General features: G+C 36.8%; 45 protein-coding genes, 1 pseudogene, 1 riboswitch and 1 other annotated feature. Of the genes and pseudogenes, 10 read left to right on the top strand and 36 right to left on the bottom strand.

The window, feature by feature from the left end; all coding sequences use genetic code 11:
* Positions 1–49: 49 nt before the first annotated feature.
* Together C9J37_RS16740 and C9J37_RS16735 are read right to left on the bottom strand one after the other, a co-directional pair.
* Complete coding sequence (locus C9J37_RS16740) at positions 50–208, bottom strand: hypothetical protein (RefSeq protein WP_201262178.1); 159 nt, start codon at positions 206–208, stop codon at positions 50–52.
* Positions 209–333: 125 nt separating this feature from the next.
* On the bottom strand, positions 334–552 hold the full coding sequence (locus C9J37_RS16735) for a helix-turn-helix domain-containing protein (protein ID WP_107896249.1): 219 nt from the start codon (positions 550–552) through the stop codon (positions 334–336).
* A 220-nt stretch (positions 553–772) separates the two neighbouring features.
* On the opposite strand from C9J37_RS16735, the gene C9J37_RS16730 reads away from it, so the two are divergent.
* The 3 genes from C9J37_RS16730 (at position 773) to C9J37_RS16720 (ending at position 3,352) form a co-directional block, all read left to right on the top strand.
* A complete protein-coding gene (locus C9J37_RS16730) occupies positions 773–1,411 on the top strand; it encodes a helix-turn-helix domain-containing protein (protein WP_107896248.1) in 639 nt (212 codons plus the stop codon).
* A 79-nt stretch (positions 1,412–1,490) separates the two neighbouring features.
* Entirely contained in the window at positions 1,491–1,823 is a 333-nt protein-coding gene (locus C9J37_RS16725; protein WP_107896247.1) for a hypothetical protein, read from the top strand.
* Positions 1,824–1,921: 98 nt separating this feature from the next.
* The gene (locus tag C9J37_RS16720) at positions 1,922–3,352 is read left to right on the top strand and encodes a recombinase family protein (protein ID WP_107896246.1); all 1,431 of its coding nucleotides are present in this window, start codon (positions 1,922–1,924) and stop codon (positions 3,350–3,352) included.
* A 40-nt stretch (positions 3,353–3,392) separates the two neighbouring features.
* Here the strand turns inward: C9J37_RS16720 and C9J37_RS16715 are convergent.
* From C9J37_RS16715 to C9J37_RS16595, 24 genes and pseudogenes are all read right to left on the bottom strand, one after another.
* Positions 3,393–3,773, bottom strand: a pseudogene (locus C9J37_RS16715) (UPF0758 domain-containing protein); the annotation flags it as partial.
* A 32-nt stretch (positions 3,774–3,805) separates the two neighbouring features.
* Complete coding sequence (locus C9J37_RS16710; protein ID WP_107896245.1) at positions 3,806–4,399, bottom strand: Maf family protein; 594 nt, start codon at positions 4,397–4,399, stop codon at positions 3,806–3,808.
* Between the two features lie 98 nt (positions 4,400–4,497).
* Positions 4,498–5,142, bottom strand: coding sequence for a hypothetical protein (locus C9J37_RS16705; RefSeq protein ID WP_024363192.1), 645 nt, complete (start codon positions 5,140–5,142; stop codon positions 4,498–4,500).
* Between the two features lie 414 nt (positions 5,143–5,556).
* A complete protein-coding gene (locus C9J37_RS16700; RefSeq protein ID WP_107896244.1) occupies positions 5,557–6,822 on the bottom strand; it encodes a bifunctional folylpolyglutamate synthase/dihydrofolate synthase in 1,266 nt (421 codons plus the stop codon).
* Positions 6,819–8,111 carry a bifunctional folylpolyglutamate synthase/dihydrofolate synthase gene (locus tag C9J37_RS16695; protein WP_107896243.1) on the bottom strand — a complete coding sequence of 431 codons (1,293 nt, stop codon included), beginning with the start codon at positions 8,109–8,111 and terminating at the stop codon, positions 6,819–6,821. Before C9J37_RS16695 ends, C9J37_RS16700 begins: the two co-directional genes overlap by 4 nt.
* A 141-nt stretch (positions 8,112–8,252) precedes the next feature.
* On the bottom strand, positions 8,253–8,654 hold the full coding sequence (locus C9J37_RS16690) for a hypothetical protein (protein WP_069508603.1): 402 nt from the start codon (positions 8,652–8,654) through the stop codon (positions 8,253–8,255).
* Between the two features lie 87 nt (positions 8,655–8,741).
* A riboswitch (cyclic di-GMP riboswitch) is annotated at positions 8,742–8,843 on the bottom strand.
* Positions 8,844–8,967: 124 nt separating this feature from the next.
* On the bottom strand, positions 8,968–11,613 hold the full coding sequence (locus C9J37_RS16685; protein ID WP_107896242.1) for a valine--tRNA ligase: 2,646 nt from the start codon (positions 11,611–11,613) through the stop codon (positions 8,968–8,970).
* Positions 11,614–11,791: 178 nt separating this feature from the next.
* Positions 11,792–12,113, bottom strand: a binding site (T-box leader).
* Between the two features lie 281 nt (positions 12,114–12,394).
* Positions 12,395–13,075 (bottom strand): valyl-tRNA synthetase, encoded by a 681-nt coding sequence (locus C9J37_RS16675; protein WP_201262177.1) that lies wholly within the window; start codon positions 13,073–13,075, stop codon positions 12,395–12,397.
* A gap of 139 nt (positions 13,076–13,214) precedes the next feature.
* Entirely contained in the window at positions 13,215–13,661 is a 447-nt protein-coding gene (locus C9J37_RS16670; protein WP_069508608.1) for an SRPBCC family protein, read from the bottom strand.
* Positions 13,662–13,784: 123 nt separating this feature from the next.
* The gene (gene hemL / locus C9J37_RS16665; protein WP_025220183.1) at positions 13,785–15,077 is read right to left on the bottom strand and encodes a glutamate-1-semialdehyde 2,1-aminomutase; all 1,293 of its coding nucleotides are present in this window, start codon (positions 15,075–15,077) and stop codon (positions 13,785–13,787) included.
* Entirely contained in the window at positions 15,077–16,057 is a 981-nt protein-coding gene (gene hemB, locus C9J37_RS16660) for a porphobilinogen synthase (protein ID WP_024363200.1), read from the bottom strand. The genes hemL and hemB overlap by 1 nt, the downstream gene beginning before the upstream one ends.
* Entirely contained in the window at positions 16,054–16,815 is a 762-nt protein-coding gene (locus C9J37_RS16655) for a uroporphyrinogen-III synthase (protein ID WP_107896240.1), read from the bottom strand. Before C9J37_RS16655 ends, hemB begins: the two co-directional genes overlap by 4 nt.
* The gene (gene hemC / locus C9J37_RS16650; protein ID WP_107896239.1) at positions 16,805–17,737 is read right to left on the bottom strand and encodes a hydroxymethylbilane synthase; all 933 of its coding nucleotides are present in this window, start codon (positions 17,735–17,737) and stop codon (positions 16,805–16,807) included. Before hemC ends, C9J37_RS16655 begins: the two co-directional genes overlap by 11 nt.
* Positions 17,738–17,755: 18 nt before the next feature.
* Entirely contained in the window at positions 17,756–18,583 is an 828-nt protein-coding gene (gene ccsA, locus C9J37_RS16645) for a cytochrome c biogenesis protein CcsA (RefSeq protein ID WP_107896238.1), read from the bottom strand.
* A 222-nt stretch (positions 18,584–18,805) separates the two neighbouring features.
* Positions 18,806–20,170 (bottom strand): glutamyl-tRNA reductase, encoded by a 1,365-nt coding sequence (gene hemA, locus C9J37_RS16640; protein WP_107896237.1) that lies wholly within the window; start codon positions 20,168–20,170, stop codon positions 18,806–18,808.
* A gap of 346 nt (positions 20,171–20,516) precedes the next feature.
* Complete coding sequence (locus C9J37_RS16635; protein WP_107896236.1) at positions 20,517–23,447, bottom strand: VWA domain-containing protein; 2,931 nt, start codon at positions 23,445–23,447, stop codon at positions 20,517–20,519.
* Between the two features lie 17 nt (positions 23,448–23,464).
* A complete protein-coding gene (locus C9J37_RS16630; protein WP_107896235.1) occupies positions 23,465–24,913 on the bottom strand; it encodes an S-layer homology domain-containing protein in 1,449 nt (482 codons plus the stop codon).
* A gap of 77 nt (positions 24,914–24,990) precedes the next feature.
* Positions 24,991–26,646 carry a hypothetical protein gene (locus C9J37_RS16625; RefSeq protein WP_235617147.1) on the bottom strand — a complete coding sequence of 552 codons (1,656 nt, stop codon included), beginning with the start codon at positions 26,644–26,646 and terminating at the stop codon, positions 24,991–24,993.
* Positions 26,647–26,808: 162 nt separating this feature from the next.
* Positions 26,809–26,982, bottom strand: a complete 174-nt coding sequence (locus C9J37_RS16620; RefSeq protein WP_080653334.1) for a YjfB family protein — start codon at positions 26,980–26,982, stop codon at positions 26,809–26,811.
* Between the two features lie 197 nt (positions 26,983–27,179).
* Complete coding sequence (yihA, locus tag C9J37_RS16615) at positions 27,180–27,761, bottom strand: ribosome biogenesis GTP-binding protein YihA/YsxC (protein ID WP_024363208.1); 582 nt, start codon at positions 27,759–27,761, stop codon at positions 27,180–27,182.
* 4 nt (positions 27,762–27,765) lie between these two features.
* Entirely contained in the window at positions 27,766–30,090 is a 2,325-nt protein-coding gene (lon, locus tag C9J37_RS16610; RefSeq protein WP_107896233.1) for an endopeptidase La, read from the bottom strand.
* 238 nt (positions 30,091–30,328) lie between these two features.
* Complete coding sequence (gene clpX, locus C9J37_RS16605) at positions 30,329–31,600, bottom strand: ATP-dependent protease ATP-binding subunit ClpX (protein WP_024363210.1); 1,272 nt, start codon at positions 31,598–31,600, stop codon at positions 30,329–30,331.
* Positions 31,601–32,205: 605 nt separating this feature from the next.
* Positions 32,206–33,495 carry a trigger factor gene (tig, locus tag C9J37_RS16600; protein ID WP_107896232.1) on the bottom strand — a complete coding sequence of 430 codons (1,290 nt, stop codon included), beginning with the start codon at positions 33,493–33,495 and terminating at the stop codon, positions 32,206–32,208.
* A gap of 273 nt (positions 33,496–33,768) precedes the next feature.
* Entirely contained in the window at positions 33,769–34,758 is a 990-nt protein-coding gene (locus C9J37_RS16595) for a DUF3196 family protein (protein ID WP_107896231.1), read from the bottom strand.
* A gap of 180 nt (positions 34,759–34,938) precedes the next feature.
* Here C9J37_RS16595 and C9J37_RS16590 point away from each other — a divergent pair, with 180 nt between their 5' ends.
* From C9J37_RS16590 to qoxD, 6 genes are all read left to right on the top strand, one after another.
* Complete coding sequence (locus tag C9J37_RS16590) at positions 34,939–35,406, top strand: hypothetical protein (RefSeq protein ID WP_107896230.1); 468 nt, start codon at positions 34,939–34,941, stop codon at positions 35,404–35,406.
* A gap of 422 nt (positions 35,407–35,828) precedes the next feature.
* Positions 35,829–36,671: a DUF2785 domain-containing protein gene (locus C9J37_RS16585; RefSeq protein ID WP_024363214.1), complete on the top strand. Its 843-nt coding sequence runs from the start codon at positions 35,829–35,831 to the stop codon at positions 36,669–36,671.
* A gap of 768 nt (positions 36,672–37,439) precedes the next feature.
* Entirely contained in the window at positions 37,440–38,408 is a 969-nt protein-coding gene (gene qoxA / locus C9J37_RS16580; RefSeq protein WP_107896229.1) for a cytochrome aa3 quinol oxidase subunit II, read from the top strand.
* A 27-nt stretch (positions 38,409–38,435) separates the two neighbouring features.
* Positions 38,436–40,379, top strand: coding sequence for a cytochrome aa3 quinol oxidase subunit I (gene qoxB, locus C9J37_RS16575; protein ID WP_024363216.1), 1,944 nt, complete (start codon positions 38,436–38,438; stop codon positions 40,377–40,379).
* Between the two features lies 1 nt (position 40,380).
* On the top strand, positions 40,381–40,980 hold the full coding sequence (gene qoxC, locus C9J37_RS16570; protein ID WP_024363217.1) for a cytochrome aa3 quinol oxidase subunit III: 600 nt from the start codon (positions 40,381–40,383) through the stop codon (positions 40,978–40,980).
* A complete protein-coding gene (gene qoxD / locus C9J37_RS16565; RefSeq protein ID WP_024363218.1) occupies positions 40,980–41,261 on the top strand; it encodes a cytochrome aa3 quinol oxidase subunit IV in 282 nt (93 codons plus the stop codon). The genes qoxC and qoxD overlap by 1 nt, the downstream gene beginning before the upstream one ends.
* Positions 41,262–41,405: 144 nt before the next feature.
* Here qoxD and C9J37_RS16560 read toward each other — a convergent pair whose 3' ends face one another.
* A complete protein-coding gene (locus tag C9J37_RS16560; RefSeq protein WP_107896228.1) occupies positions 41,406–41,828 on the bottom strand; it encodes a universal stress protein in 423 nt (140 codons plus the stop codon).
* 243 nt (positions 41,829–42,071) lie between these two features.
* Between C9J37_RS16560 and C9J37_RS16555 the strand changes: the two genes are divergently transcribed.
* Positions 42,072–42,485, top strand: coding sequence for an NUDIX hydrolase (locus C9J37_RS16555; RefSeq protein ID WP_107896227.1), 414 nt, complete (start codon positions 42,072–42,074; stop codon positions 42,483–42,485).
* A 136-nt stretch (positions 42,486–42,621) separates the two neighbouring features.
* Here C9J37_RS16555 and C9J37_RS16550 read toward each other — a convergent pair whose 3' ends face one another.
* The 9 genes from C9J37_RS16550 to C9J37_RS16510 all read right to left on the bottom strand — a co-directional run bounded on the left by C9J37_RS16550 (position 42,622) and on the right by C9J37_RS16510 (position 49,775).
* Entirely contained in the window at positions 42,622–43,035 is a 414-nt protein-coding gene (locus C9J37_RS16550) for a YugN family protein (RefSeq protein WP_107896226.1), read from the bottom strand.
* Positions 43,036–43,430: 395 nt separating this feature from the next.
* A complete protein-coding gene (locus tag C9J37_RS16545) occupies positions 43,431–43,634 on the bottom strand; it encodes a cold-shock protein (protein WP_053582012.1) in 204 nt (67 codons plus the stop codon).
* A gap of 559 nt (positions 43,635–44,193) precedes the next feature.
* Positions 44,194–44,571, bottom strand: a complete 378-nt coding sequence (locus C9J37_RS16540) for an SET domain-containing protein (RefSeq protein ID WP_069508648.1) — start codon at positions 44,569–44,571, stop codon at positions 44,194–44,196.
* 416 nt (positions 44,572–44,987) lie between these two features.
* Entirely contained in the window at positions 44,988–45,509 is a 522-nt protein-coding gene (locus C9J37_RS16535; RefSeq protein WP_107896225.1) for a hypothetical protein, read from the bottom strand.
* A gap of 168 nt (positions 45,510–45,677) precedes the next feature.
* Positions 45,678–46,886, bottom strand: a complete 1,209-nt coding sequence (locus C9J37_RS16530; protein WP_107896224.1) for an SH3 domain-containing protein — start codon at positions 46,884–46,886, stop codon at positions 45,678–45,680.
* Between the two features lie 153 nt (positions 46,887–47,039).
* Positions 47,040–48,221: a putative bifunctional diguanylate cyclase/phosphodiesterase gene (locus tag C9J37_RS16525; RefSeq protein WP_107896223.1), complete on the bottom strand. Its 1,182-nt coding sequence runs from the start codon at positions 48,219–48,221 to the stop codon at positions 47,040–47,042.
* Positions 48,206–48,481: a PAS domain S-box protein gene (locus C9J37_RS16520; RefSeq protein ID WP_107896222.1), complete on the bottom strand. Its 276-nt coding sequence runs from the start codon at positions 48,479–48,481 to the stop codon at positions 48,206–48,208. The genes C9J37_RS16525 and C9J37_RS16520 overlap by 16 nt, the downstream gene beginning before the upstream one ends.
* Positions 48,482–48,666: 185 nt before the next feature.
* Positions 48,667–49,155: a beta-ketoacyl synthase N-terminal-like domain-containing protein gene (locus C9J37_RS16515; RefSeq protein ID WP_107896221.1), complete on the bottom strand. Its 489-nt coding sequence runs from the start codon at positions 49,153–49,155 to the stop codon at positions 48,667–48,669.
* A gap of 419 nt (positions 49,156–49,574) precedes the next feature.
* A complete protein-coding gene (locus C9J37_RS16510) occupies positions 49,575–49,775 on the bottom strand; it encodes a hypothetical protein (RefSeq protein ID WP_080653336.1) in 201 nt (66 codons plus the stop codon).
* Between the last annotated feature and the right edge of the window lie 136 nt (positions 49,776–49,911).

Genomic DNA, 49,911 nt, shown 5'->3' with positions numbered 1-49,911 from the left:
ATAACAACGGTTGTGGACATGTATAGTTAATTGTTTAAGGCAGGCTATTTTAGTCTGCTTTTTTATTTGATGAGATGTGCCAGCATCTTTCTAAAAAAGTTTGCTTTGCTCTTTCTACTATCTCTAACGCTTCCAAAGCATTTGCTTCACTTTCTACTAAAGCACCAACAATTTTTGATGTAGTAGCTATTTTTTTCTGTTCCTCCACACTTCTCACTCCTTTAATCTCCATTAACGTTGCTACCGTCACATAAGCTATAAGTCCGAATAATTCATACCGTCGTTGGCTCGGTATCACAGCGCTTTAAATTCATTACTGATTGATTTTGAATTTCATGCGACTACTGCTTCTCTGCTGAACAAGTAATCCAACATACAATTTGGGAAAAACGCTTTTTTTATAGCGTAAGCTTCATCAATATCGAATTTTGATTTTCCATTCATCTTTTCTGAAATAGTCGCAGTTCGTTTTTTTAGCAACTCAGCGATATCTTTTTGTTTAATTCCGCATCTTGCCATTTCAGCTTCTAAATTCGGATAAGGCTTGTTCATTCTGTTTCACCTCACTCTTTAGAATATCTATTTAATAGAATTACGATGTGTCGTAACTCTTGAATTAAATATATACGATGTGTCGTAATGCGTCAACGATAAATACAACCAAAACTACGATAAGTCGCATTTTAATGTTTACTTTCAGTATTTTAAATGATACTATTTATACATAAGTTACGATATTCCGTAACACGATATTAGAAAGGTGGTGAGATAATTGCAAAGAGGTGAGAAATTAACCAATTTTATGAGGGAGAGAGGATTTAATGTTTCCTCTATTTCAAGACAATCTGGAGTGCCGTATACGACAGTACGATCTATGATTGAAAATAATCTAGTAAATTCTTCAATTGATAATGTAATTAAATTATGTCGTACTCTAGGTATTACCGTTGAAAATTTGTTAGAAGAAGATACAACAGAATTAAAAGAGGGTAATGATTATACTTACCGTTTTTTACCTACCGTAAAAATATCTGCCGGATTACCAATAGATGTTGAGTGTGTAGATGAAATCGAGACCATTACGATACCGGATGAACTTCTTGGTAAATACGCTGGTTGTGAAGATATTTTCTTTATGAGAGTAAACGGTGAATCAATGAACAAAACTATCCCACATGATTCATTAATAGCAGTGAAAAGTTGTTCTGTAGGAGATTTAAAAAACGGGGATATTGTTGTTTATAGTAACGGTTATGATTATTCAGTCAAGTTTTTTTATGAATCTGACGATAAATTCATATTTAGACCAAATTCTTCAGACCCAATATTTACAGACCACACTTTAGAAAAAGTTAATGAAGATTTAAGGCTACATGGTAAAGTAGTCACTTATATTGTTAATTTAGATTAATACTTAAACGTTTAAGCATTACAGAAAATAGAGCAGACTCATCCGTCTTGCTCTTTATTTATATTAAGGAGTGATAATAATGAAATTAATAGACATAACATCTGAACAATCGGAAGATACAATAGAACTTATAAAAGCTGGTCGTGATTGTACTTTAAAAATATATCTCCTTAATGATGAATACAAAGTTATACATGTATACTCTTCTCTACAAAATAGAGTAAGTGTATCTCATTTGTTATTAAATGAGGTTCCTCAAGTGATTATTAAATATTTAATTGAGGGTTTTCTTAAAACTTACGTAGAGAATGTCTATTTATTTACTCTTGGTGATAGTCCAATCGTTCATATTCATCAGCAAATACTTGATAATTATTTTTATTCAGAGGAAAACGCACATACTGATAAATAAAGTTTAATGAGAAATTTTATCTACTAAAGCAAAAAAAGTTACTTACTATGAATATTTTTGCACATTTACTACAATCAAAATCATCGGAGGTATTTTACATGACGGTAGGAATTTATATCCGTGTGTCAACTGAAGAACAGGCTAATGAAGGTTATTCTATCTCTGCTCAACGAGAACGTCTAAAAGCATTTTGTATTGCTCAAAACTGGCCAGAGCATAAATTTTATGTAGATGAAGGTATTTCAGGACGTGATACAAATCGTCCTCAATTAAAAAAACTAATGAAAGATATCAAGGATGGGCACATAAAAGTATTGCTAGTGTATCGACTGGATAGATTAACTAGATCAGTGCGTGACTTACACAAAATTCTTGATGAATTAGATAAAGGTAGTTGTATTTTTCGTTCTGCAACTGAAATATATGATACCTCTACAGCGATGGGAAGAATGTTTATTACCATAGTAGCTGCCATAGCTGAATGGGAAAGTGCTAACTTAGGGGAACGTGTAGTAATGGGACAGATAGAAAAAGCCCGTCAAGGTGAATGGGCTGCTCAACCACCTTACGGTTTTTATAAAGATGAGAATCACAAATTACAAATTGATGAAGAAAAAATTAAAGCAGTTAAAATAATGGTTCAGAAAGTCCGTGAAGGGCTTAGTTTTAGACAACTATCACTTTATATGAACTCTACTGAATACAAACCTAAACGGGGCTATAAATGGCATATACGCACATTATTAGACTTGATGCATAACCCTGCACTTTATGGAGCCATGTATTGGAAAGGTGAAATTTACGAAAACACCCATGAAGGCATAATGACCAAAGATGAATTTGATAAACTTCAAAAAATCATTACATCTCGTCAAAATTACAAGAAACGTAATGTTACAAGTCACTTTGTATATCAAACCAAAATAATATGCCCAGACTGTGGCAATCGTTGTACTTCGGAACGATACTCATGGAAACGTAAAACCGATAATGCTACAGAAGTTAGGAACACATATCGCTGCCAAGTATGTGCATTAAATCAGCCTGACAGAACGCCATTTGCAGTACGTGAAGTAAAAATAGATGATGCGCTTATCGAATATATGAACGATTTAATATTGGATCCATCATCTATTAAAGATGAAACAGAACATAGTGATACCACTGAAATCCAAAGAGAGTTGAAACAAATTGAGAACAAGCGCGAAAAATACCAACGTGCATGGGCGTCTGACTTAATTACAGATGACGAATTTAAAAACAGAATGGACGAGTCACGCTTACGCTATGAGGAATTACAAAAAGAACTAGAAGGTTTGAAAGGTACTTTACGAAGTGATGTTAATATTGAATATGTATTTAAAACTGCTGAATCGTTTGTTAAAAATTATCCTGAATTGACACAAGAAGAAAAGCGTACTTTTGTACAATCTTTAATAGAAAGTATTAGTATTGATGTCATTGAACCTACGAAAGCAAAAGGTTACAGGAACCAAGTAATAAAAATAGCAGACATCAACTTTTATTAAGCCACCGTCTGCTTAAATTTATTAGTATTTATGTTACCTTAACTACGACAAAATGTTCTTGAATTAGAGAGGTCATATCCGGCATAAGGTATGCTGCGGCATCTTGCGGAGAACGAACGGTAAACTTGTCATCATTTTGCTTTTGAGACAAGCGCCGGCCAAGCTCTATGGCAGCTAAAATTTGGATTGCCTTTACCTCCCCTATACCTTTAATGGCAATCATTTCTTCAATGGTTGCATGTTTTAAATGGTGTAAACGTTCAAATGTACTTAATACACGATTCGCAAGTGCAAGAACTGATTCTTCCTTTGTACCTGTCCTTAGTAAAATAGCTAATAGCTCCTGATTCGATAAGCTCATTGCACCTTGACGAAGTAGTCTTTCACGTGGTCGATCTGCCCTATTGACGTCACGAATCATCGTTTTTGGTAAAACATCTGTTGGCAATAGCTTCACTCCTTCGCAAATTGAATAATATGCTTCGCTATCAATTGCGCAAACAACGTTGCAAGTGGTAAGCCTACAACATTGTTATAATCTCCTTCAATTCGTTCAACTAAAAGGGTTCCAGCTGTTTGAATACCATAACCGCCCGCCTTATCATAAGGGTCTCCAGATGCTACATAAGCTTCTATAAGCTCCTGTGATAAAGTCTGGAATACAACTGCTGTTTCTTCTACAAATGTTGTTTCTATACCATTTGGTTCAATGATGGCAACTGCTGTCATCACCGCATGACGCTTGCCTGATAAACGAGATAAGTGTGAAATAGCTTCCTCCCGTGTTTTTGGCTTATGCAGTAACTCATTGTTAAAAACGACGATTGTATCTGCGCCAATAATCGTTGCTGCTGGCACTTTCTTAGCTACATCTCGTGTTTTTAGCAGTGCCACACCTGTTACATAATCCTGCATGGTTGTTGCTTTTACACTTGTCTCTTCTACATCACTTGTTACAATTTCAAACGGAAGGTCCAACATAGCAAGCAGTTCCTTTCGTCGTGGTGATGCAGAAGCAAGTACTAATTTATGATTTGTTTCAAACATGATTTCACCATTCCTCCTTCTCTCTATCATAACGGAGAATACGGTTTTTGAAAATTTTCAAAAAATCAAGATAACACTCATTTAGCTAACTATTCGACTTAGAATTTCGTTTGAAGACAAGCATTTTTGGACTTATAATGTGCAAAAATTTGAAGACGCACAATACTTAAATCACTAGAAATAGAGGTTGCTGCCTTGCCAATACTTTGCCAATCAGCAGGAAGAGTGGAATCCTTTGTTGCCTCTTTAAAATTTAATTTTGTCGTATTTTTATCAGCTAATACTTTTATCACTTCAGCAATTGTCGCCTCCTTGCAACTTTCACCACTAACACTAAACACTTTTTTAAATGTTGGTGGGTCCTTTAGAAACACTAACTCACTTTCTTCGTTCACTATACTTGTCCATACATAAAACTTGCCCTCTACTTCTACAATTGCACTTTCTTGCAATGACGGATGTTCAGAGACAAATGCACTTGCACTTGCATAATTAGAAAATACGCCCGCTTGACTTGCAAAAAACATAGTTGAGTTTGCAGTACCGCCTGTTGTCGGAATTGTTGCGGAGTCTGCCTCTGTTTCAGTTTCGTTTTTCGCTACTTCACTTTCCTTTTTTAAAGAAAATTGGGTACTAGCTTGGAGAACACCTAAAAAAACTGCAACACCAAAAAGCCCGACAATACCACCAATTAGCATTGCACGCACTACTTGTTTTCTCACTACATGACTAACTATTTTCATACCTTCATCACCTCTTCCTTCAACTATCAAAACGAACATAAAAAAAGACGACACTGTTATCAGCTGTTATTTCATATAAGTATATGTTAGAGAGTATGCTTAAATGCTAATTTAATGCATTACCATTAATAGAAATTGGTGAGGTTCCACATTATATTTTTTACCTTGTTATATAAAGTGTTTGCCTACGCCTCACTAGAGTGTGATTGTTGGCATGAACTTACATAAGTGATAAAAAAATAAAAAAGTCAACCCATTAATGAGTTGACTTTACCTTTCTAATGAAACCTATAATTTTCATGGCGATTTTGTAACATCCTGAAAGCAATTGACAAGCCGTTGCTCAAGTAACTATCCTTATCCTTCTAGCAATCCCCTATCTAAATCGCACGCAGGAGTGGAAAACAGTTGTCACTACCTATGTCCGCTTCCGTCAAGCAAGCTACCGCGCACTTCTGTTAATAAATATAAAGAGCCGGTTACGATTGTTCTACACTTCTTCTCTGATTGCTGTTGTAAAAATGGAATTGTATTTTGCAAAATTGCTTTTTGCGGGGCATGACATAATGCCAACATATCTTGTGCTGACATCGCACGCGGATTATCAAAATCAACAAAATAAAATGTCTCACTAATTTGCTCTAAGTACTGCAAAACCCCTTTTACATCCTTATCACCTAATATGCCGACAACAAAGGTTATTGACTCATTAGGAAACGCTTGGTGAACCGTTTCTACCAATTTTTCTGCACTAGCTGGATTATGCGCACCATCAAAAATAATATATGGCAACACCTCTTCAAATCGTCCTAAAATGCTTGCCATTTCAATACCATGGCGTATACTTGCCACGTTGATTGCTACATTTAGCGCAGTCGCAACTTCTAAAAATGCAGTAATGGCTAATGCCATATTATTCGCTTGATGAGGTCCTTTCATATGACGTGTAAGATTTGTGATATGTACGTCCAAATTATCATTTTTATAGTTCTCATGGTCATGCCTCCGCACAATATGGAATTGCTTGTTCAGTTCTAGAACAGGTGCTTGCTTTGCATTAGCTTCTCTCTCAATAATGTTCTTTGCTTCACAAGGTAAATCCCCGATTACAACTGGTCGATGCTGTTTAATAATCCCTGCTTTATGCTGTGCAATGCTTTCAATGGTCGGACCTAAAAATTTCGTATGCTCTAGCGCTATACTCGGAATAATCGAGACAATAGGTTGCACTACATTCGTACTATCTAGTAAGCCCCCCATACCCGCTTCGATTAATGCAATATCGACATCACAATGGACAAAATGCAAAAACGCTGCGACAGTTAAAAGTTCGAAATCCGTTAGTTTACCGCTAAGCCCCGCATCCTTCATTTGTTGAAAAACGCGATCCATCTCTAGTGCTGAAATAGGTTGTTGCATTACTTGAATTTGGTCGTGCACATTCAAAATGCATGGAGACATGAACTTGCCTACTTTTAAGCCATGTTCCTGCGCAATTGACTCTAAAAATGTTAGTGTTGAGCCTTTGCCATTCGTGCCTGCAAGGTGCACAATTTGCAATGTTCTTTCTGGATTCCCTACAAGTGCCAATGCTTCTTCAATCGCTGTAAGCCCTGGCTTAATTACATCATCACTCGTTAAAGCCCATTTTTTCTTATAGTCATCGAACTGAGGAATCATTGTGCTCCCTCCTGCATCCATTGGCGAACCTCAGCTATAAAATACAGTGAACCTGTAATAACGACAATATCTTGTTGGTCCTTATGTTGTATGACTTCACTCACTATCACTTGCCAATTTTTGTTATAATGTTTGTCTTGATGCGTTGATAACATCGCTAACTGTTCAGCTGGCATGGCATTGGGCAGTCCAATTTGTGTAAAGGATATAGAAGTTGCGACTGCATCCATTAACGCAATACTATTGGCATGGTCTTTATCAGAAAGAGCTGCATAAATAAATCGATAGCGTTGATTTGGATAGACCTTCTGTATTGTTCGAATCAATGCGGCAGTTCCTTCTGAGTTATGAGCACCATCTAATACAATATTATTAGGGAACTGTTCAAAGCGACCTGCCCACTGTGCATGTTGTAGCGCTTGGCGCATTGACTCTTCGGATAAATGAATAAGCCCTTTTTCACGTAATAAATCCATCGTTGTGATAGCCAGACTCGCATTAGCGATTTGATGCGCTCCTGCCATTTTTAATTGAATGTCTGTGAGGTCAAGATGCGCATTGTGATAATGAAATGATTGCATGCCCATCTCCTGCTCCTGTGCAATCACCTTAAAATCATGCCCTAGAACAAGACACCTAGCATGACGTTCTTGTGCAACCTTTTGAATCGTAGCAAGTGCTTCTTTATTTTTAACACCAACCACTACGGGTACACCTTCTTTAATAATACCTGCCTTCTCAAAAGCAATCTTCGCATATGTATCGCCTAAAAAGGCCGTATGCTCTAAAGAAATCGTTGTAATAATGGATACAAGTGGTGTTATGACATTCGTCGCATCAAGTCTTCCACCGAGCCCAGTTTCAATTAACGCAAAATCCACTTCTTCATGTGCGAAATATTGGAACATAATAAGTGTGACGACCTCAAAAAAACTTGGATAGTCCCCATTATAATTTGCCTCAATGATTGAAGCTAAGTTATTCATATACTGTAAAAATTGCTCGTCCGGAATTTCTTTTCCATTGATGGTCATACGTTCATTGACACGTGTTAAATGTGGTGAAGTAAAAGCACCAATCCGATAGCCTGCATTCTCTAGCATTTCTCTCAGTACATTTACGGTGGACCCCTTGCCATTGGAACCTGCTAAATGGATAGCGCGCAACTTGTTATGCGGGTCCCCTAAACGCGCCAATACTTCACGCATCATGACTAAAGGTTCACGTTTATGATCAACCGCCTTTAATGTAAAAATAAAATCTGTACATGCTTTTATCGTAGTAAACAAAAGAAACACTCCCTTTCATTACAGTATAAAGGGTGTCTGGCACACAAACAATTCTGATACAAATTTAAAAACACACAGAAAACCACTGTAGGAGTGATCATTTGTGTGTTTTCAACTAATTTTTTTCAAATAAACAACAAATTATTGTAATTGATGGATGCCTAATAGCGCTCCCATATCATCTAAAATTATTTTTGCATCATTATTTAAAAGTGGCAAAACATCCGATCTTTGCACTAGTTCTAACGAATTTTTTAATGTTCTTTTCAACATCGAAATATCAAAATTTGAACAATACTCATTAATCTTATTTATCACTAGCAAATCTGTACGTGTTAATGAAATCTTCGTATCTTTTTGCCCCTTATTATCCGCTAGAATATGCTTAATAAGAACCCGTCCACTTGCATTTAATAGTCGATAATATTTTGCCTCCGACAACTTTAAAAGATTTGCTTCTATAATGCCCCTAGCGCTCACAAAATCTAAATCATCACAAGCTTTGTTTACTTTCACTACAATTGTTCCAATATTTCCTGACATAATAAACCTCCGTTATTCTTGCATTCAAAGTAAAAGACCATTCTACTCGACATAGAATGGCCATAAAATTAAATAAAAATTTCATTTAATGGTAACCAGGCGATCATAGTTTGAAAAATACTCATTTCTCTTCACCTTAGACCCTAGGCTTTGCGTCCTACCCTTTCGGATAGTTTGCCTTTATCTATTATACTAACTAAAATAGATGATACTATATATTTTTTCCTAACTCAATACATAACTTTTGATGCATAAAAAGAAAAACAGCAAATGACTATTTCGCCATCTGCTGTTTCTTCAAATCACTATGCTATTACATGTTTTTTAATTCTTCTAAACGTTTTAATACCACTGCATGTTTCTCTTCATAATCCGCTAATTTTTCGCGTTCTGCATTTACTAATGCTTCTGGAGCCTTTGAAACAAATTTTTCATTGGAAAGCTTACCAGTGACAAGCTTCACTTCTTTCGCCCACTTTTCTAGTTCTTTTTCTAGACGAGCGATTTCTTCTTCTAGATTGATAAGACCTACAAGCGGTAAGAATAGCTCTGCTCCCGTTACTACTGCCGTCATTGATTGACTCGGAGCCTCTAAGCCTTCACCAATTGTTAACGGCTCAGGATTACAGAATTTTTCTAAATAGGCTTTATTCGCTTCAAGAGTAGCAACTGTTGCACTATCTTTAGCAGAAATGAACAATGGTACTTTTTTGCTCATAGGTGTGTTAACTTCCGCACGAATATTACGCACCGAACGTATAATATCCATAAGGAGCTTCATATTGTCTGCTTCTTCAGCAAAGTGAAGATCCGTACGCACAGTAGGCCATGCTGCCACTGTAATTGACTCACCTTCATGAGGTAAATGTTGCCAAATTTCTTCTGTGATGAATGGCATAAACGGATGTAATAGACGCATTGTTTGGTCTAATACGTAAGCTAATATAGATCGAGTTGTTTTCTTAGCAGCCTCATCTTCACCATTCAGCGGTAGTTTCGCCATTTCAATATACCAAGAACAGAAATCATCCCAAATGAAATTATATAGTTCACGACCTACTTCACCAAACTCATAACGTTCTGCTAATGAAGTCACACGTTCAATTGTTTCATTCAAGCGCGTTAAAATCCATTTATCGGCTACTGATTTTTCACCAGTTAAGTCGATTTCATCATATGTCATTCCATCCATGTTCATAAGTGCGAAACGGGAAGCATTCCAAATTTTATTAGCAAAGTTCCAAACAGACTCTACTTTTTCCGTTGTATATCGTAAATCTTGACCTGGAGATGAACCTGTTGCTAAGAAATAACGCAGTGAATCCGCTCCGTAATTCTCAATAACATCCATTGGGTCCACACCATTACCAAGTGATTTACTCATCTTGCGTCCTTCGCCATCACGTACCAATCCGTGGATTAATACATCTTTGAATGGGCGTTGTCCAGTAAATTCAATACCTTGGAAAATCATTCGAGATACCCAGAAGAAAATAATATCGTATCCTGTTACAAGCGTACTTGTTGGATAGTAACGTTGATATTCTTCATTTGCCTCATCAGGCCAACCCATTGTAGAAAATGGCCATAGTGCTGATGAGAACCATGTATCTAACACATCTTCATCCTGTGTCCAATTTTCTGCGTCTGCAGGCGCTTCTTTACCTACGTAAATTTCACCTGTTTCATTGTGATACCATGCAGGAATTTGGTGTCCCCACCATAATTGGCGTGAGATACACCAGTCACGGATATTTTCCATCCAACGAGAATATGTGTTTTCAAAACGTGATGGAACGAATTGAACTTTACCTTCCTCGTCTTTTTGCAGTTCTAAAGAGGCATCTGCAAGTGGTTGCATTTTAACGAACCATTGTGCTGAAAGATAAGGTTCTACAACTGCACCAGAACGTTCAGAATGTCCTACAGAGTGCATATGCTCTTCAATGTTGATTAGGACACCTGCTTCTTGTAAATCGGCAACAATTTGCTTACGGCATTCAAAACGATCCATACCATTGTATTTACCCGCAAGTTCATTCATTGTGCCATCTTCGTTCATTACCAAAATACGTTCTAAGTTATGACGGTTACCAACTTCAAAGTCGTTCGGGTCATGAGCTGGTGTCATTTTTACTACACCTGTACCGAATTCCATATCAACGTAATCATCTGCTACGATAGGAATTTCTCGGCCCACGATTGGTAAAATAACCGTTTTACCGATTAAATGTTGGTAACGCTCATCTTTCGGGTGAACTGCTACGCCAGAGTCCCCAAGCATTGTTTCAGGACGTGTCGTTGCAACTTCCACATAGCCAGAACCATCTGCTAATGGGTACTTCATATGGTAGAATGCACCTTGTACATCCTGATAGATAACTTCAATATCCGATAAGGCTGTTTTTGCTGCTGGGTCCCAGTTAATGATACGCTCCCCACGATAAATTAAGCCTTTTTCATATAATTGCACAAAAACCGTTTTAACGGCATCCGATAAACCTTTATCGAGTGTGAAACGTTCACGAGAGTAGTCTAATGCAAGGCCAAGCTTCGCCCATTGCGCGCGAATATGCCCAGCGTACTCCTCTTTCCATTCCCAAGTTTTTTCTAGGAATTTTTCACGTCCCAAATCATAACGTGTAATATTATCTTCACGTAGTTTTGCTTCTACTTTTGCTTGTGTGGCAATACCTGCATGGTCCATTCCTGGTAACCAAAGTGCATCATAACCTTGCATACGCTTCATACGAATTAAAATATCTTGTAAAGTTGTATCCCATGCATGACCAAGATGCAATTTCCCTGTTACGTTCGGTGGTGGAATGACGATTGAATAGGGTTCCTTCCCGCTTTCAGGTTGTGCTTCGAAAAATTTACCTTGTAGCCACCATTCATAGCGACCCGTTTCAATAGACTGCGGATCGTATTTCGTCGGCATTGAAATGTTTTCTGTCATATTGACTCCTCCTGTTGTGAAATAATTTTTGACATTTATGCGCTTAGGCAAGCTTCATAATTACTCGTCTTGATTTACCAGTGTATTCACACCAATACATCAGTGACAAATGCCTTTAGATTATTCGCTAATAAAATGGATACATCTTTTTAGCAAATAAAAAAACTCCTATCGTCAACAAAAGGACGAAGGAGTTTAAGTTCGCGGTACCACCTTTAATTCCAGCAGAGTAAGATAAGCACTCTCGCACATCACTATTTCTCATATTAGTGCACTTTAAATGCCCTTATACATTAGAAGTAAGGATTCATGCTGGATGTCTTAAGCTTATTACAGCTGGCTCTCAATTCGTTAACGGTGTTTAACCGGCTTTAACTACTATTAGTTCACTAAAGCTGCTCGAGGGCTACGTTCGATTACGCACAAATAGAAACTTTTCAGCTACCGTTTCCTCTCTATAAATGCACAAATAATTTACTCTTCCCTGTCATAGCATCCATATTCAGCTTTCCACATTGTACCGCAAATTCATCTATTTTTTCAAGTGATTTAGTTAATTTCAGCTAGTCTTAAAAAGTAAATAGAAAAGGAAGTGACTATTCATATGCGACGACGTAAGTATAACCCTTGGCTTTTACCACCTTGGCTACGACAATTCCGATTTTATTGTAGAACAATTATTGTACCGATTTGTGGTTTTCAGTTTATCCGTGTTATCATCATCCCAACTTCTGGCGATCTTATCATCTTATTACTTTTACTACTTCTATGCTATTTACTTTTAAAAGATATCATTTGATACACGAACTTTGAGCGGAGTATAGTCTTCTGTTAAATCCCAAATCATTGTTTCTACTTCATTCCAGGAACTTGATTCACGCACAGCAGAGTGACTGGAAGATTCTCTAAGCACAATTTTTTGTTCCGCCGGTACCGATTGTTTAGCTTTTGCTGATGCTTCTACAGGTGTCGGTTTCATTACTTGGACAGTTTGCTCAATAAACGTAGACTCCTCTATTGGAAGTTGCGCCTTGGCTACAACAACCTGTTCCTCGACAGCATCAATTTTTTCTGCTTCGGGCATTGGTAATGCTTCACTACGAAATGTACTCGTCACTGTCCATTCAAGTTGACACATTTGATTGGACAGTATTGGTCGAATGTCTTTCACCATTAAGTCCTCAATCGCTGCCTCTTTTGGTAAATCAACATTTAATGGGACTGCATATTCAAAATAGCCAGTATCTCCTTGAATATCGAGTGCATCAATACTGATTAAATCTTCGGCATCCATGAATGTTTGCATGTCTTGAAAATCAAAGCGTACATGCGCTGTGATATGATAAATACCATTTAATCTTAACGAGTCTTCTAATTGCATCGATTGCCATTGTGGCTTTATCTGCACAGCCGCAATTTCTGTTGGGCAACCATATCCCGGAAAACAAAATGTTTCACGCATATTCCAAGTTTTCTGTTCGATAATAATCCCTCCCTTAGCATCATATGAATTGCAATCGAAATGTATGCTAGACAACGATGGTTACAAGATTTTTACCATAAAAAAGCATGCCTGAATAAAATCAGGCATGCTTTTACGCTTATACGTTTACCATTTTAATTTTATTTGCTACGCGATCTGTCAACATTTGTGTAGCTTTTGGAACGATTGGCTTGAAGATTGGATTTAATACAGGACCAGCTAAGCCTCCTGCTGTAACTTCTAAAAAGCCTGTCATTTTTGTATTGTTTGCATCAATGCTTTCAGCTAAGAAATAGCCGTTTCCTGTGAAATTATCTGATAGACCTTTTAATTCAAAAGTTACCTTTGAAGGTGCTGTCCACTCTAAAATTGTAATCTCTACTTCTACCGTTTTTTTCAGTACACCAACATTACCTTTAAATGTCCACGTAGAGTGTTTATCATCTATCATCGTATGTGCATTATAACCTGGGACAAGCTTTGCCCATTTTTCCATGTCACTAACGAATTCCCAAACATGTTCAATTGCTACGGGTACTTCTACTGTATGTGTGCCTGTTGCCATTTTAAAACCACTACTTTCTTTTCTGAATAGCTCTATTATAAACTAAAACGCCCACTATTTGGCTATGCTGAAAGTTTTAATTTTGACAAAAAAAAGCCACCCCAATGGATGGCTTTCGATAACTTATTTTGCTAATTGGGCAAACACTTTATGGAAAGCATCGACCGTTTTCGCGATATGTTCCTCTGTATGTGCAGTAGAAATAAATAATCCTTCAAATTGGGAAGGCGGTAAGAAAATACCTTCTTCTGCCATTAAACGGAAGTATTCCGCAAATAATTGTAAATCAGACGTTTTCGCTGAAGCAAAATCGATTACATCTTCATTTGTAAAGAAGAAACCAATCATCGAGCCAGCGCGATTCACCGTATGTGGAATATTATACTTTGTAGCTGCAGCTCTAAATCCTGCTTCTAGTTGGTCTCCTAACTTTTTGAAATACTCATAGGAGTTTTCATCAAGTCGGGATAACGTTTCATAGCCTGCTGTCATTGCTAATGGATTACCTGATAATGTACCAGCTTGATAAATTGGACCAGCTGGTGCTACTTGCTCCATAACTTCCTTCTTACCCGCGAAAGCACCTACAGGTAGACCGCCACCAATTACTTTCCCTAGCGTTGTCATATCTGGTGTTACAGCAAAGTAACCTTGCGCACAGCCATAGTCAACGCGGAAGCCTGTCATAACCTCATCAAAGATTAGCAGCGCACCATGCTTTGTTGTTAATTCACGTAAGCCTTCTAGGAAACCTGGCTGTGGTGGGACAACGCCCATATTCCCTGCCACTGGCTCAACAATTACTGCCGCAAGCTCTGCACCAAATTTTTCAAATACTTGTTTAGCACCTTCTAAATCATTGTAAGCCACCGTTAATGTATTACGCGCAATATCCGCAGGTACACCAGGGCTGTCAGGTAGGCCTAATGTCGCCACACCTGAACCAGCTTTTATCAATAATGAATCACCATGACCATGATAAGAGCCTTCAAATTTCAAAATTTTATCGCGACCTGTTACACCACGTGCTACACGTAATGCAGACATTGTTGCTTCTGTCCCTGATGATACAAAGCGAATCATCTCCATGCCAGGTAAACGTTCTAATACTAGCTTAGCTAAACGATTTTCTGTATAACTAGGAGCTCCAAAAGAAGAACCTTTCGCTGCAGTTTCAGCAATGGCTTTCACAACTTCCGGATGAGTATGCCCTAAAATCAAAGGGCCCCATGATAGTACATAGTCAATATATTCATTGCCATCGATGTCTGTAATGATTGCACCATGACCAGATTCCATAAATATTGGATCCATATTTACTGATTTAAATGCACGTACGGGACTACTAACCCCACCCGGCATCAAGTTGATAGCTTCTGCATATGCTTGTTTTGATTTTTCGTAAGAACGCGCCATTATTTCTCCTCCAACCAACGTGCTACATCTTTAGCATGATAAGTGATAATTAGATCCGAGCCTGCTCGTTTCATACCTAGCAATGTTTCAAGCACTACTTTTTTCTCTTCAATCCAACCATTGATAGCTGCAGCTTTAATCATTGCATATTCACCAGAAACGTTATAAGCAACAATCGGTAATGTATAGTTATTTTTCATATCTCGAATAATATCTAAATAGCTTAGGGCAGGCTTCACGATTAAGAAATCCGCACCTTCTTCAATATCAGATTCTGCTTCACGGAAAGCTTCCATACGATTGGATGGGTCCATTTGGTATGATTTACGATCACCAAATTGTGGTGCTCCATCAGCCGCATCACGGAAAGGGCCGTAATAGCTTGATGCATATTTTACGGCATAGGACATAATTGGTACATTTTCAAAGCCCGCTGCGTCAAGACCAGTACGTATTGCAGCAACAAAACCATCCATCATATTTGACGGTGCAATAATATCTGCACCTGCTTTTGCTTGTGAAACAGCAGTACGTGCTAAAACATCTAAAGAAGCGTCATTTAAAATTTGATCGCCCTCAATTAAGCCACAATGACCATGGTCTGTAAACTCACACAGACATGTATCAGCAATAACTAATAGCTCTGGGTGACGCTCTTTAATAAGGCGTGTCGCTTCTTGAACAATTCCATGATCGTGGAAAGCACCTGTCCCCACTTCATCTTTTTCTGCTGGTAAACCAAATAAAATAACAGCTGGGATACCTAAAGCAACCACTTCATCTACTTCAGCACCTAGATTATCTAATGAAAATTGAAAAACACCTGGCATTGACTGAACTTCATTCTTAATATCTTCGCCTTCTATCACGAAAATAGGATAAATTAAGTCCTCTTTGTGTAAGTAAGTTTCTTTTACCATAGATCGTATCATTGCATTTGCGCGTAAACGACGATGTCTTTGAAATTGTAAATTTGTCATGTTCTTTCCTCTACTTTCGTTAATTCCTCGATGACTGCTTGCATAGTATAAATACTCGGCATAATGTCTACAGTAGCACCGTGGTTTACAATAGCTGCTTCTGTAATGTGCCCGATTGCCGCCACACGTACCGCTTTCCATCCAACGACTGTAGCTATATCCTTTGCATAGACATCTACAGCCGAAGGACTTGCAAAAATTACTGTAACATCTGAATGTTGCTGGATACAGTCGATAATTACTTGTTTTTGGTCGTGGCGCTCAATCGTTTCATAAACCGTCCATTCATTTAATTTGAAGGGTAACCCGTCCTTTAATGTTTTTTTCGCTTTTTCCCCACGAATAAATAAACATGTTGGATTGTGCCCTGCAACAATAGGAAACTCTTTAACAAAGACATCGGCACTAAATATTGAAGGCATAAAGCTAACTTGAAAGCCTAACTTTTCTAATGCCGAAGTCGTTTTCGTTCCAATCGATGCAATTTTCCCTTGAAAATGGCTTGCACTTAAATGACAACGATTCATCTTACTAGCAAAAGCATCTACCGCATTTTGACTCGTAAAGATTAGCCAGTTAAATTGACGTGCAAATGCTAATTGCGCATCATCTTTTCGATCAATAATTTCGCAAGTTTCTATCAATGGGGCAAAAACTGCCTGACCACCTAAAGCGGAAATATCGTCTCCAACTGTTGCTGTTTTAGACGTTCCAGTTAAAATAATTGTTTTACCCTGCAAAGGTAAATTATTTAGCATCTTGCTCTGCCTTAACACGTTGAATTAAATCATAGGCACCTTGTTTCGTTAACATGTCAGCTAATTCATTACCAATTGCTTCGGCATCAGTACCTACTACAGTCTCTTTATAAATAACTGCTGCATCTGGTGCGGCAACTAACCCTGTTAGTGTAATTTCTTCCCCATTATACTTGGCATAACCTGCGATAGGCACTTGGCAACCACCATCCATAGCAGCTAAGAAAGCACGCTCTGCATGTGCTTCTTTCCATGTAGCACTGTCAGTTAATTTTGCTAGTTCAGCTAATAATTCCACATCGTCTTGTCGACACTCAATCCCTAAAGACCCTTGTGCTACAGCTGGAAGACAGTCTTCCACTGATAAAAACTCTGTTACGACATCATCGCTCCAGCCCAATCTCTTTAAACCTGCCGCAGCTAAAATAATGGCATCGTATTCATCTGTTTCAAGTTTTGCTAAACGTGTATCGACATTTCCGCGAATCCATTTAATTTCAATATCTGGACGCATTGTTAAGAGTTGAGCACTTCGTCGAAGAGAGCTGGTCCCCACTACTGCTCCTGCAGGAAGATCTGCAAATTTCACATGACCTTTAGAAATAAATGCATCGCGCGCATCCTCACGAGGTGGAATACAACCAATTACTAAACCTTCTGGCAGTACGGCAGGCATGTCTTTCATCGAATGAACTGCAAAATCAATTTCCTTGTCAAAAAGCGCCTGTTCAATTTCTTTTACAAAAAGTCCTTTACCACCAACTTTAGAAAGTTGAACATCTAAAATTTGATCGCCTTTAGTAACAATTTCTTTTACTTCAAATTCAAACGGCACACCTGCTGCCTTTAGCTCATTGATAAACCAATTTGTTTGCGTTAATGCTAATTTACTTCTCCTAGAACCTACAATAATTTTTCTCAACAGTCTCCAACCTTTCTTCTAATACCATAAATGGAATCGAGATAAGCCACTTCCTAAAAAGAAATTTACGACAACTAATAAATATGCATAAATATGAACCCATGCATAATTAGTGCCCGTCAGCTTACTTTTACGATTCACATATAAAATACAGCAATATAATACTAAAATGATAAAGGACCCTATTATCTTCGCATCAAAGATAGATAAACTCTCTAATCTTAATAATGCCCATTCAAAGCCTAATATTAAACTTATGAATAACATTGGAATCCCTACAAAAAAGGATACGTTCATCCAATTGCTCGTTTGCTGTAATGATGGCAAACGAGTCCATAATTGTGACCACTTTTTCTTTTTTAATAAGCGATATAAAACTAAATATAATATCGCAAAAACAAAAGTTAACGTGAAAGCAGCATACGATAATATCGCAAATGAAATATGGATAAAGAGCATTTCCGAAATTAATGTATCGCCTACTGCTCCCGTTGGTCTTTTTGGCATAAATGTAAAAATACTAGCAAATAAAAATCCTAATATATTGATAATAAATACTGGTAAATCGACTCTCGCTATACAATGGAGAATAATCGATAATGTTACTAACAACCAAGAATAGAACAGAATTCCTTCATATAAAGATAAAATCGGGAAACGCTTTGTTTCGATAAAAGTTAGTATAATAATGGCACTTTGAATTACCCATACAAATGAAACAAGCCAAAAAGCAATCCGCCTTGCACGTACTTGTTTATAAAAGTAATCAGTAAAGTAAAACACTAGACTGATCGCATACAAGACGATCATCACTTCATAGAGCCTTGTCATTGTCAAATCAGCCAATGGACATCCCTTCTTTATTTCAAAAAGTGCTAAAGCTACTATAAACAGTATCCCAGCCTAAAAAAAACGTTTTCGTATCTTTAGTTTACCATACAGATACGAAAACGCCTCATGTAATTTCAAGTTCGCACACGTCAGCAAAACCATGCAAAAAGCAAAAATTTGCTACATGACTCAAATTGTGAGCCTCAAGCGATTGTGGAGCTCGAATGTCTAGACATCTTAGAAAGAATACTTTGGTTCAGTAGGTGTTTGCGATGATCGTAAACGTTCTTTACGCTCAAGCTCTTGCTTGCTCATCATATCCACTTCTTCTTCCACAGCATCCTCTATGCCAAAAATTTGTTGGAATAAACGTAGCTGTTCATTTGCTTTTGGTGAATTTGCCATTTCCTTAGCTTGTAAAATTGGCTCTTTTAACAATTGATTAATGATTGATTTTGTATGCTTACTTAAAATCTTACGTTCTCGATCCGTTAACTCTGGCATTTTATTTTCAATACTGATCATTGTTTCATGTTGAATTTGGTTTGCTTTTTTACGTAAAGCTGAAATGACTGGCACGACACCAAGGGTTGCAAACCAATCTTTAAATTGAACAACCTCTTTATCAATCATTTGCGTAATTTCCGTTGCCGCACGTTCACGCTCTGCCAAGTTAGCTTCAACAATACCTTGTAAATCATCGATATCATATAAGAAAACGTTTGGCAGATCACCAACACGTGGATCAATATCACGGGGTACCGCAATATCGACCATAAACAGTGGTTTACCTTTACGCAAACGTTCAACAAGTTGCATTAGCTCATAATCAATGACAAAATCTGTCGCACCTGTGGACGTAATTAAAATATCCGCTTCAAGTAGTGAGCATTGTAATTCCCTCATTGACTTCGCTTCACCTTGGAACTTGGCTGCTAAACTTTCAGCTTTTTCAAAAGTACGATTAATAACCGTCACTTTTCCTACGCCGTTACCATACAAGTTCTCGATAGCAAGTTCACCCATTTTACCTGCCCCTAAAATAGCGACGTGCTTGCGTTGTAAAGATCCAAAAATTTTCTTTGCTAATTCTACTGCTGCATAAGAAACAGATACTGCATTCTCCCCAATAGCTGTTTCACTATGTGCTCGCTTCGCAAATGTAACTGCTTGTTTAAATAACTGATTGTAGACCGTACCTGTCGTCCCAATCTCTTGTCCATTTAAGAAGCTTTTTTTCACTTGTCCTAAAATTTGTGTTTCACCAAGCACCATTGAATCAATTCCAGCTGTTACTTTAAATAAATGTTCTAATGCCTCATCTTCTTCTCGAATTATTAAATAAGAAGAAAAAGTCTCCACAGGCAAGTTGAACCAATTTGCTAAAAATTGCTTTACAAAGTGACGTCCAGTATGCAATTGATCGACGACTGCATATATTTCTGTTCGATTACAAGTTGAAACGATAACATTTTCCAATATGCTTTTTTGTTTTTGCAGCGCTTCCATTGCTTGCGGTAGCTCGCTTTCTACGAAAGATAGCTTTTCCCTAATTTCAACTGGCGCTGATTTATAATTCAAGCCTACTACGATGGTATGCATGAATAACACCTCACACGTTCTAATTCACAAATCTCATTATAGCACAGTTCGACAATAGTTCATCTATTAATTGTGAACATGTCATGAAGAACTATAATTCATTTCTTATATTAGAATTATTATAAACTAAGTTTAACAAATTATACGTATTGTATCAAATTTAAAAACTGCATACGAGTAATGCAGTTTCGCTATGTCAAGGAAAGTTCAAAAATAGAATGTTCTGCTAGATAGCTTTCTCTAAAAATGGCATTGAACTCTTTCACACAATAGAAAAAACTGTAGACAAACTAAAACTTGCATATAGTCAGTCGTCTACAGTCGAATCGCTCCTCATTGAGAGCTTTTATGAATTTGTAATTTTAACAGTTTTCTGCGAAATTATTTTTCCGTCTTTATCATAAGCTAAAAACTCGATGTCGCCATTGACTTTAAAGTCAACCATAGTTTGGACATTTTTCGTCAACATAAACACACTATCGCTTCGCTTTTTAAGTTCAAATTGAACATCGCCGCTGACAGAGGTATAACGAACAACGACATTTTCAACATTTGGACAATTACTATTAATTCTTGCATTCATCGTAATATATCCTTTTCGGATGGATACTGACGCTTCCTCAAATAAATCATCAGGGTTGATACAGCTTGAAGGCGCAGTTTTACATAGAATTGCATCAATTATTTTTTGAGCGACCTGATGGAACTGGTAATTATCAATTGCATGATAATATGTGCCACCTGTTTCCGTAGCCATTTGTGTAAGAATCGCCTCATTGATTTGGTTTTTCTTACCCATGCTTACAGTGTAAATTTTAATGCCTTTCTTTTTCGCATCGTTAATAACTTTCGTCATTTTTGATTTACTTGTTTTTCCATCAGATACAACAATAATGGATTTAGAAGTTTTTGTATCATTCGAGAATTTAGTAAGAGCTAATTCTATACCCGTAAAAATATCTGTAGCTCCCTTATCCGTCGATGTACGATACAGGTCTTTCTTTAAGACATTTTCTGTACTGCCTTCACCTAATACAGTTGCACTTGTATTCGTTTCAATGACAATATTATTTTTAGCCTGAATTTGATTGATTAGTTCCATCATTTTTGTACCGCGATAATTCGTTTGGTCGATACGTTTCATAGAAGAAGAGTAATCAACTACATATGCGACTTCAGTTGCTAAACTACAAGCATTTTTACTAAAGTAAGGATTTGTATAAATTTCTTTTGTAATCGTTTTATCCGTAATAGACTTCAATATTGTTGCATAACGCGGGTCAACTTTATTGACAAGAGTAGCTTCTATTTTAGATTTCCCATAAATGATCGAGTCAAAGTAAGCGACCGCAGTCCCTGGACCACCTGTATTATTCAAATAATCCGAAGTATTTGTGACAAAGGATGCCGTTTTTTCTACACCATCAAATTTTATTTTTACAGTTCCTTGATAATCCGTAATCGGTTCTCCACCTGGACGAACTAACGTTACCATAACTTGTGTATATCGGTCCTTACCAGATGGTCTTGCCGCAGCATCTGCACTTTCTTTTAACGCCTCAACACGTTTTTTATAAGCTTCTACTTGTCCTAGTAATTTACCGCCTTGGTATTTTAATAATACGGTACGTTCATAATTACTTAAGCCCGTTAATATAGCATATATTTTCATAACACTATCATAATGGTCTAATGTTAAATTCTTTTCTTCTGGCATATATTTTGGACTCATTAACTGAATTATCGCACCTACTGGATTGATATTTTCCACTTGTGAAGCAATATTATCATCGATTCCTTGGATTCGATAAATTGGGCGACCATCCTCTGAAATCATATACATAATCTCAGTCTTCGCTGGTGTCGTCACAGAATCTTTTAGACGCTCGTTCAATATTTTTTCAAATAAATATACAGAGATATTATAGTTTTCAAATTGTAAAATCGCATTCTCATATCCAAGAGCAGGATACTTCGGATCAGCGCCACCATATTGTAAATACATATTTTGTACAACGCCTAGAGAATTGGTAACATTTGTTTGTTGTCCAATACTAAAACGTTTTTCATCTGCATCAGGCTTTAATGGCACTGGACCGTAAACATCAATTACATTTTCAGTGAAAAACTCCGGTGGCTTTTCATATTGTACATAAGGTGGTGTTACAGTACCATTGTCATCTGTATTCGTTGGGTCATACACTTTAAAATCAATGCGCAATTCTGGCTGTGGTGCGTAACGCACGTGTGCATTTAATTTTTCTCCAACCAGACACTTCATGCTAGGGTCTGTGTTGTTAATAAGTTCAAAACTAATCGTATCACGTACTGATTTTGTAAGCTTTTTCGCTTTCACAAACGCTGTTACAGTTGAACCGTCCGATTGAACGTTGCGAACAGCTTCACCAGCTGAATTGACAATATCTGCTCCTTCTGAAGACGTCACACGGAACGTATAGGACTTATCATCAGCAATCGGGTCACCGTTACATGCCTTTAAAGATACTGTAACCGGCGTCATATCCTCACCGTTTGCAATTAAATCTGGTTTTTCAACTTCAATACTTTGCAGAGCATTATTGACATAGTCTGGGCCTGTAAAATCACTATCGTTATCCTTCGGTTCTTCAAACTCTCCGCTATTCGAACCCATAAAGCCTGCTGGTAAAGTTACTTGATCATTATCACGACCTGCCGCAGATTTTTTCAAACCTAGGACAGCAAAGGAACCGTTTTGTACACTACGATATAAAAACTCGGCTGCATCACCACGAGATAGTTTCGTAGAGGGATTAAAATCAGCAAATGTTTTTTTGCCTGTATTGCCAGTTGAAATATCATTTGTATATAAATATTGTACTGCCTGCGGTTCATCTAAATCTAAACCTTTAAATGCAGCATATATACGTGCAAAGTGACCGCGTGTAATGGCTTTTGAACGATTTGCCATTACATGAGTTCCCTCGAATGGCAAGTATAAATCACTATAAAAATTATAGGCAACACTTTCGTTATATGATAACGCATAGTTTTTATCAAGCTTTGCAAACATTGTGACAAGCTCTCGCTCTGTTACTTGCTCGTTTGGCAAAAAGTTATTCGCACCATTTAATGCTAATAAATCATTATCAACTGCCCAAGAAATAGCTTTGTATTTACTATCCGTTGTTGGCACATCTTGAATCGTTGTAGCAGCTAGTGAGACAGTTGGTGTTACAGTCATAAAGGCTAGTACAAAGCAAGCCAATAATAGCAATGCCTTTTTCGCATATTGCATTCATTTCAGTCCTTTCATTAGTTAAAGAATAATATATCATCTCGGTAGTTTTGTTTTAAATCATTCTCTAAATAGTTTAAGAATCGCTCAAGCACAGCAGATGCTTGGGCACGAGTTAATGGTTGGTTTGGATTAAATCGGCCCGTTACAGGGTCGCCTGTCATAAGACCAAGCTCATGGACGATATAAATACCATCTCTTGAATAGTTAGGAATTTGTGCATCGTCTTTAAATTTTGTAACATAACCAGGATCTGGCGCTTTGTTTTCAAGCCCTAATGCACGGACAAAAATTGCGGCAGCTTGCGCACGTGTAATCGGATTATCTGGTTTGAAATAATCTGGTGTCACACCTTTAATGATGCCTTTGTTAACTGCCGATTCAATATAGGCATAATCTTTCATCGTACGTTTAACATCTTTGAAGACACTTGTTGATGTTTTTTTCGTATTCTTTTCTTCCATAACACGAAGATCGACTGCTTTACCAATTGCGATAGTAAAGTCAATTCGTTTCATCGGCGTATTTGGTGAAAAGAAATTACTTGTATCGGAATAGATACCTAATGAGTATAGTTTTTCAATAGCAGCTTTTGCATAATGATTCGATAAATCACGGAATTTCGGAATAATAAGACGTTCGATTGTCGGCGTAAATTCTGTATTCAAATCCACTTTGCCTTTTTGTCCAGAAGCTAAATCATACGTATATTCTGAAATTACGTCCTTTTCACTAACGACCGCATAGCCTCCATCAAAGCTTGCTAAACTGCCTGGATTTTCCTCATAATTGAGCACGCGTGATTTGCTCGTTGATAGGCGATTTTTTACATGGCTCGTTGTACCATCACTGTACGAATAAACAGATTCAGTAATTTGAGTTTCAGTTGCTCCCCAGAAATTTTCGTACCCTGCATGACGACTATCCGTTTCTATTATTACTGTATTTGTTTTTGCGTTCTTACCAGAGCCCGTCTGAAATGTATATGTTTTTCTTGAAATAACATTTCCTGAATAATAATCAGATGCTGCGCGGTTATCTGTTACAGTTCCTTGCGAAAACTGGTAGTCTGCTAATGTATACGTTATTTTGCCGACTACAATTTTCTCAGCGTACTTTTTCACAACTCCATTCGATGTCTTTTGCCCAATCGTAGCATAGTTAACAACATCTGATTCATAAGCTATATTTCTTGTTAATGTCGCGCCATTACTTGCTGTTAATTTTAAACTATACGTTTCTGTTAATTTCCCTTTTGATTCTTTTTGAGTAATTTTAATATCTTTACTCGTACCTTTAAAAATAATAGGTGTTCCAGTAATGAACACGGCTTCTTCGTATGTATATTCATTTTTTACCGCACCAGTTGTTTCCACCGATGTGGCAGAAGCATCTGCAAGTATACTTGTCCCCATAACGAACACCATCATTAAGGCTAACAGCACTTTCAATACATGTTTTCGCATCTGTTTTTCCCTCTCTTTCTTCCCATGCATATGCACAGATGAAGCTATCCCTACATAGAGAGATAGCTTCCATCTTATTAATCTACTAGAATGAAATGTGCCTTTACAAAACGGTCAGATAGTACGACTAAACGATCGGAAGGTTTCAAATCAGATGGTTGAATAACTTTCCCTGCTTTAATAAGCGTCGCTTGATCAATATTCATATCAACCATTTGGCCTGCCTCATACCAACGACCATTTTGCCATTGACTCACACTTTTCACATTAATAGTAGCTGGATATGTCGATTTTACTGACTGAAGTTTACCTACTAGCATTAATGGAGCAACTGGTTTTGCATTATCTAACATGTGAAGAGCTTGTACATGCCCGTTGTTCACATAGAAGTAACCGTAATCCCCTTCTGATAAATACAGTTCAATATCCGGCATTACACTGTATGTTTTATTGCCATCATCAACCATTGCCTTTGTAGTATTACTCACAGATAGTACAGTCTTAGCTGTTTTCTTGAAAACATTTGATTCGATTTTCATTGCATCATCAATTTCAATTAAATAGCCATCCGCTTGAGTTAAACGGCCATAATATAATTCATGTGATGCTAAGTTTGGTGACATAAAGCTATCGCTTGTTACATCCACCACTTGTGCATAATGATCACGAGCAGTACCGTCAGTAATAACAAACGCAGTACCATATGCTAATAATCCTGTTGGTTGAACAAAACGTCCATTTCGAATTAAAATTGATCCATCATGGAAATACAGCGTGCCCGCATTTTTCAGCTTTAATAATTGGTAATCTGTATCGACTGCAATCATTGGTTCATAGTACGTACGTTCATTATTTTTCAATACAACAATCTTCTCAATAACCTCTTTACCAAATTGCTTCACTGTCGCGTAATATGCTTCGCTGCCAATATAATTTTTCAACTGGCCCTTTTCTATTTTCGTATTTCCAACGTAAATAGGAACATTTGTAGAAAAACTCATTGTAGATAGTGCAGTTGTTGACGCTGTACCAAATTGCCAGTTCACAAAGGCATTTTGATTTTTAACCGTTAATTTGTTCGCATTGATATTAACCGATTGTATTTCACCTTTGTAAAGATTTTCAACTAATGTTCCAGTCTCACTAATATCTACTTTTGTTACAATCGAAGTACTTGTATTTTTCAGATGAAGCTTTACACGATCTCCTACATACAGTCCACTAATATCAACTGATGAGGAAGCTTTTTGAAACGCTGTATCCTTATTCAAATAATATGTAGTTTCTTTACCGACATCCGGCTTTACCATAATGAACATACCATTAGGATCAATGCTTGTAATTACGCCGGCTATCGTTTTAGGATTTTGTGCGACTGTTGTCGTTTCCTCAGTAGTATTGGAAGTACCACGAAGTTCCACTACACTACGCAGCGAGATTTCAGCTTCTACTTTCATACCTAGTTTAAAACCTTCAATCGTTGTTTCCGTATTATTGATGTACAGGCGGGCACTATTGCTAATATTGTATGTTACTTGGCGACCACTCGCATTTTCTAAAGTGATTTTACTTAGCTGTTTTTCTACTTGCCCGTTTGCATTCGTATATTCTGAATACGTTACATCTACGAAGGTTCCTGTTACTAACTGTGCGGCCTGAACAGTTGGTAATGATGGTAAACTAAATACCATTAAACATAGAACAATCAATATGTATGGAATCTTCTTCAACAATTCCCGCCTCCTTATAAAATTGTTATTTATCAATAGTATATCGTATTATTGGTAGTTTTTCTTATTCAAAAAGTTACATTTTCATATGTTTTTCTATTTTTTTGAATCTACCATAGACATAAAGGAAGAGGTAGCTTCCAATTTCAAGCTACCCTGCCAACATCATACTTGGATATCAATTGTATGTCCGGCTGTTGGATGTGGAGCATCTAACATTTCAACTAACTGTTCAGTATTTTGCTGTTGCATCTCCATCGCTTGCTTTGTAACAGCTAAAGAGACATTTTGCATAAGATTTGATTGATTCATTGCGATAGATAAAGCTGCAATATCCATTCTAGTCCACCTCCTATTTCATTTATCGGCTAATTTTAGCGTTCATCAAGCAATTTTCTTATATTTGTCCATAACTTTCATGCTAGTAGTAAAAAGTGTCAAAGCTCTTTTCATGAAAAATAATAGCTACGAAATGCTTCCACATAAAAACAAAAAACATCTACTGTGCTACATAAGACGCAATAGATGTTTTTTGTTTACATTTTATTTTCAATTGTTCGCCAAGCTTCTTCAAAACCGATGCCTTTTTCTGAAGAGAACACAATGAGGGGATCATTTTTATCCATATCTAATGTTTCCTTGACAACTTTTTTATGCTTATCCCACTTACCTTTTGGAATTTTATCTGCCTTCGTTGCAATAACGATACAAGGAATACTGTAATGTTTTAAAAAATCATACATCATACGATCATCAGCAGTTGGAGGATGACGTAAGTCTACAATTTGAACGACCGCTTTTAATTCTTCACGGCCCGTAATGTAACGTTCAATCATTTTTCCCCAAGCTTCACGCTCTGTTTTTGAGACTTTGGCATAACCATATCCCGGAACATCGACGAAAAACAGTTGTTCTTCAATTTTGTAAAAATTTAGCGTTTGTGTCTTCCCAGGTTTAGAAGAAATACGCGCTAACGCTTTACGTCCAATCATCCGGTTAATGAAAGATGATTTCCCAACATTTGAGCGACCTGCTAATGCAAATTCTGGCAGTCCATCTTCTGGGTATTGGTCCGGTCTTACTGCACTTATGACCATTTCGACATTATGGACTTTCATTTCCTTAAAAACCTCCGTCCAGTGCAATTGCTAATACTTCATCAGCAGATGACACTAGTTTAAATGTTAAATTTTCGCGTACACTTTCAGGAATATCTTCAATATCACGTTCATTATCTTTTGGGCAAATGATCGTTGTTAAGCCTGCTCGGTGTGCACTTAATGTTTTTTCTTTCAAACCGCCAATTGGTAGGACGCGACCACGTAATGTAATTTCACCTGTCATGCCTACTTCACGACGAATCGGGCGATGTAAAATCGCAGAAACTATTGCTGTTGCCATTGTAATACCTGCTGAAGGGCCATCCTTTGGTACTGCGCCTTCTGGTACATGGATGTGGATATCATGTGTCTCGAAATATTCCGAATCCACATGAAGTTCTTCTATTTTTGTACGTACATAGGACAATGCAGTTTGTGCCGATTCCTTCATAACATCTCCGAGTTTCCCCGTTAGTTGTATTTTTCCTTTACCAGGAGTTAAAGAAACCTCGATTTGCAACGTATCACCACCAACGGTTGTATACGCTAGCCCAGTTGCGACACCAATCTGATTTTCCTCTTCTGCTTGTCCATAGCGGAAACGGTGTTTTCCAAGGTATTCGATAACCGATTTTGAACTTACAGTAACACGTTTCTTTTCGCCAGACACAATAATTTTAGCGATTTTACGGCATAGCGTTGCGATTTGACGCTCTAAGCCACGGACACCCGCCTCACGCGTATAATAGCGGATGATATCCAGCACCGCTTCATCTTTGATGACAATTTGTGTTTTCTTCAAGCCATGTTCTTTTAATTGCTTTGGTATCAAATGATTTTTGGTAATTTGAGCCTTTTCAATTTCTGTATAGCCTGCAATTGAGATGACTTCCATACGGTCCAATAAAGGCCCAGGGATTGTACTTAAATCATTGGCTGTCGCAATGAATAGAACGTTAGATAAATCGTATGGTTCTTCAATGTAATGGTCGCTAAATGTGTTGTTTTGCGCAGGGTCCAACACTTCTAACATTGCCGCTGCAGGGTCTCCTCGGAAATCATTAGACATTTTATCGATTTCATCAAGTAAAAATACAGGATTAATCGTACCTGCTTTTTTCATCCCTTGAATAATACGACCTGGCATAGCACCAACATACGTACGACGATGTCCGCGAATTTCAGATTCATCGCGCACGCCACCTAAAGAAATCCGAATAAATTTGCGATCTAAACTTTCTGCAATTGAACGTGCCAATGAAGTTTTACCTACACCTGGAGGGCCAGCTAAACAAAGAATTGGACCACGTAATGAATTTTTTAACTGACGCACAGCTAAATATTCTAGCACACGTTCCTTTACTTTATCTAAACCATCATGATCGCGGTTTAAAATTTCCTCAGCATGCGTAATATTCATTCGATCCTCGGTTGCCTTTGTCCAAGGTAAGGATACTAACCAGTCAATGTAATTGCGAATAACACCACTTTCCGCGCTAGCACTCGGCAATTTTTCATATCGATCAAGCTCTTTTAGTGCCGCTTCTTTTGTCGAATCAGGCATGCCCGTTTCATCGATTTGTTTACGCAATTCCGCAACTTCACCAGTTTTTCCTTCTCGATCCCCTAGCTCTGTTTGAATAGCTTTCATTTGTTCGCGTAAGTAATATTCTTTTTGCGTACGCTCCATCGATTGCTTTACTTTCGTATTAATCTTCTTTTCAAGGTCCAGCACCTCTTGTTCATCATGCAAGCGAATAATTAAATGATCTAAACGTTTTTTAACATTTAACATTTCTAAAACTTCTTGTTTATCCGCAATTTTAATTGGTAAATGCGAGGCTATAATATCAGCAAGGCGGCTTGGTTCTTCAATATCAGCCACTGTATTAATCGTTTCTGTCGTGATTTTGTTGGAGGATTTAGCGTATCTTTCAAAATACGTTAGCAATGTACGCATTAAGGCCTGCGTTTCCACATCTTTCTCAACTTTATCCTCTTTTACATCAATATCAACAACTGTAAATTTCTCTAATGCTTGATAATTAGACCAAGTTGCACGCGCAACACCTTCAACTAAAATACGTAGTGTGCCGTTTGGCAATTTAAGCATTTGCTTTACATACGCCATCGTACCGACTTGATATAAATCCTGTTCTTCTGGCTGTTCATCGTGCATTTCTTTTTGTGTCACCAATAAAATCAATTGGTCCTCTAACATTGCTTGTTCAAGCGCCGCTACAGAACGATTTCTACCCACATCAATATGTAACACCATCGACGGGTATACTAAAAGTCCACGTAAAGGCAATAATGGTACATTTGTTGTTTTTTGAATTGTTACCATGCGGGTATTCACCTCCGTCAAAAATTTTCTTGTTCACAATCACAATCCCGCGCTTCTAGTATGTGTTTAAAAAACCGATTCACACTATCTATTCAAACGAGCCAAAAATTTCATCTATTTACAGTCGCCGGCTTTATGTATGAATAAAAAGCTGACTCTCGATATGTGCGAACATTGCACAATCGAAGTCAGCTAAGTTACTCTTTTTCTCATAACAATAGACAGCTTTGTCTGTTTATTATGCTGAAGTTTTTGTGTCGCTACCTTCATCGAGTTCAGTGCCATCTTCAAGAAGCAATTTCGGTTTCTCTTTATCCGTAATTGTTTTTGCCGTAATGATACATTTTTTCACGTCATCACGTGAAGGCAATTCGTACATTACTTCAAGCATTGTTGACTCAATAATTGAACGAAGACCACGTGCACCTGTTTTACGCTCAATTGCTTCCTTTGCAATTTCAGAAAGGGCACCTTCATCAAACTCAAGCTCAACACCATCTAGTTCAAGCATTTTTTGATATTGCTTCGCTAGCGCATTTTTTGGTTCCGTCAAAATTTGTACAAGTGCAGCCTCATTCAATTGTTCTAGGCTTGCAAGTACTGGCAAACGACCGATGAATTCTGGAATTAGACCAAATTTCAACAAGTCTTCAGGAATTAATTTCGACATTAATGAACCTTCGTCCACTTCAACTTTATTAGGATCTGAACCGAAACCAATCACTTTTTCACCTTGACGACGTTTAATGATGGATTCAATTCCATCAAATGCTCCGCCTACGATAAATAAAATATTTGTTGTATCAATTTGTAAAAACTCTTGGTGTGGATGTTTACGTCCTCCCTGAGGAGGCACACTTGCAACAGTACCTTCTAAAATTTTTAGCAATGCCTGTTGGACACCTTCTCCAGAAACATCACGTGTAATCGATGGATTTTCTGATTTACGTGCAACCTTATCGATTTCATCAATATAGATGATCCCTTTTTCTGCACGTTCGATATCATAATCTGCTGATTGGATTAGTTTTAATAAGATATTTTCAACGTCTTCACCTACATAACCAGCTTCTGTCAAAGAAGTAGCATCTGCAATTGCGAATGGAACGTTTAATATACGTGCTAATGTTTGAGCTAATAATGTTTTACCGCTACCAGTTGGGCCGATTAACACAATGTTCGATTTTGCTAATTCCACATCATCAATTTTACTGTTTGTATTGATGCGTTTGTAGTGATTGTAAACCGCAACCGCTAAGGCTTTTTTAGCACGCTCTTGTCCAATAACATACTCATTTAAAATCGATAAGATTTCTTTCGGTTTCGGAATATCTTGGAAATCGATTTCTTCCTCAACACCTAGTTCTTCTACAACGATTTCTGAACAAAGTTCGATACATTCATCACAAATATAAACACCAGGACCTGCAACTAATTTACGTACTTGTTCCTGTGGCTTCCCACAGAATGAGCATTTTAAATTGCCTTTTTCATCATTAAATTTGAACAATATGTTTCACCCCTATTCAAGCTACAATCTTACAAGATTATTGAATCATTATCAAATAAATTGATTGCAACATTTACGTCATGGCGCAAATGCATCTAAATTTTGAATTGTTTTCAAGTCTATTCAAACGATAGGCCAGTTAGCTAAGTAATTGCAGCATTTGCGCAAAAACATTAATGGCTGTCTACTTGCTTTTAAGCAAATAATTCGTGTTGATGCGAGCTTTCAGACGAACCCATGACAACTGTCTGTTTTTTCAGCTTCATTTTTGAGGTTTTAGCTCCCTCAGTCGTAAAACCTAAGTGCGTTCTTCTTCCATTTTAACGGAGACACTATACTACTGCTACTTGTCGGCTTTACTACAATGAAGTTAAAGTTTAGCATCGTGTAAAAAATTAAACAACAATACTATGTATAAGATATTAACTAAAGTTGCCTCCAAAAGCATAACAGTTAGTAAAAATTGGATTATTTTTTCATTCCTCGACCTTGAGAGGTTGGGGCCCCTTTAGTCTAAACTAAAAAGCTATGTGTGATAAAACAAGGCACGGTTTAACGCCGTACCTTGTTTTCTTAATTTTTCTATCTAGTTACGTTAAAAAATCTTATTCAGTAATTTTAGCGTTTTCTACCAAAAATTCAACTGTTTTTTGGATTTTGATATCATTTTCAAGAACAGCAGTACCGCCTAACGCACCAGTAATTTGTTCTTTCGTCATATTGAATTGAGCTGCCATTTTTTCTAATTCAGCTTCGATGTCAGCTTCAGTAGCTTCAATTTTTTCAGCGTCGGCGATTGCTTCAAGTGTTAATGAAACACGTACACGGCTTTCAGCTTCTTCTTTCATTTGACCACGTAAATCTTCTTCTGATTGACCAGAGAATTGGTAGTAAAGCTCTAGGTTCATACCTTGCATTTGTAGACGTTGACCGAACTCTTGTAACATGCGATCTGTTTCAGAGTTAACCATTCCAGCTGGTACTTCAAACTCTGCATTGTCAGCAGCTTTTTCTACTAATTCATCACGAAGTGTAGCATCTGAGTCAGCTTGTTTTTGTGTTGCTGTTTGTTCTTTAATTTTTGCACGTAATGCTTCTACGCCTTCAACTTCTGGATCTAATTCTTTTGCAAACTCATCGTTTAGCTCAGGAAGTACTTTTGTTTTTACTTCTTTTACAGTAACTTTGAAAGTAGCTTCTTTACCAGCTAATTCAGCAGCGTGGTATTCTTCTGGGAAAGTTACAACAACGTCTTTTGCTTCGCCAGCTTTCACACCTACTAATTGCTCTTCAAATCCAGGAATAAATGAGCCTGAACCGATTTCTAATGGGTAATCTTCGCCTTTTCCGCCTTCGAACGCTTCTTCACCTACAAAACCTTCAAAGTCAATTACCGCTGTGTCGCCTTCTACGATAGCTTCATCTTCTTTGATTTCAAGTTCAGCTTTACGCGCTAATTGCTCTTGGATTTGAGCTTCAACTTCTTCGTCTGTTACTTCAACTGGAAGTTTCGTAACTTCTAAGCCTTTGTAGTCGCCAAGTTTTGGTTCTGGTTTCACTGTTACTTGTGCAGTGAATGAGAAATCTTGACCATGTACGAAGTTTTCTGTACCAGAAATTTCTGGGTAATCAACTGGCATAATACCAGCTTCGTCGATTGCTTTTGCATAAGAATCTGGAACGATGATTTCTAAAGCATCTTGGTATAAAGATTCAATTCCAAAACGTTGTTCAAACATTTTACGAGGCATTTTACCTTTACGGAAACCTGGTACGTTAATTTGTTTTACAACTTTTTTGAATGCTTGGTCCATTGCTGCGTCTACTTCTGCAGCTGGTACTTCAATTGTTAGAGTACCGATATTACCTTCTTGTTTTTCCCATTTTGCTGACATGTATAAATACCTCCAAAATAATCTAATTTCAATCACGCTTGACGTAATTGCGTCCGGATTTGTTTGAAAAATCCGCAACATATGCCAGCGACTTAACATTTAGCTCAAGTTTTCATACCCTACTAGAAAGTTAAAGCCATTGACATTAAATCCGCCCACTCATGTGAAGTAGAGGATTGGGTTGATCAATTTTAAATGTTAGACAATTTATTCGTAACTACGATTTTGACAACCATTTTAGTATATCATAGATGCGTATAGTTTCAACTTATTTCATACTTCATGGAGTTCTGTTAGTTTTTCTAACATTTGTAAAAAGTCAATGATTTCATAGTCCATTTCCAGAACCATACCAAGCATTGATTGTACAAAATCTATATAGCTATATGCAATATCATCGGCTTCAAAAGGAAACCATTCAAATGGATAAGTAACAATAGCATGCTTAGCCATTAAATATTGTACCATTTCCAACGTTGATGGGTCTTGTTCTAATTTAGATTCTATAATTTTTTTTATGTCATTATATTGTTTTAATTGATTTGGCAATGCCAGATGTATTGGATTTACCGTTTTGGTTTGTTTAAATTTTGAAACGATAATATCAATCGAAACTTCTTGCTCAACAAGTAATATTAACGCAAGACTTTGCACAAATGGGTGAATATCAGAACATTCGATAATAGCCTTTAAGGGTTTTTTTAATTGTCGTACATTCGTATCCATTAAACGATGCAGTCGCAACGATTGTTCATTTGGTGTTAGTGCACTAAACTTCTCCAAGTCATATTCTTGTTCTTCAATCAGTTCTTGTACAGCCTCTCTTTGTTGAAGCTTTTTAGCCACTTCACTATTTATACTTTTTAAGCGTTCGAATTTTTCTAGTTGTGCTTCTGGAAGTACTTTTTCTTCTATCAAAGTAGTTATTATTGACTCCACTTGATGGTATTCCTTCAACTGCATACATATTGTAATGTATAGTTCCATTACTTCCACATACATTGAGGTGCCTAGAGCTAGCAGTTGTTCACACACTTCCTTTGCCTTCACATAGCGCTTCAGCTCATATAAAGCATATGCATAGGCACATAAGGCTTTTTCATCTCCGCTTTCATATAAAAACGCCTTTTCAAAGCATGCGACCGCATCTTCATATTGGTATTTTTCCGCAAACATATGACCCTCTCGAATTAATGTTTGGATGGCACCAGGAAAAACAACAATATTGTCATGTTTAATAACATGACGCTTATGCTTTGTCATTTTCTCACCTCTTTAGATTTACTAATTGTTTATTTTTAACAAAAACTATTGAATTTCTATTCATATTTTGTAATAAATTGAATTATAATTAATAATACCCATATTTTTTCCTTCATAACAGACATCGCTATATTCATTGTCAGCAAGACCAATACAAGTTGTTCATAAGGAGTGTAATACATGTCATTAATGGATACAATCATGGAATTTGATAGTCGCATCTCCCCCGTTTTTGAGGAATTATCTATTAAAGTTATATCAATTACGACAGCACACGGTCCGCTACAAGATTATTCAATTGACTTTGAATTTTTTACACAGACAAAATTAAATACGTTTACAAAAGAAGCAACGACACATATTACAAGTATGCATGGGAATATTCCTGGTTCCATCTCTATTGGCCATCAACATCAAGCGTCACTTTTTATTATTCCCCAAAGCGTTCATATTGAATGCAACTATAAACTTTTGCAAATTGACACAAATGATATGAAACGTATTTTACAGCATCCTCATCCCACTCTCTATTATAGTGAGTGGCTTTTAGATGCCATCAAAAATGCTAATATCCTTATGGAATTAAAAACAAATCAAAATACAATGATTGAATGGCCACTGGGCATCAAATCCGCTGTTATTTTATAGGAAGCAAAACAAAATCCGTTTATGTATCTGGAAAATTATAAAGTTATCATAGGGTTGTTTGACTTCTGCCCACAACAGCGTTTCGTCCCCCTCCCATAAAGTGAAACGTACGAGGAACCTTAAACTACGCTCTCACATAGGGAGAAACTCGCAATGAAAATAACATCATAAACGAGAGGACGAGCTAAGCTCCTGTCTTATACATTTAAAACTACATTTAACCGAGCCTTGGGCATACTACAAGTATGTCTTTTTGTCGTGCATCAACGATGGTTGTCCAGCCTTTGCGCTATTATCATATCAGCTTTCTATAGATTGCGGTATTCCTATTGTGAAAGTAACCATTAAATAATTCGCTACAGACAAATTTCTTGAGTAAAAATGTATAATGAACGAGAGATTTATTTTTGGAGGCATTCATCATGGAGATTAAAGAAACATTACAAACATTTTCATCTATGACCCTATCAGCACGGCAAGCATTTTTTAACAAGGAGGGCGAATGGCTGCTAAAAGAAATGTTAGCGCATATCGGTTCAACAGACGCAGAACTACGCGATCACCTTATCTATAGAATATTTATCGACTTATTGAGTGATAATTTACTAAGCGCTCAGCAACTACAATATTTATTTGACACGGCAACCGGTGAAGATTTCTTATACGCTAACATTGGAGAACAAATGACGGATAGTGTTTTCACACGCTCTTTTTCAGCTTTACTAGTAGCGAGCATTTTGGCAAAAGATAGTGAACTCCTTATTTTAGATGACGCAAGCTTACAATCTTTCTTTAAAAAAATAGGGCGTTATTTGTTACTTGAAAATGATACAAGAGGTTATATAGAAGGTAAAGGCTGGGCACACAGTGTTGCACACGGAGCAGATTTAGCGGCAATAACAATTAAACATCCGAAGTTTGATTTGCAACACGCTCCTTCTATTTTACATGCATTCAAACTAGTAACTTGGAAAGATGTTGTTTTTATCAACGACGAGGAAGAACGCTTAGTCAATATAATTGAAGCATTATTAGCAAGGAATTATTCTGAGGAAGCACTATCCGAATGGGTAGAGCAAGTTTTTGATAAATTCGAAATGCATTTAGTAACACAAGGCTATAACCAACGCTTTTTTAGTGGGCGTACTTGTACATTGAACGCAATGAAGACTTTGTATTTCGCTTTAAAAATGAATAACCTAGCACCAAAACTTCAAAACACACTGTATTTGCAAATTGCAAAGTGGTTGAAGCTCGGTTCCTAAATGAAGAACAGAACATCCAACGCATTTGGATGTTCTTTTTTTCGAATTCTAATATTAATATACTAATATTTGTTAATTTTTCAAATCGTTTAATTATGTTAACATAATTTCAACAATGTTCCAATATACCCCTTTATAATCATCCCTTACATAGAAAATTTATCCTTTCAGGCACCTAAAACCGACTTTTCTTATACTCCTTTTTTAGATAAAACGCAACTAAAATGTATCAAAAACACAGTCGCATCACGGACTTTATTACAAAACATCGTCTAAAATGTGAAATGATAATTTTCACAAAAAATTTGTTTACTTAGTTAAATACGACAAACGCAGTATTTTCAACGTTTATACAGTGTTAATTTAACAAAACCTTAAAATACCAATAGTAAAATAGCTTTTTTTGTTCAAAAAATGTTCATAATCACCCCCTATTCATTATCAGTTCTATAATTAAATATTTTTTTTTCTGGTGCTGCGGGCGTATAATCCTATATGCAAACAAAGACATGATGCGACCATCTACATTGAAGAATTGTCCATTTTATGGTGCATACATCATCATGTTTGTGAACGCTTGCAAAAGACCAATCATTTACTAGACTTTATGCTTCATATTGAACCATGCCATTGTCATTGTTAATGCAAACGTATTTGATTGGTACATCAGATAAAAGAGGTGACCTCAATACCCACTATTTATAAATGTGAATCAATACTACTACACATGAAATTTATGAATAGCCGTTTTATAGAAAGGAGTCAAACATGAATAAAAAATTTAGCTTAATGTTATTAGCATTTGGCGCTATCGCAATCCTTTCTGGTTGTGAACCATTAACTGTTTTCAATCCAAAAGGACCAAATGCTCAAACATTATCAAACACAATTATTTTATCCATTATTACAATGGCAGTTATTTTACTAGTCGTGTATGTGCTTTTTGCATTTATGCTAACAAAATACCGTGCATCAAAAGCTTCTGCCGATTATGAGCCACCTCATGAAGAAGGTAGTCATGTACTTGAAATTACATGGACAGTTATTCCTATTATTATCGTAGCATTCCTAGCAATTGTTACTGTAAAAACTACTAGTACGGTAGAAACAACACCAGAAGGTTATGACAATAAAGAACCACTAGTTATCTATGCAGCATCTTCAAACTGGAAATGGCACTTTAGCTATCCAGAACAAGGTATTGAAACTGTGAACTATGTAAACATTCCAACAGATCGTCCTATTGAATTCAAACTGTATTCATTCGGACCAATTACAAGTTTCTGGATTCCACAGTTAGCTGGTCAAAAATATGCGATGAGTGACATGTTAACAACTATTCACCTTGCAGCTGATGAAGTTGGCTCATTCATGGGGCGTAACTCAAACTTTAATGGTCGTGGATTTGCGGAAATGGAATTTGAAGCACAATCTATGACACAAGCAGACTTCGATCAATGGGTTAAAGACGTAAAAGCGAACGAAAAACCATTAACTGAAGAAAAATTCAAAGAATTATTAGCAGCTGAACATGTAGGTCGTTCAAGCTACTCTTCTACTCACTTAGATTTCAGCCCTGCACCAATGGCACATGGTGATATGGATATGGGGGGTATGGACCATGGTGACATGGACATGTCTGACAAAGATATGAACCATGAAGATATGAACCATGAAAATATGGACCATGAAAATATGGACCATTCCAAAAAAGATGCCGAAACACATTCACACTAATTTTCAAATTTGAAAGGAGCGCATCCTATGAGTATGGAAGAATTATTCCATCCACTGCAAGAACCGATGATTTTAGGCGCAGCTATTAGTATCGTAGTTGGTGCAGTAGTTGTCGTAGCAGGCCTTACTTATTTTAAAAAATGGGGCTACTTCTATAAAAACTGGCTATCAACAGTCGATCATAAAAAAATCGGTATTATGTATATCGCCGTTGCACTTTTAATGCTATTCCGCGGTGGTATCGACGCACTTTTAATGCGTGCACAAACAGCAGTCCCTGATAACGGACTACTTGATGCACAACACTATAATGAGATTTTCACTACGCACGGTTTAATCATGATTTTATTCATGGCGATGCCATTTGTTATCGGTTTAATGAACATCGTTATTCCATTACAAATCGGTGCACGTGACGTTGCGTTCCCACGTCTAAACGCTGTCAGCTTCTGGGCATTCGCAGCAGGTTGTGGTTTACTGAACCTATCATTCATTATTGGTGGTTCACCAGATTCAGGTTGGACAGCTTACTTCCCATTAGCGGGTACAGAATTTAGTCCAACTGTTGGGAACAACTATTATTCTTTAGCACTACAATTATCAGGTATTGGTACGTTATTAACTGGTGTTAACTTCATCACGACTATCTTTAAAATGCGTGCTCCTGGTATGACTTTAATGAAAATGCCAATGTTTACTTGGTCAATTTTAATTACAAACGTTATTATCGTATTTGCATTCCCAGTATTAACTGTAGCACTTGCATTAATGATGTTAGACCGTCAATTCGGTACAAAATTCTTTGCTATGACAGATGGCGGTATGGACATGCTTTGGGCCAACCTATTCTGGGTTTGGGGACATCCTGAAGTTTACATCGTTATTCTTCCTGCCTTCGGTATTTTCTCTGAAGTCATTGCAACATTTGCTCGTAAAAACTTATACGGTTACAAATCAATGGTAATGAGTATGGTTGTTATTTCATTACTATCATTCTTAGTATGGGCCCACCACTTCTATACAATGGGTCACGGCGTTATGGTAAACAGTGTATTCTCTATTACAACAATGGCGATTGCTGTTCCAACCGGGGTTAAGATGTTCAACTGGTTGCTCACAATGAGGCACGGTAAGATTCAATTTACTACCCCAATGCTTTATGCACTTGGCTTTATCCCGATTTTCACAATCGGTGGGGTTACAGGTGTAATGCTCGCAATGGCAAGTGCCGACTATCAATATCATAATACGATGTTCTTAGTTGCCCACTTCCACTATGTATTAATTCCAGGTACAGTATTTGGTGTACTTGCAGGTTACCACTTCTGGTGGCCAAAAATGTTCGGTTTCCGTTTAAATGAGAAATTAGGGAAAGCTGGTTTCTGGTTTATCGCTATCAGCTTCAACGTAGCGTTCTTCCCTCTATTCATTTTAGGTTTAGATGGTTACGCTCGTCGTATGTACACTTACTCTGAATCTACTGGTTACGGTCCACTTAACTTGCTATCGTTCATCGGTGCACTTGGACTTGCAGTCGGCTTTGCGTTAATTTGCTATAACATTTACTACAGCTGGAAACATATGCCACGTAACGAAAAAGCAGATGTGTGGGATGGTCGTTCATTAGAATGGGCTACTCATTCTCCAGTTCCTGAATACAACTTTGCAGTAGTACCAACAATTACACGTTTAGATGAGTTCTGGTTTGCGAAAAAAGAAGGTCGCGATATTACTGCTGGTAAAATCGAGAAAATCCACATGCCTAACAACACAGGTACGCCTTTCTGGACAAGTGGTTTCTTATTCCTAGCAGCATTCTTCGCAGTATTTAGTCTTTGGATTCCAGCCATCATCAGCATGCTTGTTGTATTTGGCTTCATGGCTCATCGTTCATTTGAAGATGATCATGGTCGTTACATTTCAGTTGAAGAAATTATGGAAACTGAAAAAAGTTTGAGAGGTGATAAATAATATGAAAATCGATTCTTCACTTCCATTAGAATATAGTACAGAAGAAAACCGCTTAAAGATTTTTGGATTCTGGGTTTTCCTTGGCGCCGAAATCATGTTATTCGCTACACTCTTTGCTGTTTACTTTGTGCTTCACAATCGTACAGGCAGTGGCCCGAATGGTGCTGAGATTTTCGAGTTAACACCAGTATTACTAGAAACATTCCTACTTCTAGCAAGTAGTTTTACAATCGGTCTTGGCGTTCATGCTATGCGCCTTGGCAACAAAAAAGCAATGATGACATTCTTCATCATTACACTTATCTTAGGTCTTGGCTTCTTAGTTATTGAGATTGACGAGTTCGTCACTTATGTTCATGAAGGTGCAACAATTACAACAAGTGCATTTTTATCTTCATTAATGACTTTACTTGGTACGCACGGTGCCCACGTAACATTTGGTCTCTTCTGGGGCGTTGCAATTTTAATCCAAGTAGCAAAACGTGGCTTAAACCCACAAACGGCTAACAAAGCGTTTATCTTCTCACTGTACTGGCACTTCCTAGACGTAGTTTGGATTTTCATCTTCAGCTTCGTCTACTTGAAAGGACTGATTAGCTGATGAAGGAACTATTCCCAAAACAACATGTGATGGGCTTCGGCTTCTCACTATTATTAACAATTATCGCTTTAGCAGTTGTCAAATTTGATATGTCTTACAATATGGCATTTGCAATCCTAGTAGTGACTGCACTTGCGCAAGCAACTGTTCAATTAGTATTATTCATGCACATCGGTGAATCTGAAGATAAGAAAACGTTATATACAACAATTTTATATTCAGTATTCGTAGCTGTTGTGACAATCCTTGGTACATTATTCGCAATGATCTGGGGTTACTAATAAAGATGGCCGAGAAAATGACCCTCATTTTCTCGGCTTTTAAAATACAACAAAAAAGCCAGTCTCGAAAATATCGAAACTGGCTTTAGTTTGTTAAAAAATAGTGAACTTGCTCTAGAGTGTTATACGTTCATTAAAATCGTATTAGCGAACGATTAGCACATCACATGTAGCTAATCGGACGATGCGCTCCGCTACTGAACCGAGTACCATTTTTTCTAACTGATTTAAGCCTGTTGCACCACATACAATTAAGTCTACAGCAGGCAGTTGCGTAAGAATGCTTTTCGGTGAACCTGTTTCCACAACAGCCAATACCTCTGTTACGCCAGCTGTTTGAGCCTCTAATCTTAACTTTTCAATTTTAGTAAGATGCTCCTCTTTCAATTTTTCTGCATACTTTAAGTCATATGCAGTAATAGCACCAAACGACTTCGTATCGATCACATTCACTAATTGTAATGTTGCGCCATATTCTTTTGCCAATTTTACCGCACGCTCACACGCTTTCAACGACTGTTCAGAAAAATCTATTGCTACAGCGATTCTTTTATAATTCGTAGCCATCATTAATCCCCCTCATCTTTTCTTACACATTCAAAGTTTTCTCAATCATTATATCATAAAGAAAATGGATTCCCCCTTCTATCTGTAGTATAACTAGTAAAATAAAGATACTGACCGTCTACTACTATATCTCGAATTCACCCAAGAATAGAGATAACCCATTCAAATAACCCCTTTCCAAATATGTTCCAATACGCTATTATGTATGTATTTAACGATAAAAAGAAAGACAGGGAGAGGCTAATGGAAGAAGTTAAAGTCGTCTATGCATTAATTAAAAATGTCGATTATCATATATTAATGGTTCATAATCATGAAGGGCATTGGTCGCTTCCTGGTGGAAAAGTGGAAACAGATGAAACGCTGATAGAAGCTACAATCCGTGAAGTCCATGAAGAAACAGGTTATCTAGTAGAAGTAGGTAAATTACTCGCGGTAAATGAATCAAAATTAACAAGCAGGAATCATCACGCTTTATTTTTCACTTTTGAAGCGCAAATTATAAGTGGGGTTGAAGAAATAGCATTGCCCGATGAAATAACCAACATCGAATGGGTACCTATTGAAATTGCTAACAGTAGAATGCCTTATTATAGAGAAGGAATTGACAAACTTTATGAAAATCACGCGCTCTACTACGACCAAGGTACAATATAACAAGCTGGCATTTAACGATACATGACCACTATAAATTAAAAAACTATTTTAAGAAGATTTGTCACTAAGTTCATAGGCATAATAAAAGCCACTACTTTTTAAAAGTGTGACTAGCGTAAAACAATTGGTGTAAAGACTAGTGAAAATAAGGAAGAACTTTATCAGCCACTACCTTTTCACCAATTTCTATCCATTTACTTTTATCATGTATATAGCCATCATTATCAAGCGGTGTTTGGAATTGACTCGCTCCCGTTGCATCTAGCAAAGAGCCCTCATCATAATCCAATCCGACGTTTGTTACATGTTTAATAACAAATGGGTTCTGAAAGCGAATTTGTGCATCATAAAAATCTAGTTCACCTTGCGTTACAATAAAAGGCACTCGCAAATAGATGGTTTCTCCACCTTCACTTGATAAAATCGTATCAAAACTTCCTTTGTGATACTCCCAATTTCCTCCAATTGTAAACCCATGTCTTTCTATATGATCACGTAAGTAACCAAAGCTTATTTCTTTTCCGACAATATTAGATTCAATTTGTAACAATTCGATACCCTCCTTTGCTGTTGATTGCAGTCTATCCTAAAGACACGAAATACAAACAAGTTTATTCATAGTGTTTTTTATTTCTTTATTCCAAACTCGTTTTATTTAAGCAAAGTTAAGTTATCTGTTTGCATAAAACCATTTACAGAAGTACAGATACGTTTTAAGCGCTTCTCTACGCTCCCTATTACCTTTTAACTTCATATAAAGGGAAAGAATCATTCACTGTTTAAAAGAGCGTACACATGCTGTTAGAAAGCTTCAATGAATGGGCTTATTGTGAGTCATCTCAAAAGACACTGAAATAAAAAAACTGTAGACAAATCCCAAATTGCTTTGAGTTTGCCTACAGTCTTAAGCATCAATGAAGATGCCTATCGTCAGTTTAATAAAAATTAAAGTTTAACGATGTTTGTAGCTTGTGGTCCACGTTGACCATCTTCTACTGAAAATTCCACTTTTTGACCTTCGTCAAGTGATTTGAAACCGTCACCTTGGATAGCTGAGAAGTGAGCGAATACATCGTTTCCGCCTTCTACTTCGATGAAACCAAAACCTTTTTCTGCGTTAAACCATTTTACTGTACCTTGTTGTGTCATTTAAATGACCTCCATTAATTGTATTTAATAATATCCGATTTCCTCAAAAGAAAAAAATTCACATATTACAAAAAGTACCGAACAAATAACACGATTACTCTTTGTAACATGTGAATTCATTGTTTCTTCGCAAACGATCTTATTAATTTCATTATATACTACAAAATTTCTTTTGTCTAGTACTAGTATAAACAACTTTCAATTTCTTTATTCATATTCTTTTAAATCTTTTCAACGAGGCTGGGACAAAAGAGAAAAAGTGTTAGATTGATGGCAGTCAATCTAACACTTTTTTGCTATACCGTTGTTGTCCGCTACGGCGGTGCTTTCCGCTCAGCACAGTAAGCCGCAACCCTCGCTAACGCGCAGAATGCCAGCGTCTTACGTTGTGTGCGTTCCCGCTGGAGTCACCGCCTTCGCTACCAACAACTAGTGAATACTTCTAATTTTTTAAATTGCAAAGCAAGAATAGCTAAGCTCCATATAGCAAAAATTTATGAACACCTTTCCTCTGTTCCTTAAATTTTTTTAGTTTTGTCCCAGCCTCGTTCACTCTTTATTATTTCTCATTAAACCATAATTGGTCTTGATTATCTACATCACCATTATAATTAATACATATTTCTTCCCCAGCCTTAATGTCTTTGAAAGCAAAGAAATCAAATGTCTGGTTTCTAAAATTAATCTCATAGGTTGCATTTGGTTCATAAGAATGGTTAAACAACATCCCATAACCAAGAAGAATTGCAGATTGACCTATACCATATTCAAAAGCATAATCACCAAGCAATGTTTGCTCGATATATTGATGCTGTTCATTTGGATAAGAAATGACTGGTGCTTCATGCAACAGCTCTCCTTTTTGGATATCGCACGTAGCAAATACCCCTCTATTGAATTCTCCATCACTTAATGGAGATGTTTTAATTTCTATCATATTCGTTCTCCTACTCACTATTAAAATATACTTATAACTGTACCATTAATTTAGTCCATGAGCTCATTTTTTTAATCTTTTGGGCAATTTTTTTCAATTTAAATCCATTTACGGTCTTTTAAAAGACAAAAAAATTAGGTAATCTAATGCATCTGGTTAACTATTTTCATTTCAAAAAAATCGTGCAGCACATCACCATTCAAATGCGCTACACGAAATATAGTTTGTCAAATCAATTTTTAGCATTGTTTTTTAATAGATGATGAAGTATAACTACTATGATTATTAAGCCAATAAAAGTACCTGTATTATCTGACTCAATGGCAAAAAATGTAGGAAGAACAAATAAATTGAGTATAAAGATGAATGTCGCCATTATCAATAAAAATCGATATATCATTTATTTTCTACACACCTTACTGTCTCCAAGGTATTCCTACCAGCTCATAGATGTTCCCTGTTAAAGGATTTCTTGCCATATGATATCCTACTCCGTATTGTCCATTGCCTGATATCGCTTTAAATCCAGCTCCAGCAAACCATAGAAATCCAGCAATAGCTGAGGCATAAGGCACGAATCTTGCAAGTTGATTATCATACACATCTTCTTCTGAATACTCTACTGTTTTTGATCTAACTCCATTCTCGATTAAATATTTACTTACAGCTATTTTTTCATCTCTTGTATTCTCATTCAATACTAAACTTTCATACTCATAAAGAATTCCGTCATCTTCAATAATTGAAAATATAGTTTTTAATTCACTTGTTTCAATAAAGTTTAGATTATTTAAAACTTCTTCTATTTCTTGATTGATTAACTCCATACTATTCTCAAAACTACTATTAGCCTCTGCGTTTCCAACATAATTAAACATTGGTAAGAATGTGGAAAGCAATAAATTTAATGATAACAAAATACATATTTTTTGTTTCATATAAAAAAATCCCTCCCATAAAATATTTGTAATTATTATAAATTCTCATTACCAATATTTCAATTTTTTTGCTAATTCAGCTTTTTACTAAAAGAGCGTTTTCATTCAATACAGAAACACTTCTTTTAAATCAATAAATTTTTATACAGACTTTCTTAATAGACCACGTTACAATTGAACCCAATAATCGTAACGACCCTTCACTAATCCTTTAGCAATAATATAATCGCCTGCCATTACTACATTGTTAAATGTTTCATAACTACCTGTTATGCTTAAAGATAAGTGCTCATATATTTTGGTCACTTTTTGCTCATTTCCATTGATATAAATTGTATCATTCACTTTTAGCGGGAACTGAATCGTTATTTTATGGTCGTGCACTTCACTTGCTAAATGATAAGTTAGCTTATTATTTACAAGTGCATAGCTAAGAACTCCTGCTAGTTGTTTACCTCCAGTAATTTCATCATCATTTACTAGTTGCATATAGCCTTGCCAGCGATTACTAGCAGTCGGTGAAAACTCGGCTAAATAGTAATCTGGGGCTGTTTGTGATAAGGAAATCTTTTTCGTTGCATCAAATAAAATGTTCGACGGTTCAGCTAAACTTAGTAGCTCCTTGTCCATGATTGGCGTTTTGGATAAAGCACTTGCAGGGAGGTATCCATATATTTTATTTGAAGACACGTAGGCACGACCATCTGCTGTTGTGAAATAGACTGCAACAGATGTGCCCGTCTTTAATGATTGACTTTGCCAGCCAGGACGAACGGATACATCAACATTGTCTTTTACATATTGAATAGTTCCTTCAGGTAAATTGGAAACATAGTCTTGCGGTACATATCCCCATACATAATCAATTGTTGAATCCGTTCTTGGATTGTATTCTACTTTTACATAATCTCCACTTAGCTCGACTACTTTAAAAACAGCTCCATATGGCGTATGCATAATAGTTTTTGCTGAACTATTCGGGGCTTCTTTAATAGAAACGCCTTTTGCTGAGCTTGAAAATATAGGTGTTCCAACCGTAAACTTTTCACCTGCTACTTGTTGTTGAATAGCTAACGGAACATCCTTGTAAATCACTAAATTGGTTGCTTGTACACGATAGCCACCACTCATCTTGTATACTTTGCCAACAGTCGAATACTCATGGCCGTATACACGATAAAATTCTCCTTTCTTGACAACGAGTGAGGTGAACGTGCCATCAGCATTTTTTTTATATATTTTTACATCTTTTGAAAAGGTCAATTTACCAGTTTGCCCTTTTGTAATTTCCGCACCATCCCAAATAACCTGTGCTTTTGTATTTGATTGAAAGCTTAAGCATATTATTAGCGTAAAGAATACTATCCATTTTTTCATAAACACCATTCGCTCCTTTTAATCTATTTGTCTATCTCCACTATTTTGTTCAACCGTATAGTCGCAATACAATTATTGTAATTATAGCAAAGGCTTCCTCAAAAAGAGAAAGCCTAGCTAACAAATTTTAACTGTTAATGGATAGGAAGTACATCAGTTAATGCTAAGCCATTGCGCTTTAAATGCTGCGACAGGCAGTGGTCGGCTATACAAATAACCTTGCGCATAGTCACAGCCAATTTCGGCTAAGAATTCGTATTCTTCCGCCCCTTCTACTCCTTCCGCTATTACTTTTAAATCGAGCTGCTTGGCTATCGCTATAATGGTTTTGACAAGCGCTTTGTTTTCATCATCTTGGTTCATCCCAATAACAAATGATTTATCAATTTTTAAGGAATCCAATGGATATTTATTTAAATAACTAAGCGATGAATAGCCTGTGCCGAAATCATCCATTGATAGACTGATTCCTTGTTTTTTCAATGCATATAATTTTTCAATCATTGACTCAGCGTACATCGCAATACTCTCCGTAATCTCCAACACAACATAGGATGCATCGAATGAAGCATTCTCTATTGCTTGCTTAACATTTTCTACAAATGTTGATTCAAGCAGCTGCTTCACCGATACATTAATACTTATTTTTAAAGGCTTATTTGTTTCATTGTGCCAACGGGCAGTTTGTGCTATGGCTGTAGTCAATATCCATTTACCTATCGGAATAATCATCCCTGTTTCTTCCATAACCGAAATAAATTCATCTGGGGTAACTTGACCAAGCACCTCATTATTCCATCTAATGAGTGATTCCATAGCAATAATTTCATTCGTTTTCACATCAATAATAGGCTGGTAATAAAGCTCAAACTCCTCATTATCTAATGCTGTTCGTAATTGCTTTTCAAGCATCATCTTTCGATAGAAGTGTTGTTGCATTTCTGAAGTAAATAATTGATAGTTATTTTTCCCTCGTTCTTTTACGTAGTACATGGCTGTATCTGCATGCTTAATCAATGTATTCGCATCATACCCATCATTAGGGAAAGTGCTAATACCAATACTTGGTGTAATGAAATACTCACTTCCATCAATCCAAAACGCTGTATTAAATCGATATAACAAATCTTTAGCAAATCTCTCACTTTCAGTAGCATCATAATCAGGCAGTAAAATGGTAAATTCATCTCCACCGAGTCGATAGATCGTTGCCTTGCTATGTTTTTCTTTTAGCAATATTTCAATACGCCTTGATACTTCAATCAATAAGAGATCACCCACATCATGCCCAAGTGAATCATTGATATATTTAAAACGATCTAGATCAAAGAACAATATGGCATTTTGACTTCCTTTAAGTTTTGCTGCACTATTAAATCTTCATTGAACATCCTTCTATTTGGTAACCCTGTTAATGCATCATGATTAGCTTGAAACTTGATTTCATCTTCATAGCGCTTGCGTTCCGTAATATCAGTTGAAACTGCCAGTAATGTAGCACTATCATTGATATGAATCGGAACTTTGACCGTTTGTACCCATACAACTTCCCCCGAAGCGGATGTAATAGCTTCTTCTTTTATCGATTTGATCATTCAATGCTATGCCTAGTGCCTGACTGTTTATATAACTTGGTAGTGTATCCCCAACCGTTTCTTGAAAAACGTCTAACATATGTCTACCAGTACTATCAGAATTTAATAGTTTCTGCCCTTCATTTCTCGAAATAACACGCTCAACCTTCCCATAAATGCTCTGCCCTTGTGCATTTGCAGATTGTCTACGTTCTAAAATCATAACGCCAGCTCCCTCGGATAAAACAAAGCCTTGATGCAGTGTTGAAAAGGGAACACCCGCTTTTTTCGATTGAGCTCTCTGTTGAAAGAGACCTCAATTTTTTAAAGCCATTAATTGTCCATTGGCCTAAAGGAGCCTCTGTTCCTCCTACAATGCAAGCATCAACACTTCCAGACTCTAATAATTGTTTCCCTATTAAAATGGCATCTAAACTAGCACTGCAACCAGTTATGACGGTAAATGCAGAACCACACGATCCGATAGCTTCTGCAACAGAGCTCGAAAGCGTGTGGGTATCAACAAGCGCAACCCCATGAATAGGGAATTTTCTTAAATCAAAACCATCCGCAGCATATTTTTCGATTTCCAAAATCGCTCCAGCGGATGTACCCATAATGACACCTATTCGATGCGGTTGAACATCTTTTAAATTTGCCATTTCAATTGCATCCAATGTCGCGGCAATTGCCATTCTTACAGAACGTGGATGTCGCGATAATTTATGCCATTAATCTCCTGAAAGTTCTGATCAATCACGCCCGCAACGATGTTTGCTTGAGGCTGATGAGCATTATTTAAATTACACTGTGTACAAATACCTTTTTTATACATTTAAAAAACTATGTTTATCTAGAATTCCAGGAGCTTTAATGCCATACCCTGTTATGACTATGTCGTCCAATACAATCACCTTCACGCGTTAACTTTATTTTATTATATACAACTAAATCAGACATAGCCATATTAGCAAACCTTAAGTACTAAACAGGTGATTGAAATGGATAATTTATATCATATTTAAGTAAAATATCGTAATATTTTAAGCAAGGTTTTTCTTTTCATCTAATATTTTACAAGGAAGAATACCATTTTTTTATGGAAATACTAGTATTAATTGACGATTTTGTGGTTATATTCAACCCACTTTTCCATTTCTCGCTCAACGGCTCGATTTTGCCATTCAAACCAAATGCCGCTACATTCACTGCAATGACTTTCTACTCCGCTTTTATTGTGTCGATCTTTACATGTAAAGACCGTTTTTTTACGACAGCTATAGCAGTAAATTTCTTTATCTTGATTAAATATCAAAACAATCAACTCCGACTTTTTCTTAAAGTACTTTCCAATTACTATGCGAATTATTCGTTACGTTGATTTACAACTGACACTAGAATGTCCTCTATTTTGGTTTATCATGTCAACAGCAAAAGCCCTTCTAACCGTT

This window comes from Lysinibacillus mangiferihumi, assembly GCF_003049665.1.
In the GTDB taxonomy this organism is placed as follows: domain Bacteria; phylum Bacillota; class Bacilli; order Bacillales_A; family Planococcaceae; genus Lysinibacillus; species Lysinibacillus mangiferihumi.
The sequence above is the reverse complement of the archived record's forward strand: the minus strand, read 5'-3'. Positions and strand labels throughout refer to the sequence as shown.

Excerpts from the sequence above, each read along its gene's own strand:
- C9J37_RS16735 (WP_107896249.1), bottom strand. The coding sequence starts at position 552 with ATGAACAAGCCTTATCCGAATTTAGAAGCTGAAATGGCAAGATGCGGA.
- C9J37_RS16725 (WP_107896247.1), top strand. The coding sequence starts at position 1,491 with ATGAAATTAATAGACATAACATCTGAACAATCGGAAGATACAATAGAA.
- C9J37_RS16720 (WP_107896246.1), top strand. The coding sequence starts at position 1,922 with ATGACGGTAGGAATTTATATCCGTGTGTCAACTGAAGAACAGGCTAAT.
- C9J37_RS16710 (WP_107896245.1), bottom strand. The coding sequence starts at position 4,399 with ATGTTTGAAACAAATCATAAATTAGTACTTGCTTCTGCATCACCACGA.
- C9J37_RS16705 (WP_024363192.1), bottom strand. The coding sequence starts at position 5,142 with ATGAAAATAGTTAGTCATGTAGTGAGAAAACAAGTAGTGCGTGCAATG.
- C9J37_RS16700 (WP_107896244.1), bottom strand. The coding sequence starts at position 6,822 with ATGATTCCTCAGTTCGATGACTATAAGAAAAAATGGGCTTTAACGAGT.
- C9J37_RS16690 (WP_069508603.1), bottom strand. The coding sequence starts at position 8,654 with ATGTCAGGAAATATTGGAACAATTGTAGTGAAAGTAAACAAAGCTTGT.
- C9J37_RS16685 (WP_107896242.1), bottom strand. The coding sequence starts at position 11,613 with ATGACAGAAAACATTTCAATGCCGACGAAATACGATCCGCAGTCTATT.
- C9J37_RS16675 (WP_201262177.1), bottom strand. The coding sequence starts at position 13,075 with ATGCGTGAAACATTTTGTTTTCCGGGATATGGTTGCCCAACAGAAATT.
- C9J37_RS16670 (WP_069508608.1), bottom strand. The coding sequence starts at position 13,661 with ATGGCAACAGGCACACATACAGTAGAAGTACCCGTAGCAATTGAACAT.
- hemL (WP_025220183.1), bottom strand. The coding sequence starts at position 15,077 with ATGGCGCGTTCTTACGAAAAATCAAAACAAGCATATGCAGAAGCTATC.
- hemB (WP_024363200.1), bottom strand. The coding sequence starts at position 16,057 with ATGACAAATTTACAATTTCAAAGACATCGTCGTTTACGCGCAAATGCA.
- C9J37_RS16655 (WP_107896240.1), bottom strand. The coding sequence starts at position 16,815 with ATGCTAAATAATTTACCTTTGCAGGGTAAAACAATTATTTTAACTGGA.
- hemA (WP_107896237.1), bottom strand. The coding sequence starts at position 20,170 with ATGCATACCATCGTAGTAGGCTTGAATTATAAATCAGCGCCAGTTGAA.
- C9J37_RS16635 (WP_107896236.1), bottom strand. The coding sequence starts at position 23,447 with ATGCAATATGCGAAAAAGGCATTGCTATTATTGGCTTGCTTTGTACTA.
- C9J37_RS16630 (WP_107896235.1), bottom strand. The coding sequence starts at position 24,913 with ATGCGAAAACATGTATTGAAAGTGCTGTTAGCCTTAATGATGGTGTTC.
- C9J37_RS16620 (WP_080653334.1), bottom strand. The coding sequence starts at position 26,982 with ATGGATATTGCAGCTTTATCTATCGCAATGAATCAATCAAATCTTATG.
- yihA (WP_024363208.1), bottom strand. The coding sequence starts at position 27,761 with ATGAAAGTCCATAATGTCGAAATGGTCATAAGTGCAGTAAGACCGGAC.
- lon (WP_107896233.1), bottom strand. The coding sequence starts at position 30,090 with ATGGTAACAATTCAAAAAACAACAAATGTACCATTATTGCCTTTACGT.
- tig (WP_107896232.1), bottom strand. The coding sequence starts at position 33,495 with ATGTCAGCAAAATGGGAAAAACAAGAAGGTAATATCGGTACTCTAACA.
- C9J37_RS16595 (WP_107896231.1), bottom strand. The coding sequence starts at position 34,758 with ATGACAAAGCATAAGCGTCATGTTATTAAACATGACAATATTGTTGTT.
- C9J37_RS16590 (WP_107896230.1), top strand. The coding sequence starts at position 34,939 with ATGTCATTAATGGATACAATCATGGAATTTGATAGTCGCATCTCCCCC.
- C9J37_RS16585 (WP_024363214.1), top strand. The coding sequence starts at position 35,829 with ATGGAGATTAAAGAAACATTACAAACATTTTCATCTATGACCCTATCA.
- qoxA (WP_107896229.1), top strand. The coding sequence starts at position 37,440 with ATGAATAAAAAATTTAGCTTAATGTTATTAGCATTTGGCGCTATCGCA.
- qoxB (WP_024363216.1), top strand. The coding sequence starts at position 38,436 with ATGAGTATGGAAGAATTATTCCATCCACTGCAAGAACCGATGATTTTA.
- qoxC (WP_024363217.1), top strand. The coding sequence starts at position 40,381 with ATGAAAATCGATTCTTCACTTCCATTAGAATATAGTACAGAAGAAAAC.
- qoxD (WP_024363218.1), top strand. The coding sequence starts at position 40,980 with ATGAAGGAACTATTCCCAAAACAACATGTGATGGGCTTCGGCTTCTCA.
- C9J37_RS16560 (WP_107896228.1), bottom strand. The coding sequence starts at position 41,828 with ATGGCTACGAATTATAAAAGAATCGCTGTAGCAATAGATTTTTCTGAA.
- C9J37_RS16555 (WP_107896227.1), top strand. The coding sequence starts at position 42,072 with ATGGAAGAAGTTAAAGTCGTCTATGCATTAATTAAAAATGTCGATTAT.
- C9J37_RS16545 (WP_053582012.1), bottom strand. The coding sequence starts at position 43,634 with ATGACACAACAAGGTACAGTAAAATGGTTTAACGCAGAAAAAGGTTTT.
- C9J37_RS16540 (WP_069508648.1), bottom strand. The coding sequence starts at position 44,571 with ATGATAGAAATTAAAACATCTCCATTAAGTGATGGAGAATTCAATAGA.
- C9J37_RS16535 (WP_107896225.1), bottom strand. The coding sequence starts at position 45,509 with ATGAAACAAAAAATATGTATTTTGTTATCATTAAATTTATTGCTTTCC.
- C9J37_RS16530 (WP_107896224.1), bottom strand. The coding sequence starts at position 46,886 with ATGAAAAAATGGATAGTATTCTTTACGCTAATAATATGCTTAAGCTTT.
- C9J37_RS16520 (WP_107896222.1), bottom strand. The coding sequence starts at position 48,481 with ATGATCAAATCGATAAAAGAAGAAGCTATTACATCCGCTTCGGGGGAA.
- C9J37_RS16515 (WP_107896221.1), bottom strand. The coding sequence starts at position 49,155 with ATGGCAATTGCCGCGACATTGGATGCAATTGAAATGGCAAATTTAAAA.